59 protein-coding genes and 1 riboswitch (2 of these 60 only partly in view) are annotated in these 57671 nt (G+C 47.9%); of the genes, 8 read left to right on the top strand and 51 right to left on the bottom strand.

All coding sequences use genetic code 11. From position 1 onward, the window contains the following. The 12 genes from HPY31_RS26140 to HPY31_RS26085 form a co-directional block, all read right to left on the bottom strand. On the bottom strand, positions 1-316 hold the 5' portion of the coding sequence (locus tag HPY31_RS26140) for a diacylglycerol kinase family protein (RefSeq protein WP_172143029.1). The gene continues 56 nt to the left of window position 1, outside the view; the window shows 316 of its 372 coding nt (coding positions 1-316); it begins with the start codon at positions 314-316; its stop codon lies off the left edge, out of view. A 9-nt stretch (positions 317-325) separates the two neighbouring features. Then, the gene (ybeY, locus tag HPY31_RS26135) at positions 326-835 is read right to left on the bottom strand and encodes an rRNA maturation RNase YbeY (RefSeq protein WP_253901956.1); all 510 of its coding nucleotides are present in this window, start codon (positions 833-835) and stop codon (positions 326-328) included. Positions 836-838: 3 nt separating this feature from the next. Further along, positions 839-1810, bottom strand: a complete 972-nt coding sequence (locus HPY31_RS26130; protein WP_016742633.1) for a PhoH family protein — start codon at positions 1808-1810, stop codon at positions 839-841. A gap of 56 nt (positions 1811-1866) precedes the next feature. Beyond that, the gene (yqfD, locus tag HPY31_RS26125; RefSeq protein ID WP_172143028.1) at positions 1867-3051 is read right to left on the bottom strand and encodes a sporulation protein YqfD; all 1185 of its coding nucleotides are present in this window, start codon (positions 3049-3051) and stop codon (positions 1867-1869) included. Between the two features lie 27 nt (positions 3052-3078). Further along, positions 3079-3375 carry a sporulation protein YqfC gene (gene yqfC / locus HPY31_RS26120; RefSeq protein ID WP_007727617.1) on the bottom strand — a complete coding sequence of 99 codons (297 nt, stop codon included), beginning with the start codon at positions 3373-3375 and terminating at the stop codon, positions 3079-3081. Positions 3376-3581: 206 nt separating this feature from the next. Then, positions 3582-3779 (bottom strand): sigma-70 family RNA polymerase sigma factor, encoded by a 198-nt coding sequence (locus HPY31_RS26115; RefSeq protein WP_172143027.1) that lies wholly within the window; start codon positions 3777-3779, stop codon positions 3582-3584. Between the two features lie 175 nt (positions 3780-3954). After that, entirely contained in the window at positions 3955-4455 is a 501-nt protein-coding gene (locus tag HPY31_RS26110; protein ID WP_172143026.1) for a hypothetical protein, read from the bottom strand. Positions 4456-4466: 11 nt separating this feature from the next. Further along, entirely contained in the window at positions 4467-5471 is a 1005-nt protein-coding gene (gene floA / locus HPY31_RS26105) for a flotillin-like protein FloA (RefSeq protein ID WP_016742629.1), read from the bottom strand. A gap of 7 nt (positions 5472-5478) precedes the next feature. Further along, positions 5479-6822 (bottom strand): NfeD family protein, encoded by a 1344-nt coding sequence (locus HPY31_RS26100; RefSeq protein WP_172143025.1) that lies wholly within the window; start codon positions 6820-6822, stop codon positions 5479-5481. A gap of 164 nt (positions 6823-6986) precedes the next feature. Then, positions 6987-7433: a GatB/YqeY domain-containing protein gene (locus HPY31_RS26095; RefSeq protein ID WP_007727628.1), complete on the bottom strand. Its 447-nt coding sequence runs from the start codon at positions 7431-7433 to the stop codon at positions 6987-6989. A 17-nt stretch (positions 7434-7450) separates the two neighbouring features. Then, positions 7451-7624: a 30S ribosomal protein S21 gene (gene rpsU / locus HPY31_RS26090; protein ID WP_007727630.1), complete on the bottom strand. Its 174-nt coding sequence runs from the start codon at positions 7622-7624 to the stop codon at positions 7451-7453. 113 nt (positions 7625-7737) lie between these two features. Beyond that, entirely contained in the window at positions 7738-8061 is a 324-nt protein-coding gene (locus tag HPY31_RS26085) for a histidine triad nucleotide-binding protein (protein ID WP_012685763.1), read from the bottom strand. Between the two features lie 154 nt (positions 8062-8215). On the opposite strand from HPY31_RS26085, the gene HPY31_RS26080 reads away from it, so the two are divergent. Beyond that, a complete protein-coding gene (locus tag HPY31_RS26080) occupies positions 8216-9598 on the top strand; it encodes a UDP-N-acetylmuramoyl-tripeptide--D-alanyl-D-alanine ligase (protein ID WP_172143024.1) in 1383 nt (460 codons plus the stop codon). Between the two features lie 46 nt (positions 9599-9644). Here the strand turns inward: HPY31_RS26080 and HPY31_RS26075 are convergent, their stop codons facing one another. The 10 genes from HPY31_RS26075 to HPY31_RS26030 form a co-directional block, all read right to left on the bottom strand. Further along, complete coding sequence (locus tag HPY31_RS26075) at positions 9645-10205, bottom strand: histidine phosphatase family protein (RefSeq protein WP_253901955.1); 561 nt, start codon at positions 10203-10205, stop codon at positions 9645-9647. Positions 10206-10263: 58 nt separating this feature from the next. Then, positions 10264-11394 carry a TolB family protein gene (locus HPY31_RS26070; protein WP_172143022.1) on the bottom strand — a complete coding sequence of 377 codons (1131 nt, stop codon included), beginning with the start codon at positions 11392-11394 and terminating at the stop codon, positions 10264-10266. A 113-nt stretch (positions 11395-11507) separates the two neighbouring features. Further along, positions 11508-12344, bottom strand: a complete 837-nt coding sequence (locus HPY31_RS26065) for a sugar phosphate isomerase/epimerase family protein (protein ID WP_172143021.1) — start codon at positions 12342-12344, stop codon at positions 11508-11510. Positions 12345-12351: 7 nt separating this feature from the next. After that, positions 12352-13335 (bottom strand): DUF6005 family protein, encoded by a 984-nt coding sequence (locus HPY31_RS26060; RefSeq protein WP_172143020.1) that lies wholly within the window; start codon positions 13333-13335, stop codon positions 12352-12354. 32 nt (positions 13336-13367) lie between these two features. Beyond that, positions 13368-13634 carry a petrobactin biosynthesis protein AsbD gene (gene asbD, locus HPY31_RS26055; protein WP_172143019.1) on the bottom strand — a complete coding sequence of 89 codons (267 nt, stop codon included), beginning with the start codon at positions 13632-13634 and terminating at the stop codon, positions 13368-13370. Further along, entirely contained in the window at positions 13631-14875 is a 1245-nt protein-coding gene (locus HPY31_RS26050; protein ID WP_172143018.1) for an AMP-binding protein, read from the bottom strand. Before HPY31_RS26050 ends, asbD begins: the two co-directional genes overlap by 4 nt. A gap of 1 nt (position 14876) precedes the next feature. Further along, positions 14877-16745, bottom strand: coding sequence for an IucA/IucC family protein (locus HPY31_RS26045; RefSeq protein ID WP_172143017.1), 1869 nt, complete (start codon positions 16743-16745; stop codon positions 14877-14879). Between the two features lie 39 nt (positions 16746-16784). Further along, on the bottom strand, positions 16785-18590 hold the full coding sequence (locus HPY31_RS26040) for an IucA/IucC family protein (protein WP_172143016.1): 1806 nt from the start codon (positions 18588-18590) through the stop codon (positions 16785-16787). A gap of 377 nt (positions 18591-18967) precedes the next feature. Further along, positions 18968-19834 carry a hypothetical protein gene (locus HPY31_RS26035; protein WP_253901954.1) on the bottom strand — a complete coding sequence of 289 codons (867 nt, stop codon included), beginning with the start codon at positions 19832-19834 and terminating at the stop codon, positions 18968-18970. Between the two features lie 281 nt (positions 19835-20115). After that, complete coding sequence (locus HPY31_RS26030; RefSeq protein WP_172143041.1) at positions 20116-21243, bottom strand: D-alanine--D-alanine ligase; 1128 nt, start codon at positions 21241-21243, stop codon at positions 20116-20118. 234 nt (positions 21244-21477) lie between these two features. Here HPY31_RS26030 and HPY31_RS26025 point away from each other — a divergent pair, with 234 nt between their 5' ends. After that, positions 21478-21969, top strand: coding sequence for a hypothetical protein (locus HPY31_RS26025; protein ID WP_012685752.1), 492 nt, complete (start codon positions 21478-21480; stop codon positions 21967-21969). Positions 21970-22069: 100 nt separating this feature from the next. Continuing rightward, positions 22070-22258, top strand: a complete 189-nt coding sequence (locus HPY31_RS26020; protein ID WP_016742618.1) for a DUF4177 domain-containing protein — start codon at positions 22070-22072, stop codon at positions 22256-22258. 62 nt (positions 22259-22320) lie between these two features. Here the strand turns inward: HPY31_RS26020 and HPY31_RS26015 are convergent, their stop codons facing one another. Beyond that, positions 22321-23616 carry a class I SAM-dependent rRNA methyltransferase gene (locus tag HPY31_RS26015; protein WP_172143015.1) on the bottom strand — a complete coding sequence of 432 codons (1296 nt, stop codon included), beginning with the start codon at positions 23614-23616 and terminating at the stop codon, positions 22321-22323. Positions 23617-23706: 90 nt separating this feature from the next. On the opposite strand from HPY31_RS26015, the gene HPY31_RS26010 reads away from it, so the two are divergent. After that, entirely contained in the window at positions 23707-24690 is a 984-nt protein-coding gene (locus tag HPY31_RS26010; RefSeq protein WP_012685749.1) for a Na/Pi cotransporter family protein, read from the top strand. On the opposite strand, the gene HPY31_RS26005 is transcribed toward HPY31_RS26010, so the two are convergent. The 12 genes from HPY31_RS26005 to hemW form a co-directional block, all read right to left on the bottom strand. After that, on the bottom strand, positions 24656-25321 hold the full coding sequence (locus HPY31_RS26005) for an LrgB family protein (RefSeq protein WP_016742616.1): 666 nt from the start codon (positions 25319-25321) through the stop codon (positions 24656-24658). The two genes, HPY31_RS26010 and HPY31_RS26005, sit on opposite strands and share 35 nt — an antisense overlap. Further along, positions 25314-25709 (bottom strand): CidA/LrgA family protein, encoded by a 396-nt coding sequence (locus HPY31_RS26000; protein ID WP_012685747.1) that lies wholly within the window; start codon positions 25707-25709, stop codon positions 25314-25316. Before HPY31_RS26000 ends, HPY31_RS26005 begins: the two co-directional genes overlap by 8 nt. A 101-nt stretch (positions 25710-25810) precedes the next feature. Beyond that, entirely contained in the window at positions 25811-26476 is a 666-nt protein-coding gene (gene deoC, locus HPY31_RS25995) for a deoxyribose-phosphate aldolase (protein WP_012685746.1), read from the bottom strand. A gap of 4 nt (positions 26477-26480) precedes the next feature. Then, on the bottom strand, positions 26481-26909 hold the full coding sequence (locus tag HPY31_RS25990; protein WP_064202879.1) for an NUDIX hydrolase: 429 nt from the start codon (positions 26907-26909) through the stop codon (positions 26481-26483). Further along, a complete protein-coding gene (mtaB, locus tag HPY31_RS25985) occupies positions 26906-28264 on the bottom strand; it encodes a tRNA (N(6)-L-threonylcarbamoyladenosine(37)-C(2))-methylthiotransferase MtaB (protein WP_172143014.1) in 1359 nt (452 codons plus the stop codon). The genes HPY31_RS25990 and mtaB overlap by 4 nt, the downstream gene beginning before the upstream one ends. 102 nt (positions 28265-28366) lie before the next feature. Beyond that, entirely contained in the window at positions 28367-29125 is a 759-nt protein-coding gene (locus HPY31_RS25980; protein WP_172143013.1) for a 16S rRNA (uracil(1498)-N(3))-methyltransferase, read from the bottom strand. Positions 29126-29143: 18 nt separating this feature from the next. Continuing rightward, complete coding sequence (gene prmA / locus HPY31_RS25975; RefSeq protein ID WP_064202878.1) at positions 29144-30085, bottom strand: 50S ribosomal protein L11 methyltransferase; 942 nt, start codon at positions 30083-30085, stop codon at positions 29144-29146. A gap of 99 nt (positions 30086-30184) precedes the next feature. After that, complete coding sequence (gene dnaJ / locus HPY31_RS25970; RefSeq protein ID WP_012685741.1) at positions 30185-31312, bottom strand: molecular chaperone DnaJ; 1128 nt, start codon at positions 31310-31312, stop codon at positions 30185-30187. A gap of 150 nt (positions 31313-31462) precedes the next feature. Next, the gene (gene dnaK / locus HPY31_RS25965) at positions 31463-33292 is read right to left on the bottom strand and encodes a molecular chaperone DnaK (protein ID WP_172143012.1); all 1830 of its coding nucleotides are present in this window, start codon (positions 33290-33292) and stop codon (positions 31463-31465) included. 51 nt (positions 33293-33343) lie between these two features. Further along, a complete protein-coding gene (gene grpE, locus HPY31_RS25960) occupies positions 33344-33934 on the bottom strand; it encodes a nucleotide exchange factor GrpE (protein WP_142495768.1) in 591 nt (196 codons plus the stop codon). Positions 33935-33943: 9 nt separating this feature from the next. After that, positions 33944-34969, bottom strand: a complete 1026-nt coding sequence (gene hrcA, locus HPY31_RS25955; RefSeq protein ID WP_012685738.1) for a heat-inducible transcriptional repressor HrcA — start codon at positions 34967-34969, stop codon at positions 33944-33946. A gap of 153 nt (positions 34970-35122) precedes the next feature. Beyond that, on the bottom strand, positions 35123-36265 hold the full coding sequence (gene hemW, locus HPY31_RS25950) for a radical SAM family heme chaperone HemW (RefSeq protein ID WP_172143011.1): 1143 nt from the start codon (positions 36263-36265) through the stop codon (positions 35123-35125). A 338-nt stretch (positions 36266-36603) separates the two neighbouring features. Between hemW and ycaC the strand changes: the two genes are divergently transcribed. Beyond that, positions 36604-37236 carry an isochorismate family cysteine hydrolase YcaC gene (ycaC, locus tag HPY31_RS25945; RefSeq protein WP_016742610.1) on the top strand — a complete coding sequence of 211 codons (633 nt, stop codon included), beginning with the start codon at positions 36604-36606 and terminating at the stop codon, positions 37234-37236. A gap of 158 nt (positions 37237-37394) precedes the next feature. Here the strand turns inward: ycaC and HPY31_RS29075 are convergent, their stop codons facing one another. Further along, positions 37395-37517 carry a hypothetical protein gene (locus tag HPY31_RS29075; protein ID WP_256434435.1) on the bottom strand — a complete coding sequence of 41 codons (123 nt, stop codon included), beginning with the start codon at positions 37515-37517 and terminating at the stop codon, positions 37395-37397. Between the two features lie 283 nt (positions 37518-37800). After that, on the bottom strand, positions 37801-39618 hold the full coding sequence (gene lepA / locus HPY31_RS25935) for a translation elongation factor 4 (RefSeq protein ID WP_172143010.1): 1818 nt from the start codon (positions 39616-39618) through the stop codon (positions 37801-37803). Positions 39619-39809: 191 nt separating this feature from the next. Here lepA and HPY31_RS25930 point away from each other — a divergent pair, with 191 nt between their 5' ends. Next, positions 39810-40298, top strand: a complete 489-nt coding sequence (locus tag HPY31_RS25930) for an HIT family protein (protein WP_172143009.1) — start codon at positions 39810-39812, stop codon at positions 40296-40298. Then, positions 40276-41154: a GNAT family N-acetyltransferase gene (locus tag HPY31_RS25925; protein WP_172143008.1), complete on the top strand. Its 879-nt coding sequence runs from the start codon at positions 40276-40278 to the stop codon at positions 41152-41154. Before HPY31_RS25930 ends, HPY31_RS25925 begins: the two co-directional genes overlap by 23 nt. Before the next feature lie 54 nt (positions 41155-41208). On the opposite strand, the gene HPY31_RS25920 is transcribed toward HPY31_RS25925, so the two are convergent. From HPY31_RS25920 to HPY31_RS25880, 9 genes are all read right to left on the bottom strand, one after another. Then, positions 41209-42213, bottom strand: a complete 1005-nt coding sequence (locus HPY31_RS25920; protein ID WP_172143007.1) for a hypothetical protein — start codon at positions 42211-42213, stop codon at positions 41209-41211. Then, a complete protein-coding gene (locus HPY31_RS25915; protein ID WP_041749358.1) occupies positions 42183-42731 on the bottom strand; it encodes a sigma-70 family RNA polymerase sigma factor in 549 nt (182 codons plus the stop codon). Before HPY31_RS25915 ends, HPY31_RS25920 begins: the two co-directional genes overlap by 31 nt. 55 nt (positions 42732-42786) lie before the next feature. Continuing rightward, positions 42787-43800, bottom strand: coding sequence for a methyltransferase domain-containing protein (locus HPY31_RS25910; protein WP_172143006.1), 1014 nt, complete (start codon positions 43798-43800; stop codon positions 42787-42789). A 6-nt stretch (positions 43801-43806) separates the two neighbouring features. Next, positions 43807-45981: a CocE/NonD family hydrolase gene (locus HPY31_RS25905; protein ID WP_172143005.1), complete on the bottom strand. Its 2175-nt coding sequence runs from the start codon at positions 45979-45981 to the stop codon at positions 43807-43809. Between the two features lie 24 nt (positions 45982-46005). Continuing rightward, positions 46006-47049, bottom strand: a complete 1044-nt coding sequence (locus HPY31_RS25900) for a dipeptidase (protein WP_172143004.1) — start codon at positions 47047-47049, stop codon at positions 46006-46008. Positions 47050-47273: 224 nt separating this feature from the next. Continuing rightward, positions 47274-48086: a heme ABC transporter ATP-binding protein gene (locus HPY31_RS25895; RefSeq protein ID WP_172143003.1), complete on the bottom strand. Its 813-nt coding sequence runs from the start codon at positions 48084-48086 to the stop codon at positions 47274-47276. Then, on the bottom strand, positions 48083-49096 hold the full coding sequence (locus tag HPY31_RS25890) for a FecCD family ABC transporter permease (RefSeq protein ID WP_172143002.1): 1014 nt from the start codon (positions 49094-49096) through the stop codon (positions 48083-48085). The genes HPY31_RS25895 and HPY31_RS25890 overlap by 4 nt, the downstream gene beginning before the upstream one ends. Positions 49097-49165: 69 nt before the next feature. Then, on the bottom strand, positions 49166-50185 hold the full coding sequence (locus tag HPY31_RS25885; RefSeq protein WP_172143001.1) for an ABC transporter substrate-binding protein: 1020 nt from the start codon (positions 50183-50185) through the stop codon (positions 49166-49168). A 170-nt stretch (positions 50186-50355) separates the two neighbouring features. Next, a riboswitch (cobalamin riboswitch) is annotated at positions 50356-50555 on the bottom strand. Between the two features lie 12 nt (positions 50556-50567). After that, a complete protein-coding gene (locus HPY31_RS25880; protein WP_172143040.1) occupies positions 50568-51662 on the bottom strand; it encodes a M24 family metallopeptidase in 1095 nt (364 codons plus the stop codon). 124 nt (positions 51663-51786) lie between these two features. Between HPY31_RS25880 and HPY31_RS25875 the strand changes: the two genes are divergently transcribed. Next, positions 51787-52557, top strand: coding sequence for an alpha/beta fold hydrolase (locus tag HPY31_RS25875; protein WP_172143000.1), 771 nt, complete (start codon positions 51787-51789; stop codon positions 52555-52557). A 55-nt stretch (positions 52558-52612) separates the two neighbouring features. On the opposite strand, the gene HPY31_RS25870 is transcribed toward HPY31_RS25875, so the two are convergent. From HPY31_RS25870 to HPY31_RS25850, 5 genes are all read right to left on the bottom strand, one after another. Beyond that, on the bottom strand, positions 52613-53518 hold the full coding sequence (locus HPY31_RS25870) for an ABC transporter permease (protein WP_172142999.1): 906 nt from the start codon (positions 53516-53518) through the stop codon (positions 52613-52615). 16 nt (positions 53519-53534) lie between these two features. Continuing rightward, positions 53535-54545: an ABC transporter permease gene (locus tag HPY31_RS25865; RefSeq protein ID WP_016742595.1), complete on the bottom strand. Its 1011-nt coding sequence runs from the start codon at positions 54543-54545 to the stop codon at positions 53535-53537. Positions 54546-54638: 93 nt separating this feature from the next. Continuing rightward, entirely contained in the window at positions 54639-56294 is a 1656-nt protein-coding gene (locus HPY31_RS25860; RefSeq protein ID WP_172142998.1) for an ABC transporter substrate-binding protein, read from the bottom strand. 128 nt (positions 56295-56422) lie between these two features. After that, positions 56423-57394, bottom strand: a complete 972-nt coding sequence (locus HPY31_RS25855) for an ABC transporter ATP-binding protein (protein ID WP_371811790.1) — start codon at positions 57392-57394, stop codon at positions 56423-56425. 18 nt (positions 57395-57412) lie between these two features. Continuing rightward, on the bottom strand, positions 57413-57671 hold the final stretch of the coding sequence (locus HPY31_RS25850; protein ID WP_172142996.1) for an ABC transporter ATP-binding protein. Its footprint extends 710 nt past the window's final position; the window shows 259 of its 969 coding nt (coding positions 711-969); its start codon lies beyond the right edge, outside the window; it ends in the stop codon at positions 57413-57415.

Here is a 57671-nt window from a genome sequence, read left to right as displayed (position 1 = left end):
AAGACAGAATCGCCGCCACAAGCACAGCTCCTGCTGCCACATCTTTGGCAATCTTCGCCTTGGCGTGCCATTCCGGGGAAGCTAAATCAACGACTGCTTCGATCGAAGTATTTACCAACTCAAGGGAAAAGACCAGACCGATAGAAAAAAGGACCAGCAAAACATCGCTGCGGGGTATCTGCAGCCACCACGCTGCCGCTAGCACCACAATCGCTGCGGCTACGTGGATTTGCATGTTTCGCTGTGTCCGTACGGTATAGGAAATTCCTTGCAGAGCGTAGGCGAAGCTGCGAGTCAATCGTCGCCATTCCTTCAACGTAATCTCCTACCTCGTCAAGCCGATTTCTTCCAGTACCTTTTCTTGACGTGAAAACATTTCCTTCTCTTCTTCTGGGGTCCCATGATCATAGCCCAGAAGGTGAAGAAAACCATGAACCGTGAGAAATCCGAGTTCGCGTTCGAATGAATGACCATAGTCTTCGGCCTGCTCATGTGCTTTTGGCACCGAGATGATGATATCTCCAAGCATATTCGGAAACTCGCTGGCCTCATCCTCATCGATGAAGATTTCCATTTCCCCTTCACCCGGCTCGTTCATCGCAAAGGACAGAACATCCGTAGGCCGATCAACGCCACGATAGTCGCGATTTAGCTCGTGGATGCGCTCGTTGTTCACCAGCGTGACAACCACTTCTCCTTGTACCTCTTCCAGCTTTGCCGCTGCTTCCAGACAACGGACAAGCAGGTTTTGCAAATTCTCATCGATCGGTTCGATTTCTTCATGAAGGATTTCTACAGATAACACAGGTAAACGATCTCCTTTTTGTGACGCCATTTATTAATAGCCGTGTTCTACTTCTTCCTTGGCATAAGCAGCGATGATTTTTTGTACCAGACTGTGACGAACGACGTCTCCCTCTTGGAAATGAATAAAGGCTACATCGGAAATCGGACTTAAAATGCGCTGTGCTTCACGCAATCCGGATTTCTTGCCTTTTGGCAAATCCACCTGGGTCACATCACCCGTAATGACCATTTTCGAACCAAAGCCAAGCCTGGTCAAAAACATTTTCATTTGCTCGGGAGTCGTGTTCTGGGCTTCATCCAAAATAACGAAGGAATCTTCGAGCGTACGACCACGCATGTACGCCAAAGGAGCAACCTCAATAAGTCCGCGTTCCATCATTTTGGCGACTTGTTCATTGCCCAGCATGTCGTACAAGGCATCATAGAGCGGACGCAGGTAAGGGTCTACTTTTTCCTGCAAATCTCCTGGCAAAAACCCGAGGCTCTCCCCCGCTTCTACGGCCGGTCTGGTAAGAACGATCCGTTTGACACGCGCATTTTTCAACGCATTTACTGCTGTGACAACAGCCAAATACGTTTTTCCGGTACCAGCTGGTCCAATTCCAAACACAATGTCATGCTTCTTGATCGCAGACAAGTAATGACGCTGGCCCAAAGTCTTTGCCCTGATTACTTTGCCACGTTGGGTACGAGCGACTTCTTCATCATACACATCGAGTAGTTGGGCACCTTCTCCCCGTTCAATCAACGACATCGCATAAGAGATGTCTCTCTCGGACAGGGCAATCCCTCTGCGAATCAACTGCAGCAGAATTTCAATCAACGCTGTCAGTTTGTCCACTTCCGGCTTATCCCCGCTAATAACCAGTTCGCCTTCTCGGGTCATGATTTTGGCGGAACTTCTTTGCTCGATCAGTGTTAGGTACGCGTCATGTGGTCCGAACAACAGCAAGGCCTCAGATGCGTCTGAAAACGGGATTCTTACCTCATCTTGTACGTGCAACAGGCTTCCATCTCCTTGCAACGGTAATCAGCAATGCGTCATTTACTTGCCATCCCTCACTGCCCAACGAAAGGCTGTTCAATGGCAATATCTTCAATGACGGAAAAATGAATGCTTACGTAAACTTTACCATTCTCTGTTGTGACGTGCAAAACTTTTTCGTCCTGAATGAACGCATCTTTTCCAGCTTTTTTCAAGATATCCTCTCTGGCGAATTTTTTAGCCAGCTCCGTCGCTTCCTCTACGCTCATTTCTGTTTGAACGGGTTCTGTTTGCGCGAACGTTACTGTCTTCCAGCCAAGTGGTGAGGTATATCCTGCATACGAGGGCAGAAACCGTTGTTCTGCCATTTCGGCTTGTGCAAAGGACTGTTTTTCAAAGGGCCACACGTATACCGCATAGGGGCCTACGAGCAGGTATTGATGCTGCAGCTTTTCTCCCGTCAAACGGTGCATCGTTTGTTTTAGCGGGACAGATGTGTTGCTTATATACCACACTTCCCCTTGCACCTTGCCCCGTGCTGAAACGGCTTGTTGACGGTCGTCATTGCCGATGATTCCGGAAATAAGCACTTGACCTTTTTCTACCAATTGATTGCTCACAACCTGACTGCGACCAACCTCCGGGAGAATTTTATGGACGACAGCCCTCTTTTTCGCTACAAGATGACGCGGACCTGTTGCAAGCGGCTTTACGGGAGCCTCTTTTTCAACCACTTGAAGCATGACCTTGGTTCCTTGAATCTCAATTCCAACCCAGGACGCTTCAGGCAGAAGACTCAACAGCTCTTTTTGCAAAACCAACGGTTCTTTTAGTTTGACCTTCCATGCCCCTTCTTTAATCCCCACTTGTTCGGCGGCTTGAATCACTCGTCGCGGATCAACCATTTTCGTCCCACTCACTTCCACACTCCAAACAAAAGAGGAGAGCATGTACAATCCGATGAAAAAAAGAGCAGCCCCAATCGCCAGTCCAGATCGTCTACGTATACGCAGCAGCCAGAAAGGTAGCCCATCTCTTGCCTCGACGTGACTGCGACAGCCTGTCTCTTTTAAAAGCGGTCGCAAACGAAAATAATCCCGAATCAAAATATCGCAGCGAGTCACCTCTTCTCCTACCCTGCGAATATTCCAGATTCGAATTCCATCCCGTACAGCCATATTTAGCATCCGCTCAAACCGTTTTCCCCGAACGGTAATGGTTACATGTCCATCCACCCACTCCTTGATTCCATACCTCATACGTGCCGCCCCCTACCTCAACAAAGATTACGAGCTCTGTGGTCCCGTCTCCAAAAATTTCACGCCACCGATTCTGCCTTCTAAGAGAACCTCCTCAGGTAAAATCGCTCGGATGACAAGCTGTTCACCTGAAACAATCATTTGACCGTTCGTCAACAACAGGCGAAGCTCTTTTTCGCTAAAATGCAAGACTCCTCGATGATTTTCTATATACATTTGCAAATGGCCGATCATCGTGATGCGCGGGACTTCCAGGACTACATCTTGCGGCAGATCCAACACCCCTCCGGCCAGCTGGCGCAGACGGCGGCTCCAACGCTTCATGGATTAGCCCCCCTTCTCGTTCTATATATTGGCGAATATGATGACCTCAACTGTTTGCAGGTGCAAAACCATTCTTATCTATGCGTATGCGCGAGTATAAAGTGGCATTCATCAAAAACGGTCACAAAAAAGGAGCCCTCATCGCTCGCAATTTGGCAAGCAGGTGAGAACTCCCTTTGTGAAATACATGTAACAAAATCCATTGATTATTTGCTTTCTTTTGCAACAGAAACCCGTTCTTTTTCTTGTGTAAGCGCCTTCCATTTTTTCATGACTCGTTTTACTTTCTCAGCTGAACAACCGCACGCGATCGCTGTTTCATACACTGATTTCTTTTCGAAGATGGCAAGCCGAATCACTTTTTGGCGAAACCGCCCCATTTGTTCGAAAATTTGTTGATTCATCGCTTGACCTCTACTCCTTCTTCTATTCGGAAGAATTTTCTTTACATTCAGGATAGTCAACCGGGATACGAGAAACAAGACAAGTTGTTCGAGATATTTCGACATAAAAACATTGCGTATCAAGAAAAAGAAAAACAGGCGAACCGAGGCTCACCTGTTTGACTTGCTGCTATTATCAAATCTTTCTTTGCCGAACCTGCTGGGCGTACGGAGCTTTAGAGCGCGGCTCTCCAAAAATGAGTGCCCATTTCATCCCATCACGCGGATTGCCGTGTTTCGCTGTGAGAGTACTCGCTCGTTCCGAATCAGCGACCTTCTTCGTTTCCGATTCCTTCACTGTGATGGTCGGACCCGTCGAAGCACGAGCTGGACTGGAAAATGCCCATTCCTGCTCGACCCCAATCCCTTCCATCGATTCTTGCTGAAGCGGCTCGTATTTAGAGGATGCTCGCACCGTCTCTCTGCCGTACTCTTCCGTTTCCATCGGGATTTCCGACGTGCTTGCCGGGGTAAGCGGAGGCATTTTCTTGCCTTGAGACATCTTCTTCTTTCCTGTTTTGCCAAGAGCTTTATATCCTAAGTAACCAAGGATGACAAACCAGAACTTGCCAATGAGCGGGATGATCCACTCGACTAAATCCAGTAAATCTACGACGAGATCCATAAGATCTTCCATGGCAATCGCCCTTATTCTTTCTCGTCTGGTATAGCAGGATCTTGTTTGTCACCTGCATGCCCAAAAGATTGACGCATTTGTGTATCAGCAGCAATGTTTTGCATGTTGTAATAATCCATTACGCCCATTTTGCCGCTTTTCAATGCTTCGGACAAAGCGAGTGGTACTTGTGCTTCTGCTTCTACTACTTTTGCCTTCATTTCTTGTACGCGCGCGATCATTTCTTGCTCTTGAGCTACCGCCATGGCACGACGCTCTTCCGCTTTCGCTTGGGCAATACGTTTATCTGCTTCTGCTTGGTCGGTTTGCAATTGTGCCCCGATGTTCTTCCCTACATCCACGTCCGCAATATCAATCGAGAGAATTTCAAAAGCAGTTCCGGCATCTAGACCTTTGTTCAATACCGTTTTGGAGATCAGATCCGGATTTTCCAATACGTCCTTATGTCCTTTTGACGAACCAATTGTCGATACGATCCCCTCTCCAACACGAGCGATGATGGTTTCTTCACCAGCACCACCGACCAATCGATCAATGTTGGCACGAACCGTTACTTTTGCACGAGTGCGCAGCTCGATACCGTCTTTTGCCATAGCTGCAACCACAGGTGTTTCAATCACTTTCGGGTTAACGCTCATTTGTACCGCTTCCAATACATCACGACCAGCCAGATCAATGGCTGCAGCTCGTTCGAACCCAAGTGGGATATCTGCGCGTTGTGCTGCTACGAGCGCATCTACTACACGGTCTACGTTACCGCCAGCGAGATAATGGCTCTCCAATTGGTTTGTATCCAGCTGCAAGCCCGCTTTACGCGCTTTAATCAACGGATTCACGATACGAGATGGTACGACGCGACGCAAGCGCATAGCGACGAGGGTAACAATCCCGATATTCACACCGGAAGCCAGCGCAGAAATCCAGAGCATGACTGGTACGAACGAGAAGAAAACGGAAAGTACAACAATGGCTACTGCCACCATAAAAATAAGGGGAATCAAACCGCCTTCAAACATGAAAAGCTCACTCCTTTTGTTCTAGTTCGGCAACGACGATACGCGTGCCTTCTACTTGCACAACGGTGATGGCGGTACCTGCTTCAATGAACCCACCAACCGATACGGCATCCACACGTTTTCCCTCCACCTTGACGACCCCTGCCGGGCGTAATGGTGTTAGGGCGATGCCTGATTTTCCTTCCAGCTCACGCTGATCGCGCGGAGCTACATAACCTTCTTCATTGCTTTGCGTCTCACCCAAGACAAACTTGTTAAATAGACCTTTAACTCCGTATTTCTTCACTAACATGAATGCTACAATTACCGTGACCAAAGCGGCTACACCCAGGGATGCGAGCCCTTGCTTCGTATCGTAGGCTGCCATTACAAGACCTGTCACAATGCTCAGGAAGCCAATCGCACCGACAATGCCGCCCGGAAGAAAAATTTCCAGAAGCATCAGTAAGATTCCGACGACAAACAGTCCGATGTGCAACCAGTTGGCAAATCCTGCTACATAATGCCCGAAGAAATACAGACTAAACGCGAAGAGCGAGATCGTCCCCGCAACACCAAAGCCAGGAGCAAACAGTTCGACTACAATTCCACCCAATCCAATGATGAGCAAAAGACTCATCACAATGGGACTCGTCACCCATCTCGCTACCAGCTCGCCACCGGTTGGCTCAATCGCCTGAAGGGAATCTGGCTGAATGCCAAGCTTTTTGAGCAGTTCTTCCTTATTAGACACCACATCATCCGCATAACCCAACCGCTTCGCTTGTTGGGCATCGAGAGAAAGCACCGTGCCTTTTGGCTTTAATCCCGGGAATTCTGTATCGATTTCCACCATCGCGCGAGCAACGTCAGGATTGCGATTATTCAGCTCAGCTGCCGCCTTCATTTTATTACTCCAACCGGAAATGAACTTGATATCTGCTGCATTTCCTGCCAAGTCAATCGGTGTGGCTGCCCCCATGCTACTACCCGGAGTCATAATAATTTCATTTGCATTCAGGGCGATGTAAGTTCCCGCTGAAAAAGCCTGGTTATCAATGTAGGCTATCACATGCATGGGAGCCTGACGGATCAACTGACCAATCTGGTCGGCAGCGTTCACTTCTCCACCTGGCGTATTGATATGCAAGATAACAAGATCTGCCTGTTGCTGCTGTGCGTCAGCAAATGCTCTGTGTAAAAAGCTCTCCAGCCCTCGCTCGATCGTGCTATCTACTGGAATCCAGACTGCTTTTTGATAGGTCTTGGCTGTTGTGGACGCAGGAGCAAGAAGCATCGTCATACCCATAATCAGGCAAAGAAGAGAAAAAAGCAATCGCACGCGGCTTTTTACTAGCCTTGTTGCACTCATTGCATGTACCTCCTTTCCTTCTATCAGCTTCAACTTGTGTGCAATAAGGTATACGAAAGAGGGTGGCAATCGTTTCATATTTCTTTCACATTTGGAAAAAAGAAAAACCCAACCTTTACAGGTTGAGTTTTTCTGTTCGTATCTATATGAGGTGTTACTCGCTTCTACGATGGTAGTTCCTCAGATACAATCTTTTGCACGAGGTTTCCGTCTGCTCTGCCTTTCACTTTCGGCATGATCGCACCCATCACTTTGCCCATCTCCTTTTTGGAGGAGGCATTGGTAGCTGCGATACCTTCCCGAACGATATCACGAATTTCGTCTTCGCTAAGCTGAGCGGGTAAGTAAGCGGAGAGCACGTCGATCTCTTCGCGCGTTTTCGAGGCAAGTTCCACGCGGCCTGCCTTCTCAAATTCGTGGAGGGATTCACGGCGTTGTTTTAACTCACGAGTCAAGATGGTCAGCACTTCGTCTTCAGACAAAAGTCTGCCCTTGTTAATCTCTTCGTTCTTTAATGCGGCTTTCACCATGCGAATAACAGAGAGTTTTAGAGCAGCTCTGTCCTTCATTGCTTGCTTCATATCTTGATCGAGTCGCTCCATTACACTCATGATGAGCCCTCCGTCAATTAAAACTTGCGTTTGCGAGCTGCTTCGGATTTCTTCTTGCGCTTAATGCTAGGCTTCTCAAAGTGGCGACGTTTACGCAGTTCCGCCATCACCCCGGATTTTGCGCTTTCACGCTTGAAGCGGCGAAGTGCGCTATCCAAAGACTCGTTTTTCTTGACTCGAATTTCTGCCATTTGTCTTCCCTCCCTCCGCTAAAACCGTGGGACGCCTGAGTCGAACGTACGAACAGACTGTCACACTTCATTATAGGATAATTGACTAAAGAAGGTCAACCTTTAGTTCAATTTTATTCGTAAAAACCGGACAACAGGTGATAATGGATGTGGAAAACCTCTTGCCCACCCTCTTTGCCGCAGTTGTTAATCAAGCGAAATCCTGGCAGCTCCAGCTTTTTCGCAAGAAGCTGTGCTACATGGTGGATATGCCCGATCAACGGCAGGTCCTCGGCGCTTACATCCATTAGCGTCGGAATTGGCTTACGCGGGATGATCAACAAGTGAACGCGTGCTTTTGGTGCAATATCGTGGATGACAATGACGTGCTCGTCCTCATACTCGATACGAGCAGGAATTTCACCATCCATGATTTTGGTAAAAATACTTTTTTCCATGGGAGACTCCTTTCTTCCTCATGTATGTGGATAGTTATGTATGTAAGAATTGATCGTATCATATTCCCTCACTTTTGTCTTGCGGCGCTACCTAACGCATGGTAGCATGACTTCGAGGTTGAAACAGGATAACAAGAAAAAGGAGTTCGTGCAGATGAAACCAATTGCACTGGATCAGGCAGCAATCAACGCAGAAGGGATTTTGATCGCTGGTTCCCCAGGGCTTGCCTTGTCATCCGTTCACTTTGATACCCGCGAGCTGACTGCGGGATCTTTGTTTGTAGCGCTGACAGGCGGCGCACGGGATGGACATGATTTTTTGTTACAAGCAGCTGAGCAAGGAGCCGTAGCTGCTCTCGTTTCGAATCAGGAGAAGATTCCTGCGGACTTGCCAAATGATTTTGGGTTAATTCTCGTTAATGATACTCTGCGTGGCTTTCAAAAGCTGGCTGCCGCTTATCGGAAAAGCTTTTCGTTCCCTCGCATCGCCATTACCGGAAGTATCGGGAAAACAACCGTGAAGGACATCGTGGCACACGTACTTGCGAGCCGTTCGCCTGTATACAAGACATATAAAAACTTTAACAACCACATCGGTGTACCTTTGTCGTTATTGCAGATGGAAGAAAAACATCAAGCTGCTGTACTGGAGCTCGGGATGAACCACGCCGGGGAAATTGATCTGCTCGCTTCGCTGGTCCAGCCTGATATTAGTGTGATTACATTTATTGGAGAGTCCCATATTGAGTATTTTGGCACGCGTGAAAAAATCGCTCTCGCTAAGGCGGAACTGCTTCCTCATACCGCTCTTGATGGGCTTGTGCTGCTCAATAAGGATTCGGAGTATCTACGGTTGATAGCCCATCTGTATCCGGGTGAACTCATGTACTACTCTGTTAATGAGAAAGCGGATATTTGGGCAGAGCAACTCGAAACGGTTGAAGGTGGGACCCGCTTCAAAGTGTGCTTTGCCTCCGGAGAGCATTTCGAGGCATTCCTTCCGCTCCACGGCCGCCATAGTGTCCTGAATGCACTGCCTGCTGTCGCGATTGCCAAGAGGCTCGGAATGGATACGGAGCAAATCGCTTACGCCTTGTCCACGGTTCAGCTCTCCGCCATGCGGTTTGAGCAAATAAACGGGAAACACGGTACTGTGTATATCAGTGATGCGTACAATGCCAGCCCCGTCTCCATGGAGGCTGCCGTACGGACATTTGCCGAGCTGTACCCTGAGCGCGCAAGAATCGTCGTGTTAGGTGACATGTACGAGCTTGGACCAGGTAGCAGGGCTATGCACGCGGGCGTCGGAGCCTCGATTCAAGACATCGCCGAGCGCTTCGAGCTGCTCGTGACAATCGGTGAGGATTCACGCCATCTCCATGATGCTTATTCGGGGAAAAAGCTGCACTTTGCGACCAAAGCAGAGGCAATGGCTGCTCTACTGCCGCTACGGGATGAAAAACATGCCTTTTTGTTCAAGGCTTCGAAAGGTATGTCATTATGGACGCTTATCACTGATCTGGAAGGTCACGAATAATAGAAAGAAAGCCGCCTCCTGTATCATACGGGAGACGGCTTCTTTGTTAGTGCTTGTCCTTGTCATTCCACAGACGTTCTACCTGAATCAATTGATCTTCCTCAAAGCTTAGTTGATAAATATCGGGCATCGAGATCTTTTTCCAAAAGGAGAAATCGTACAATGGATCGTAGTGATTCATGATGATCGTCATGATGTTTCCATGGATGCCAATCGCGACTTTTTTGCCTCGATGGTGATCCAAAACTTCCTGAAAGGCAGCGAGTCCCCTTTCCCCCGCTACCGCATTCGATTCTCCCCCTGCGAAAGCAAACTTACGGTTTGCAAATACATACTCTACAGCCTGTACAAAATGCTCAAAGCACTCTACCCAAGCACCTAATTCGCGCTCGCGAAAATCCGGATCCAGCTTGATTTCCCGATTCGCTTGCTTCGCCGCAGTTTCAATTGTCTGGATGGCTCTTGCATAAGGGCTGGAGACGAACACGTCAATTTGTTCCGCTTGCAAGATTTCTGCTACACATTGCGCATCTTGCCACCCCTTTTGAGACAATCCGCGCGTTTTCTCTTGATCCTGAACGTACATTGATTCTGCGTGGCGGATCATGTATACATGTGTGAGCATCCTTGCACCCCTTCCGTTTTGACGGATTACGATTGAGCAATCATCGCAGTTCAACGACATTGTTGAAAGGCCCCAACTTTTCAGGCGAAAAATCGCTATAGTGGATCGATGCGAGATCAGCTACATAGTACGACTTCCCATCCTTTGCCCAGCCAATGATGCGCTGATTGTCACTTAAGTCGTAATAGCCAGGCATTCCCTTGTCAGGAGAACCGAATGGATAGCCGCATTTCGCGACTTCTTTGCATGATTGCATGTACATATACGAGTCTTGAGAATTGGAAGTACGAGCGTGCTGTTCTACTGCCATCTGATGCCCTGCTGGCGACCAAACAATCTTGTCCAGGTAGCTCTCAGTGAACACGGAATCCTTCAAATTGACCTTTTTCCCTGTCTGCAAATCCAGCATGTATTCCTCTGTATTGGTTCGCATATAACGGTACTTCATATCGCTGGAGTAAGAAGGGAATGTCGTCATGCTATGGTCATATTTCAGGCCAGTCGGTAAGTCTAACTCCTTGTATGCGGTTTGCGTTTTGTAAAACAGCTTTTTCGAATTCGGCACCCAGTAATACCTTTCTTCTTCTGTTCCACTCGGCCATTCATATTGGTCATTCTTTTTCATTTTGAGTGTTGGCAGGTGTTGCAAGTACAAATGGCCGCTTCCTTTGGTATTGGAAGAGAGCATGTCCATCCGGGTGAACGCCATGTACTGTTCATCCGGTGAAACGGAAAAATCAAGGACAGGATACTGAGCTGCTGCCGGGACGAGTACCGTTTTTTTGCCGTCTGGCAGACTGAGCTTCACGATACCGCCATTTTCACGAACGTAGAGCGAGTCCTGTTTCGGCGACCATTTGCCATAGCCGGATAGCTGCGTCATCTTTTTGGTTTGCATATCGTATAGGTACGGTATGGTTCGGTCTGCTTTTCCGTATCCGATTCGCTCCCCGTATACAAACCTACCCGATGGCGACATGCTCGCTCGATGAATCAAAGGCATGTTTGTCACGGTTTTTGTCACTTTTCCATCTACCGTTACTTGATAGATGACGACTGGCTCTGGCTTGCGAGGGTCTGCCTTCGCAGGAGCAGAAGCATTGATTTGTCCAGGGACAAGGATGCCCAGCAAGGAAATCAGCAAGCATGAGAGCAATAGGTGTTTTTTCATCAAGGGTCCTCCCGAATAAGTAATCAATACGTAGACGCTCACTGGAAGCACTTGGTTTCCTTTTACACGAAAAAAAGATCGGAAGCACCCCTGCGCCTCCGACCTTTTTTTACTTACGCACGAACCATCATTGCCTTCCGCAGCCACTCTACCTCTTCCGCTAATACACGCTGCGGACTCTGACCAAACCATTCAATCGATGCAAAATAATCCGTATCCGCAATCTTTTCTAAAATAGGTCCATAATCTACAACACCTTCACCGAGCAGTACCATTCCCTCACGATCGCCGTTAGGGGCATATACATTATGCGGAGCGAATACCGGTAAATGATTCGAGGAAGAAATATTTTTCAAATGATAATGAGCTACCCACGGTCTCAATTGCTCGTACGCATCGATCGGATCAGCGCCGGATTCCCAGACATGAAGAAAATCAAGATTCACTTTTAGTGCAGGATGATTGACTTCCTGCAACAAAGCAAGTGTAGAACTCAGCGAATCTGTAAGCGTGTTCGGATGTGTTTCGACCAAAAGCTGAATCCCGTGCTCTTGACACATCTTACATAAGATTTGAAGATGATGCACATAGCGTGCACGCTCTTCTGGCCCTACTTCTTGACTTGCCTTCTGTCCAGCAAACGTCCTGATTTGCTTCACATGTAACAGATTCGCCAGTGAAATGAGTCTTTTTGCTTTTTCCAATGTACGCTGAAATCCAGATGAAGTAGCAATATCCAGATAATCGCTAAGCATGGAGATACTCATGCCTTGATCCCTGACCAGCCTTACCTGTTCCTCCATCTCTACTCGATCATGATCGTACAGATGCTGGGCGTGAGTTCCCCATAACTCGATTCCATCAAAATGATGACGATGAGCAAACTGAACAAGCTGTGCAAACGAAATCAACTGGTGGCGAAAAGTAATTGTGCACAATGAGAGTTTCATATGATCTTTACCTCCACCCTTGTTCGTCGACAGTGACGAGACTTTTATCCATTTGGGTCCACAGAACAAATTGACGTTCCAACTCTTTTTTCACTTCAAGCTCGATCAGATCAATCTCTTCAAGCGCCTCGATAATCGGAGGCAACAACGCCATATTCTTGGTCATCGCCATTTTGACAGACAAGTACTGAGCTGTCGTAAACCCTTGGTAGATGTCCTCCACTTTGTACGCAATGCGCAAAAACTCATCACGATGGTATTGCAGGTAATCTTGCAGATAGAGAAATGCATACTCGTAGCTGTATTTGCGGATCGCAATCACTTTCACCTGAGTCACTGCCGCAAGCAACATGTCCAAGTTGTATCCATTGCGTCCTTCTGCCATGTCTGTAATCAATTGCTTCAGCTCAAGGGTAAACGGGTTATGATCACGCTTGAGTGCGTCGTAGAAATAGTCGTGGATCATTTCATAGGTTGGTTCCTTAATTTCACTGGCATCCACCATAAAGCCGCCACCAAACGGATTTTCCAAGAAGGCTTTGATCACCGTCTCCTTCTTCACATTGCCCTCCCAACGAAAATCCGGGTCAAACATAAACCACTCATCTTCATTCTCCGTTTTTGAAATCATCAAAAAATGCGGGAATGGCTTCAACGCAAATTTATTATCTCGTTCTGGAACCAGCGACATGTCTATCTGAACAAGGACAAACTGATCCTCGGTACGCTTATCAATTAGCTCCAAGAACATGTCCAGATTGGCGGCTTTATCTTGGGAATGATCATACCATTCTGTTACTTTCGCTCGGAAAAGTCGCTCAAAGCCCTTGATAATCTCCTCATGGTTATCAATGTAATAGGTGACCACACCTTGATCTGTAATGGAGTACTCGGCATCCCATATGCCAAAATAATAGGGACGATAATCAATCTTTGTGCGTCGCTTAATCACTTCGCATAGGCAAGAAATAATGCAATGAACCTTAACCATTCTGTATCCCCCACTCGCTGTTTGTATAGGCGCTAATTCGATACATGCTGCGGTTCTAGCTGTTCAACAAAAGTAAGGAGCGATCCAACCGTTTGAAAGATTCGTGGATCTAACTCATGAGCAGGAACTACCAAGCGCAAATCTTCTTCGATATACACAATCAGTTGCAATAGCATAATCGAATCAATATGTAGATCTTCATTCAATCGCATGGACTCCTCTAGCGTTTGAATATGCGATATTTTTAATTTTTCGGTCATGATCGTATGGATTTGCTCGATTCTTTCTGATCGTGTCATTTGCTGATCGTCTCCGTTTCTACTAATCGACGGCTGATTTTTCCTGTAGCTGTTTTAGGAATGCTCGTCACGCATTGGATTTCAAATGGGACTTTATAGCCTGGCAAACGATCCTGGCACCATTTCCTGATTTGTTCAGGCGTAGCTCCTCCCTCTGCAATAACCTGCGCCTTCACAATCTCTCCCATGACCGGATGATGTCCACGATACACGACCACTTCTTTTATCCCACTCATTTTCAAAATGACGTCCTCGACCTCTAAAGGAAATACCTTCAAGCCAGAAACGTTTATCACATCATCCATCCTTGATACAAATTGAATATGTCCTTCTTCTGTCCAGAAACCTAAATCCTGCGTCGCTATTTCGTTCTGTCCATTCCAAATCTTAATTTCACCGGGTTGTTCTTCATTTTCGCCTGTAGTCATTGTTACATGGGAAAGAGGAACTCCCAGATCTGTATGCGTCCGCATCTGTTTACTCATACTGACGCATCCCGCCTCAGAGCATCCATATTGTTGCATCAAGATATCGCTCATGCCTTGCAGCTTGAGAAACAAGCCTTCTGGCATGGGAGCTCCTGATGTCATTAACCGGTGAAAGCGTACCTGCTCTCGCGTAAAGCTAGATAAGATGTGATAAAAGACTGGCAGACCATACACAATATGTTGGGGAGTATCTTGAATCACTTGCAAAGCAAACTTCGGATTTTTGTGCGTCACAATCGACGGCTTACTCCCCCGCTCCAAAGCTGCCAAAACTCCACATATCAATCCATACGAATGTGTCACAGATGCCAGCACGATTGGGGTTAATGCTTCCTCTCCCTGAAACAACTGGTTGTAGGCATGAATTTCTGTTTGGATATCCTCCCAGCTTCTTCCGATGAGCTTCGCGTCCCCCGTCGTACCTGAGCTATATTGATAAAGCGATGGTTTTTCGCTCTGTTGTTTATCCGTGATGGTCAAGAAGTGCTTCGTCTCTTGATAGACAAGCCCATAACATCTTGCCTTCACTGCCATTTGATAGGCTGTTTCCATCGGGGTTTCCCCATGAATTAACAACACCGAGCCATTATGCTCACGTAAATATCGAACAAGACTAATCACGTCAAGTGGGTCAGCCAAGCAGACTGCATACCTCTTTCCTTCTGGCTGCCGAAAATGATCCATGCTTTCGAACCCTTGCTTATGTCTCTCCATTTCATACACAGAAATCTCATTTTGATTCACAATAAACATGCTAGTAACCTCCCACAGCCATGGAATGAAGCCTTTTCCTTGCCTCGAACAAAGGATTGGGAACTTCATGTAAATGATACTTCTCGTTCGTTGTATATAGCTTTTTCTTGGTCAATTTCTCTACTTGCACGCTTGGAACAAACAGATCAAATCGCGTAAATCGCTCCGCCAATTCCGGGAATCGTTGTTGGTGCCCCTCCAATACCTGAACGGCCATCTCCCAGAAGCGCTCTTCGGCATATCCGTAATGTTCTTCCAATAGCCGTGCGAGTTGCCCCAGATTGATCAGAAATAAAGTCTCCAATGTCAGGTCTCTGACGGTTGAAGTTTCATTCATGTGAAACATCACATCGTCGGGCTTCGTTGCGTAATATTCATGCACTTCCGCGAAATTCGGGCATTTGTCCGGCTCACTTAAGAACGGTTGGCAAAAAATCAAATCTTCATGAAAATCCTTCAATGCTACCCGAGTAGGAACACCATCCCGATGCACCAGGATCATATTCTGTGCGTGGGTTTCCATGGCAATTCCGTGTTTCACTAGAATATGAACGACTGGCAATACACTGCTTTCCAATAATCGCACAAGCCAATTCTCTAGCCCTTGCTCACGAATCCAGCGATCAATGAACGGCACCTCATCCACCTCTACTGCCGCTAATGCGTTATAAGGAACCGCATCTTCTCCCGCTTCGAGATGAGGGACGAGACTTTCTCTCCACATGCACCCAATCACTCCGAATGTAACCATTTCCACCAGTTCAGAAGCAGGGGGAGGATCATATGCCACTGCCGCAAACTCCTGGAGCATGATCACCTTTTGCACGTCTCGTAAATACGCATCTGCGTCCGTAATCCCCTTGAGCCACCTCGAAACAATCGGTGCACTTGCCAGTGAGTGCGGGGTGAGATGACGTGCCGCTGAGGTATTCACCACGTTGATCGAGAGTTTTAGATACGGTTTATGCGGATTACTTTTGTTAGCAAAGGTGCGAATGGATTGTTGTGGACGATGACTATCAGCGCCTACGCCTAGCACAATGATCTCTTTGCGATGGATATCGTCCAGGAATCCAGGCACGATATGATTACGCCACTGCCAAGGATGGACAGGTACGAAGGCATACTGATCAGGATCGCATCCATGATGGACGATGATTTGTTGAAAGGCTTCTTTTTGGTCTCGACCTAATTCATCCAAAAGAAGGTCATCGAAATTTTTCCCTTGATCAATGGACACTTGAGAATATTGCTTATGTATCGCTAGCCATAGAAAATGAACTTCCTGCTTAAATTCAGGACCATAGGCAAAATGATCTACGTAGGTAAATCCAACACGTGATTTATAGCTAGGGTGGTAAGGGTGACCGTCCATCAGATCCCCTTCCAGCTCATCGTATGATTTGCCCTGCATCCGAATATCATGTTGCACCCGATAGTATTGAGCCAATGTATCCTTTAACAACGTTTGCTCCAGATCATTCGCAAATAGCTTCAGTCTTTGTTCATCTACCGTATTCATTCGGAAGACTTCCACTAAAAAACGAGTGAGGGATATCGCTTCTGATTCTTGCTGTGCGACTCCGCTTTGATCGAAAGCAACACGAGTAACGGGATCCTTCCCTAAACGTACCAGCCCAAAACTAGCACTTTTCCGCCCCCGGCAACGATAGCGAACAGGCAGATCTCCCTCATCAAGCCCATGTAGGGTATAAATCGTCTCGTCACCCTCTTGGATGGTCTCAGGAATCACAATTCCCTCATAGAACAAAGACTCGATGCATTGTCGAAACACCCTTCTTCTCACCTGCACGTACTGTTTCGAGTGAAGTGCCTCTTCAATCGAGAAATCTTGTATTGTTAACTCCATACCTTATCCTCCAAGTCTCTTCAAGCTAGATGCAGTAAGCTATCCAAAAGCATGCAGCCTTGCCTTTTCGGCCTGCTTTACCTTTGCTAAAGGATTATCTATGTAAACAAAAACAGATGATCTCTCTTCCGGTTGGGTTAATTCATCCAAATCATAGAAGCGCGTGAGCAAATTCGCCTTGCACGGAAGCTGTTCGCGCGTAAGTAGATTCTCTAGAAACTTCGACGCCTCTCGATTCATAGGTAAAAACTCGGTCAAAACCTCATGCATCTCTGCTAATAAAATTTGTTCGTCAATTAAACCTTCCGTTCCAAATCCATTAATAAGTCCAAACATATGGTTGAAAATCATATAATAGGTGATTCGTTCATCGACAAGATGGTCTTTGTAAATGTTCCTACTCGCCTTGCCAACCCCAGGCAATTCTGCCTCTAATACCTCTTGCATCGATTCTGAGAAATAGTAGCCTTGATTATCTCGATAAAAGAACTGATCGGGGTATCCGTCTTTAAGCATGACTACACTATTCTGTTGATGAGCTTCCAAGCCGATTCCGTATTTTAGATAGAGCCATACCATTGGTTTCAATGAAATGTCTACATACCGCTTAAACCATTCCAGACTAACTACTTCCGGTGCTTTGCCTTCCTTTTGTGCCAGATGGTGGATGATCGTGGCCAACCGACTCTTGTAACCAGGAAGTGGATCTTGCACGAGTGCCGCGATTTGCGTGACTTGTTCTCCATTCCTCCCCATAAAGGGATTATCACGCAGGATTACTTCAAATCCCGTTTCTCCCTCATGCTCCAACAAGATCGTGATGTAAGCCGGATCAGAGATAAAGCCAAAGCCCGGATACTTGCGACTCACTTCACCGATCCCTGTTTCAAAAAGTTGCTTCGCCTCTAAACCAATCTCCATCTCACTTAACTTGTTGACCCGTAAAGAATTCGTAACTTTGATTGGGACGGACAGCTTGAGCATGTATTTCTTCTCAGGATGATAAACCGTTCGAAGAGATGATGTCGCCATATACTCCTCACCTGCTGGCCCCAGGTATAGCAGCAATCCTTTCTCGATTAAGGATTGTACAGCTACCTGATCGAGCAACCATTCTGCTTGAAGCGGATGAATCGGGACGATTGAAAATGATGGATCAACATCAGCTATCGAAGGAAACTCATCCTTCAGTAATTGCGTAGCGGATTCTTTTTGCCCAGATTTTTCATGAACAATCGACGGATGGGCAGCAAACAAGTGGAGTTGAAACTTCCCGCAACACTCCGGTGCATACAACGCTTGCTTGGCCTCAGGAATTCCTTGCTGACTCTTCGGGGTTGGATGAAACAAGTGACCGAACAAAAGCGCCTGCTCTGCTTCGATGAAGCTTTGTTCCACGCCATATAACATCTCGGCATTACTTTGGCGTGTCCGAACAAATTTCTCAATGCTTTGGCAGCTTTGAATCATCCGCAAGACTAATTCATCCGGAACTGCATTTTCCCCATGCTGAAGCGTTAGTTCTTTAATCAATAGAACCGCTAATGTCAAATAGTCCGCCTGAACGAAACGAGTACTGTCACCACTCCGGTAGCAAGCTGGATAATGAAACAAATGCCTACCTGTCACGGAACGATATTTGACACTGACATAGAGGGAAATCCCCTGATGCGGGAGTTCGCAATGAAGGTACGTACCCGTTGAGGTCGGCTGTATGATTTTCGTTAGCTTTTTGGTAATCTCGTCTTTTCGATTGATCCACTCGCCCCTACCTGTTTCTCGGAGATAACAATTGAGAAAGCTCTGCATCGTTGCATGCTCTGCGATATGCTTGACTACGAACATGTTACCTCTCCTCTTGCTTGATCCAATTTTTTATTCAAGCATTGCGACTGACATAACTGGTAAAACGTCCCATCTATAATGTAAACGATTATCATTCTCATTTCAAGTGATAATATTCTTCTGGTACAGCCAAAAGATATGTGATGTCAGAAATTCGTTCCTTCATCCACACACAAAAAAAGACGCCGATTCATCAGCATCTTTTTTCTCATGATTAGTCCATCTGGTCTGCATAGACAAAGACTATCTCCCTGCGTGCTTACAAGCTAACGTTTTTCATAAAATTCATACGTTTCCCAGTTAATCTTGCCCGGACCAAAATCGTAGATATGAGTAGAAGCAAGATCAGCAAAATAAAATGATTTACCATCACCTGCCTAACCAATCAGTTGATAATTGTCCTTATCCATCATGTAGGTGCTCAACAGCCCGGGATTTGCATGATTTCCGAAAGGATTTCCGTATTTGTTCGGTTCATTGAAGACGAACATCAACATGTAATTATCCTGGGAACTGGACCAGGTCAAAAGTTGTTCAGCAGCAAACTGATGGCCAATTGGCGACCAGAGGATTCTCAGCAGGGCTGCTGTGTACTCCCCTTCGACCCTTAGAAAGTTCTTTTTCCCCGTTTGCAAATCCAGCACATATTCTTCTTGTTCTGTCTTGATATACTGATACTTCATATCGCTGGAGTATGAGGGAAGAGCGGTCGTTTTGTGATCTGTTTTCATCCCAGTGGGCATGTCCAATTCTTTGAAAGCTTCTTTCGTTAGGTAAAACAGCTTTTTAGAATTTGGCATCCAATAATACTTCTCTTCCAGTGCAGATTTGTCTGGTCTCCACTCATATTGATCATGCTTTTTGATTTGGAGCGTTGGCAGATGTTGAATGTAAAGATGAGCACTACCTTTTGAATCAGCAGCTTTTTCATCTTTGCGGGTAAAAGCCAAGTACTGTTCATCCGGTGAAATCGCAAAATCGAGCACTGGATACGGGACAATGCCCGGAACGAGCACAGTCTTTTTACCGTCTATCGTTGTAAGCTTGACGATTCCGTCATTTTCACGGATGTACAGTACGTCCTGCTTGTTTGACCACTTGGCAATGCCCGACAATTGCATCAGCTTTTTCGTCTGAATGTCGTACAGGAAAGGCATTGTCGGATCTTCCTTACCATACCCGATTCGTTCTCCGTACACAAATCTCCCTGAGGGTGAAATGCTGGCGCGATGAATCAAGGGCATGTTGGTTTGGATTTTTTTGGTCTTTCCATCCGGGGTCGCATGATAAACCGTAACCATGTCAGGTTTTCGCGGGTCCTGTGATGTAGGAATGGCTGCACCCGTCTGTCCAGGAAAAAAGGAACTTAGCAGAGTAGCTAGCAAACATGAGAGCAAGAACTGTTTTTCATTAAGGTCCTCCTAATCTGTTATCAATACTCAGACGTGCCCCATTACCATTTGGTTACCTAATTTTATACAAAAAGAAAAAAGATGCCGATTCATCAGCATCTTTTTTCTCATGATTAATCCAACTCTTCCGCATCTACGACGTTGCGACCTTTATCCGCATGTCGCTCGATAGCGAGTTGTACCAGACGATCGATCAGCTCGCTGTAGCCCACACCCGCAGCTTGGAAGAGCATTGGATACATGCTAAACGGCGTAAAGCCTGGCATCGTATTCACTTCATTGATATAGAGTTTGTCGTTTTTCTCATCCCAGAAAAAGTCTACACGGGTAAGGCCAGAGCCATCGAGTGCTTGGAATGCCTGCTTGGCTATTTCCGCGATCTGTTCGGATACATGCTCAGGAACGATGGCAGGAATGGAAAGCTCTGTTCCCGCCCCTTTGTACTTGGCTTCATAATCGTAAAATTCTTTAGCGGCAATAACTTCCCCAACGACAGATGTCATTAGCTCTTCATTCCCCAAAACGCCAATCTCCAACTCACGAACTTGAACGAACTCTTCCACGATCAATCTGCGGTCGAATTTGGCAGCTACATCTAATGCGTGCTTGAGCTCCTCACGATTTTTCGCTTTATTAATCCCTACGCTGGAGCCCATGTTCGCCGGTTTGACGAAACACGGATAGCCGAGTTCACGCTCAATCCGATCCATGACATCGTCCTGGCCTTTTTCCCATTGAGAGCGCAGCAAGCCTACATATTTCACTTGCGGAAGTCCAGCTTGTGCAAAGACGGTCTTCATCATCCATTTATCCATTCCGACAGCGGAAGCCATTACTCCGGTTCCCACGTACGGGATATTCGCCAATTCCAGCAGTCCTTGAATCGTCCCATCTTCGCCAAATGGTCCGTGAACTACAGGGAAAACAACATCCATTTGCTCATTCATGGCAAACAGCGATCCTGACTTGCTTGTTACTGCCAGCTCTTGCCCTGTCTCTGTTGCCTCGTTACTAACTGGTGTTTTTGCCGATAAGCGCAACGCTTCGATCTTATCCGGCAGTTGACCTGCCAGTGTCTCTCCAGTCACCCATGAGCCATCCAATTGAACGTACACAGGGGTTACCTCATATTTATTTGCATCTACAGCCTGCATAATGGACATGGCCGTACGCAATGAAACTTCATGCTCTGAGGATTTTCCTCCATAAATAATGCCCAGTCGAATCTTTTGATTTCCCATCTGTGTCATGCTCCTTTCCCCTCCGTACGATACCCGGAGAGTCTACCCAGTTTCTACTCTCTCCTATGCTATGCAAAAGCCCAACATCTGCTCTATTTACCGGGCCGAGCCCGTCATTTAGCATACACAAACCAAACGCCAAAAACAAGAGAAGCAAGTATCACCTGCTCACGTTTTTTCTCATACGATATAAATAAAATTCCTGTCATGGAGCTATTTTTTGGAGGGATTTCCATGAGAGATTATTTACTGTACTGCACGTACTGCTCTTCTTACACTTTATTGCACAGCTATGATAAGGACAGCGGTTCTTTTTTGGGGGAATATTCCCTGCTGCATAACAACTACACCCGTGACCCAATCGTCTTGAACAAATTTCTCCTCGCCCATCTCGGTCACACCATCCGTACCATTCCCTCTAAGACGGATGACTACCGCCACATCATCTGCAATGCCTCGCATTTTTTGGAGGATGATATTGACAAGTACGTGGAGGAAAGTCAACAGCGGGCTAAATTCAAGGAGCGTGATCGGAAAAGTGAACGGGAAATTGGTCAGGTACAGCTATATCTGGTCGAGCATCTCTTGACCCACGAGCTTCAGAACTTAAGCCAGGCCCGCGCTTCTACCCCCGCCGAAGGACAAGTCTTTTTAGGCAAGGAGCTGGGGTTCAAGGAGGCACTCGATCTCGTCAGGCGTGTAAAAAATGACAAGCAATTGTCATGAGCACTTATTTCTTCATTCGAAATGATTCACATTCTTTGTGCAACTCTTTCCGCTCGTCGCGCGTATAAAAAGAGAGACGATACAAGCGGGGGGAAAGAACATGTTTGAATACAAATTCGTCCGAGTTGAGCTGTCCTCTTTTCGACGCCAACCAAAAGAAGATTATCAGACCGTTGTCCACGAGCACGCCAAAGAAGGCTGGCGTTTGGTGCAAATCTTTGCTCCAAGCATCGGGGGCGATGGTATCGCCAAATACTTCGAATTGATTTTTGAAAAACCAACTTCTTAAATCAGACAAAAAGCCAAAAAAAAACAGCGCCGTTTTAATGCGGACGCTGTTTTTCTTTTTCTCTATCGACGATCTCTTACTTCAAAGATGGCAAATTTCAAGTAATGAGCCTCATCTGCCCCACTGATTTGCGGGTGATCCTTACCCGCTCCTCGCCATTCAATCAGGCGCAATATCTTTTTCGCATCGACTGCTGCCTCTTGAATCGTTTGCAGGAACAGCTCAGGTGACATATGGTACGAGCAAGACGCGGTAACGAGAAAGCCGCCCTGACGAACGAGCTTCATTCCGTTTAAGTTAATGTCTTTGTAACCGCGGCAAGCGCCTTTCACTGCTCCACGCGATTTCGCGAACGCTGGCGGGTCAAGAATGACTACATCCCAGCTCTTGCCTGCCTCTACATTTTCACGCAGGTAATCAAACGCATTCGCCACCACAAAATCAACACGATGCAAGAAGCCATTGAGTGTAATGTTTCGCTTGGCTGTTTCGATAGCGTGCTCGGAAATATCGAGAGCTGTCACTTTTTTCGCACCATGCTTGCATGCGTTCAGAGTAAAGGAACCCGTATGTGTAAAGCATTCCAATACCTCAGCGCCATCCCAAAACGGATTTTTGACCACTTTCCCCCGCTTGTCTACAGGCACCTGCTTTGTCTCGCCGTCTACTTCCATGCTCGTCAGGGAAATGCCGTGCTTTTCGCCCCAGCCTTTCATCAATGGCGCGATGGAGGCGCGATTTTCCCGCTGATCATAGAAAAAGCCCGTCTTTTGCCCCTCTACGATATCCACATAGTATTTCAATCCGTTTTCTTCGATCAATACTTCACGCGGACACTCTCCGTACAGGACCTCTTTGCCCTGTGTGAGCCCTTCCAGTTCACGGACAGGTACATCATTGCGCAAATAAATACCAGTCGGTGCAAATACCTCTACCAGTGCATCCCGAATCCAATCAATGCGCTTCTCCATCCCCAATGAGAGGACTTGGACAACCAATGTATACTCGTAACGATCGACGATGAGGCCGGGCAAAAAGTCAGCTTCCCCGTAAATCACACGGCAAGCCCGTGGGTTGTCCACAAATCTCGTCCGGAATTCTGCCGCTTCCCTGATTTTCCGCAAGAAAAAGTCGTAGTCGATCTCTTCCTTTTGGTCGTAGCTCAAAATGCGTACGATCATTTGTGAAGCTGGGTTGATGTAGCCCTTTGCCAAGAAATGGCCTTTGTGATTGGTGACCTCGACGATTTCACCCGGTTCTACATCCCCTTGAATTTCTAATACCTCTGATTGAAAAATCCACGGATGTCCTACTTCTAGCCGCTTTTTCCGATGTTGATTCAATAGCACACGTGCCATTCAGCTATTCCTCCTCTTTGTCATGCTTGCCCCTGTACAGGCATAGCGTTATAGTAACTTGCTAAAAATGGACAGGGAGGAACGTATCTTGTGATAGTCTCCATCCTCGCCCCTTTTACCTTTGGGCTCACGTTTTTTCTTTTCGGTATGTATGCCATGCGCTCCGGCTTTCAAAACCTCGCCGGCAAAAAAATGGAAGAATGGATGGGGCGCTTTACTCGCACCCCACTCCATAGCTTCTGGATTGGTCTTTTCGCTACTTTTGTCTTGCAAAGCTCCAGTGCGGTAACCGTCCTGACGATTGGGCTGACGAACGCAGGTATCATCCAGTTCACACAAACCGTTGGCATCATTTTGGGAACCAATCTGGGCACGACCGTGACCACGGAGCTGGTTGCGCTCAAACTCGAGTCTTTTGCCATCCCCATGCTTCTTATCGGAGTGGCCCTTTGGCTGATGCCGCGCCGAAACATTCGTTGCATTGGTCTTGTCGTCGCTGGCTTCGGACTGATCTTCCTCGGCATCGATACATTGAAAGTCATGGCGAAGCCTTTGGAGCAGTCCGAGACGTTTCGTTCGCTTTTTCTGGAGAGCAGCCATTCCATCTGGATCGGTTTGATTACCGGGGTCATTTTCACCGCGCTCATTCATAGCGGTTCCGCTACAACCGTGATCACGATGGGCCTACTCAGTCATCAAATTCTTTCGATGGAAACGGCACTTGCCATCGTATTGGGCGCGAACGTCGGAACTTGCTTTACTGCTGTCATCGCTGCTATTGGCACGAATACGGCATCTAAACAGGTCGCATGGTGCCATACGCTCTTCAACGTCGCAGGCGCGATTGTTTTTTTACCGTTTCTTTCCCAGCTTGCCCTCGTCAGTGCCTTTTTAACGGATAGTCCTTCTATGCAAATCGCCCATTCACAGACGATCTTCAATCTCGTCTGCTCTCTAGTTGCGCTGCCATTCGTGCCGCAAATCGCCCGGTTTATTCAATGGCTGATCCCTGATAAGCGTCGTCCTACTGACCTCACCTTTAGAAAGAAAATGGTATCAAGTAGATGGAAGTAATGACGCCTGCCACGATCATCGCGACACTGGACGCTGCCGTTTGAACAGGGGAAACGCGGTTCAAGCTAGCCGTACCAATGGCGTGTGCACTCGTACCGATTGCGATCCCGATTGCCCAATCATCGGTGATTTTTCCCCATTTGAGAACAGGACGGGCAATCATGACACCGACCATCCCTGTTAGCGCGGTAAAAAAGGCTGCAAGTGCAGGCTCCCCACCTATGGAACGGCTCAGCTCCAACGCAATGGGGGTGGTCACGGATTTACTCAGCATACTTTTGTATACGAGCTCATCTGAGCCCAGACACCAATGAACCGCCATAACGACAAAGATCGCAACTGCACAGCCTGCACATACACCAAGTAACACACCGCGCCAAATATGAGCAAATTCCTTGATCTGTTTAGCCAGCGGAATAGCGAGTGCCACCGTTGCAGGACCGAGCCAAAAGGAAATCCACGATCCTCCGGCAGCAAACGCCTCCCAATCACCGCTAAATGCCCACCACATGGTCCAAACCAAGATCACAGCCACCAAAAGAGGCTGCAATCGATGGAATCGAGCGTTGATCATGGTAGCGCCTTTGTACCCTGCTATCGATACCAAAATGGCGAAAAATGGACTAAGCATCCAAAGTCCTCCCCTCTTGCGGCAAGGACGATTCTGATTTTTGTTTATGATGCTTCATATACCATTGCACAACCACACCAGTCACAAGCATGACTAGCAATGGACCAAGAACCATCGATAGTATGATTGGTAATGGGTTTTGTGTGAATACGTTTAAATAGGAAGCAACTCCGACAATGATCGGTACGAAAAAGAGCAACATGTGTCTAATTAAAAATGTACCCGCTTGTTCCACCCAATCCATTCGTATCCATCCCATACACAGTCCCAGTGTTAATAGCAACATTCCCACCAGGTTCCCGGGCAGGGGAATATGCAGCCATTTGCTCGCAGCTACGCCTACCCCATAAAAAGCCAACAGGATGACGATTCCTTTAACAAATTTCATTTTGCTAATCTCCTCCCCGCTCCCTATCCTCTCTCTATAGGAACTTCAGCATGCAGGACGGAAAAAGCCCGGCCTTACCTCGGCCAGGCTTTTCTTTGGTATTAGTATCCGCTGCCTGTTGTTTTTGCTCCTGTTACAATGGAAACACCGGAGCTCGTACCGATACGGCTCGCGCCTGCTTCGATCATCGCAACCGCTGTTTCACCGTCACGAACGCCACCAGACGCTTTTACGCCTACGTTTGGTCCTACGGTTTTACGCATCAGGGCGATATCTTCAACCGTTGCTCCACCTGTTGAAAATCCTGTGGAGGTTTTTACGTAATCAGCACCAGCCTCTACGGAGAGCTTGCATGCAACTACTTTTTCTTCTTCGGTCAAGAGGCAAGTTTCCAGAATCACTTTCAAGAGAATATCGCCAGCCGCTTGCTTCACAGCAGCGATGTCTTTTTTGACAGTTTCCAGGTCGCCGGATTTCAGGGCACCTACGTTCAGTACCATATCTACCTCAGTCGCTCCGTTTGCAATCGCATCGCGGGTTTCGGCTGCTTTGGACTCGATTGTGCTCGCTCCCAGAGGGAAACCAATAACCGTGCACACTTTTACATCAGAACCTGCCAAGAGTTCAGCAGAGCGTTTTACCCAATAAGGGTTTACACATACAGACATGAAGTCATGCTCTCTTGCTTCTTGGCACAGCTTGTCAATCATCTCTTGTGTAGCATCAGGCTTCAACAGCGTGTGGTCGATATATTTGTTCATGTTCATAGAACTACACCTCTATCCCTAATTGTTCGAACGCAAGGCGAAAAATGCTGTCATTGTTACGGTATCCCCGTTGCAGTTGCAAATCCCATGCTTCCTTTGCAGAATGCCAATGGACATCATTGATTTCCTCTAGCTGCACGGTGATCTCCGTATTGTAAGCTTCCACCAAATAATAATGGACTTCTTTGTCGATGGATTCGCCCGTGACTGGATGTGTATACACATAAGTGATCATGTCGAGCTTGGATCCCAATCGTCCGGCTACGCCTGTTTCTTCCAAAACTTCGCGCAGAGCCGTTTCTTCGATGGTCTCGCCCATCTCCTGCTTACCTTTTGCGAGTGTTACCTTGCCATAGCGGTCTTCAATCAATAGGAGCATGTACTCGGCGTCTTGCTTCTGGTATACAACGCCCCCTGCTGATATCTCCCTCATATAGCTCGCTCCTTCAGGTAAGGCAACGCCTCTGTTTCCACTACGCGAACAAAAGTCCCTTTGCAGTATTCCGAGCCTGGTTCATCCAGTCTGACCTTGCAAATCTTGCCGATCATGCTCTCATCGCCAGGGAAGACGACGTTCAGGTAGTTGTCCGAATAGCCCATCAGAAGACCGCTATCAGGTGCTTCTTTAAACGGACGCTCTGGAATGACTTCCAGTACATCCCCTACGAATTTCTTGGAGTATGCCAAGGTCAGTTCCTTATTGAGCTCAAGAAGCTTCGCAACGCGCTCGTTCTTTTCCTCTTCAGGAATTTGATCCGTCATACGCGCTGCTGGTGTACCTGTACGCATGGAGTATGGGAATACGTGCATCTCGGCGAAACCGATTTTCTTCATAAACTCGTATCCGTTCCAGAATTGCTCTTCGGTCTCACCCGGGAAGCCTACGATGACGTCTGTCGTAATCGCTGCTCCTGGCAATGCTTCGCGTACTTTGACCATTCTTTCGTAAAACTCAGCAGTCGTATACTTGCGGCGCATTCGCTTCAACACTTCGTCATCGCCCGCTTGCAGCGGTACATGCAGATGGCGTACAACACGATCGGAGTTGTTGATGACCTCGATCACTTCATCGGTGATTTGGCTTGCCTCGATCGAACTGATGCGGATGCGCTTGAGGCCTTCCACCTGATGAAGGTCAACCAACAGCTTGGCCAAATTGTAGTCTTCCAAATCTTCGCCGTATCCACCTGTATGAATCCCAGTCAAAACGATTTCCAGGTAGCCCGCTTCCACTAGCTTTTGGGCCTGTTCGACGACGCTCTCCGGTTTGCGGGAACGCATCAGGCCGCGTGCCCAAGGAATAATACAAAACGTACAAAAGTTGTTGCAGCCCTCTTGAATCTTGAGGGACGCACGTGTGCGATCCGTGAAGTTAGGAACATCCAGCTCTTCGAAGTCGCGAGCTTTCATAATGTTGCCTACTGCATTGATCGGCGTGCGTTCTGCGCGAATTTGATCGACGTACTCGATCAGCTTCTCGCGTCCTTGTGTACCAACTACGATATCTACACCAGGAATTTGCGCAATCTCACTTGGAGAGGTTTGCGCGTAGCAGCCCGTTACGGCAACGATCGCCTCAGGATTCCGGCGAATCGCACGACGAATTACTTGGCGGCTCTTCTTATCTCCCGTATTCGTAACCGTACAAGTATTAATCACGTAAACATCTGCATCTTCTTGTTCAAAGTCGACTCTCTCATAGCCGTCAGCCTTGAACAATTGCCAGATGGCCTCTGTCTCATAGCTGTTTACTTTGCAGCCCAATGTATGAAAAGCAACGGTAGACATTGCCATTCCTCCTTTTGTGTGAAAAACGTCTCTCCGTTTTTCATAAAAGTGGATGTGACCGCTTGCGGTCAACGAAAACGGTCATGACCGTTTCGTTCCTGCTCATCCTTTGTGAAGTGATGAAGCCTTTCGTTCAAACTGATAGGAAGCGCAGGCCAATACGTACTGGCTTGCTGTTTCCGTGCGTAAAATACGCGGGCCGAGGGAAACCGTCAGGAACCCTTTGCTCTCTGCTTGGGCAACTTCCTCAGGAGAGAAGCCTCCCTCCGGTCCAACGAGGACGAGAAGTGAATCACTCACAGTCATCTCTTCTAACACTTGATGAATCGTGGTACTGCCCTCTTTTTCATAAGCAATTGCACAATGCGTATACGATTGGCCAGCTTCAAGTATCTCACGAAATGAAACAGGAGATAAAAGCTCTGGCAAAACAGCACGATGAGACTGTTCAGCAGCCTCTTTAACGATTTTGCGCCAACGCTCCAGTTTTTTCGCTTCTTTTTTGGCGTCCAGCTTTACAATGGTTCGCTCAGAAGAAAACGGGAAAAAGGAGTACGCCCCAAGTTCCGTCCCCTTTTGCAAAATCCACTCCAGCTTCTCGCCTTTTGGAAGCCCCTGACCAATTGTGACCCGGATCGGCAGTTCTCGCTCTTCCTGAAGCATTTCCATTACTTCTGCCCGTACTTCCTTCGCAGAAAGATAGACAAGCTTGGCCCGTGCAGACCTGCCCGCTCCATCAGAAACGATGATTTCTTCGCCTTCCCGAGCACGCATTACATTTACGATATGGTGTACGTCGTCTCCGACAATCGTTAGCTCATTCTCAGTAAAGGAATGTGGCTCGACAAAATATCGTTGCATCTCGTCAACCCCACTATTCTATCGTTTTTTTGCTACAATTGCTACCCAGTCATCGATGAAAATGGTTTCCACGATCTCAAGACCTGAAGCCGCCAACGCCGCTTTCACATCCGCTTCACGCGCAGCAATAATACCTGACGAGATAAAGGTTCCACCTGGCTTCAGCACGCGGAATACATCGTCGGTGAAACGCACGATGACCTCAGCCAAAATGTTAGCCACGACCACTTCCACCTGCTCCTCGATGCCGTCGAGCAAGTTGTTTTGTCTCACGTTGATATGCTCATGCACACCGTTCAGTTCGGTATTGGCCTGTGCAGAGCGCACAGCTACTTCATCTAAGTCCATCGCTAGCACATCTTTTGCTCCGAGCTTGATGGCAGCAATACTCAAAATGGCTGTGCCTGTCCCAACATCATACACCTGATCGCCTTTTGCCATATACTTCTCGAGTGCACGCAGACAAAGAATGGTCGTCGGATGTGTACCTGTTCCAAATGCCATACCTGGGTCCATTTCGATAATGATCTCATCTGGATGCTTCGGCACGTACTCTTCCCATACTGGCTTGATGGTCATGCGATCCGATACATGAACCGGTTTGTAGTATTTTTTCCAGGCGTGGGCCCATTCATCTTCATGGACATCGTTTACAGCAATCGATGCCTTGCCGATATCCAAACCGTACTCGATCAACTGCGCCAGCTGCTCTTTCAATTCTTCTACAACATCTAACAGCTCGCTGCTGTCAACCGGCAGGTATGCCTTAACGAATACGCCCTCGGCCGGAAAATCATCAGGAGAAAGCTGGTAGATTTCGCCAAAGGGGGTATCCCACTCACGATAGAGCACCTCCGGGTCTTCAATTACGACACCATTGGCACCCAATTCATACAAGAGGCTTGACACCGCCTCCGTAGCCTCCGCTGTAGTATGGATACTGATTTCTGACCATTTCACGAATCTACCACTCCCCACATAAGCTCCCAATCGGGCTTTTCATTTAATCGACTTCGCTACATGAAACTTTAGGTAAAAAGCGGACAAAACCGCGACGGATTACTCGCCGCGGAATGCCCGTTTCATTTTTTCGAAAAAGCCTTCGTCTTCTCCTCCGTGCTGTCCTGGTTTTTCTCCAGACAGTTCGGCGAGCTCACGCAACAATTCCTTTTGTTTATCGCTCAGCTTGGTCGGCGTAATAACGCGCACTTTCACATGCTGATCACCGCGGCCGTTCCCACGCAAATGCGGAACACCTTTTCCACGCAAGCGGAAGAATGTTTCTGTTTGGGTACCTGCCGGGATCTTCAACTTCACGCGACCGTCGACAGTCGGCACTTCGATCTCATCTCCAAGTGCTGCCTGTGCGTAAGTAAGCGGAACCTCACAGTAGATATCATTTCCTTCACGCTCGAAAAACTCATGGCTCTTCACGCGCAATACGACGTACAAATCCCCAGGAGGCCCACCGTTTGCGCCCGGTTCACCCTCGCCAGTTACGCGCAGTTGTGCTCCATCGTCCACACCTGCTGGGATGTTGAGATGAATTTTGCGGCGTACCTTGACACGTCCACTTCCACGGCAAGTTGAACATTTTTCTTTGACAACTTTCCCTTTGCCTTCGCAAGTCGAGCAAACACGGCGGTTGACGATTCGGCCGAACGGCGTGTTCGCCACCACTTCTTGCTGTCCTGTACCACTACAAGTCTTACATGTATCGACACCGGAACCAGGCTTCGCGCCAGAACCAAGGCATGTATCGCATTCTGCTTCTTTTGGAATTTCCACGTCGGTTTCTTTTCCAAAAATCGCGTCGATAAAATCAATGCTGAGGCCAAATTGCAGATCAGATCCTTTGCGAGGCGCATTTGGATTCGCACGTCTGCCGTTGCCACCGAAGAACATATCAAAAATATCTCCGAAGCCGCCCATGCCTGATCCGTCAAAGCCTCCGCCACCGAAGCCCTGATTCGGGTCTTGGTGACCAAAACGGTCATACTGCGCACGCTTTTGTGGCTCGGACAGGATGTCGTACGCATCCTTCACTTCTTTGAACTTTTCTTCCGCGTCAGCCTCTTTATTTACATCCGGATGGTACTGACGTGCCAGCTTGCGATACGCTTTTTTGATTTCATCCGCGTCCGCGTCCTTAGCTACGCCGAGAACCTCGTATAAATCACGTTTCATCTCCAACATCACTCCCATGACAGTCAACTGTTATCATAGCATGTGACAGACTTGAAAAAAAGTCAAAGTCAGCATTCCGTGACTTTGACTTTCATGGGTCACATCGTGGGAAGTGAGGGAAGAAATTTCTCCCCTCACAGTTCCAGCGTGTTACTTTTTATCGTCTACCACTTCGTAGTCAGCATCAACGACATTGTCTTTCTTCGGCTCTTGACCTTCAGCGCCGCCGCCTTGTGCTGCTTGCGCTTGAGCTGCCTGCTCATAGAGCTTCACCGAAATTTGTTGGATGATCTCGGACAGTTCATCTTTCGCTGTCTTGATCTCTTCGAAGTTGCCGCCTTCCAGAGCAGCTTTTACTTTATCTTTCGCAGCGTTAGCGCGATCGATTTCAGCTTGGTCGATCTTGCCTTCTACTTCTTTGAGTGTTTTCTCAGTCGTGAATACGAGTTGGTCTGCTTCGTTGCGAATTTCTACTTGCTCTTTGCGTTGTTTGTCCGCTTCTGCATTCAACTCAGCATCTTTTACCATACGATCGATATCATCGTCGGACAGACCAGAGTTAGAAGTGATCGTGATACGTTGCTCTTTACCTGTACCCAGGTCTTTTGCACGTACGTTTACGATACCGTTCGCGTCAATATCGAAGGATACTTCGATTTGCGGGATGCCGCGTGGCGCTGGCGGGATATCGGACAAGTTGAAGCGTCCGAGCGATTTGTTGTCGCCTGCCATTTGACGCTCCCCTTGGAGAACGTGAATTTCTACAGATGTTTGGTTGTCCGCAGCTGTAGAGAACACTTGGGATTTGCTTGTTGGGATCGTCGTGTTGCGATCGATCAGCTTGGTGAATACGCCACCCAATGTTTCGATACCGAGGGACAGTGGAGTTACGTCGAGAAGAACGACGTCTTTCACGTCACCAGTCAGTACGCCCGCTTGAACAGCCGCGCCCAGTGCTACTACTTCGTCTGGGTTCACACCTTTATGTGGTTCTTTTCCTGTAAATTTCTTGATTGCTTCTTGTACCGCTGGGATACGAGTAGAACCACCAACCAGGATAACACGATCCAGTTCGCTTGGAGTCAGACCAGCGTCTTTCAGCGCTTGACGAGTTGGGCCCATTGTACGCTCAACCAGCTCGGCAGACAGCTCTTCGAACTTCGCACGAGTCAGGTTCATCTCCAAGTGCTTTGGACCTGTTGCATCTGCTGTAATGAACGGCAGGGAAATGGTCGTAGTCAATACGCCGGAGAGGTCTTTCTTCGCTTTTTCCGCAGCATCTTTCAAACGTTGTTGAGCCATGCGATCCTTGGACAGGTCGATGCCATGCTCTTTTTTGAATTCGCTCACCAGGTAGTTCATCACAACATCGTCGAAGTCGTCTCCGCCCAGTTTGTTGTCACCGGACGTTGCTTTTACTTCGAAGAAGCCATCGGACAATTCGAGAATGGATACGTCAAAGGTACCGCCGCCCAAGTCAAATACGAGAACAGTTTGGTCTTCTGTTTTCTCCATACCGTATGCAAGTGCAGCTGCGGTTGGTTCGTTCACGATACGCAGTACTTCCAAGCCAGCAATTTTACCAGCATCTTTTGTTGCTTGGCGTTGGCTGTCATTGAAGTAAGCTGGAACCGTAATCACTGCCTGCGTCACAGATTGACCAAGGTAGGCTTCAGCGTCCGCTTTCAGCTTTTGCAGGATCATAGCAGAGATTTGCTCAGGTGTGTACTGGTTGCCTTCCAGCGTTTCTTTATGGGCGCTACCCATGTGGCGCTTGATGGAGATTACGGTATTGTCTGGATTGGTGATCGCTTGGCGTTTTGCCGCTTCCCCAACGATGCGCTCGCCGTTTTTAAATGCTACTACGGATGGTGTGGTGCGGTTACCTTCCGCATTGGCAATAACGACTGGCTCGCCGCCTTCCATTACTGCTACACAAGAGTTGGTTGTTCCCAAGTCAATTCCGATTACGCGACTCATACAAAATGTCCTCCTAACACTTACGTCTAGTGAATTTACTTTTTTTTGAGATTACTCGTTCACTTGAACCATCGCCGGACGAACGACGCGGTCTTTGAACATATATCCTTTTTGCAGCTCGGCTACCACAACGCCCGATTCAAACTCAGGGTTTTGTGTTTGCATAACCGCCTGGTGGATGTGTGGGTCAAATGGTTTTCCTTGTGCCTCGATTGCAGCCAAGCCTTCTTTATCGAAAACTTGGACCATCTGACGGTATACCATGTTGACACCCTCCAGAAGGGATTCTACTGTCATGGATTCCTTGTCAGCGGCAAGTGCTCGCTCGAAGTTATCGAGGACTGGCAGAAGCTCTTCCACGATTTTCAGTGAAGCGTACTTAGCCAGATCTTCCTGCTCTTTGCGAACACGGCGGCGAAGGTTATCCATGTCAGCCATGGCACGCAGCATGCGGTTTTGGTGATCCTCAGCCTGAGCCTTCCAGTGAGCAGCCTCTTGCTCCCAGTTCATCTCGGTTGCTTCTGCTTGATCTGCGTCCTTTGCTACTTGTTCTTCCTCGAGAGTCGGGTCTTGCGTTACTTTTTCCTCGCTCAACGTCACTACCTCCTGGCGGCTTTTCCAGTCAAAAGACTGTGTTGCCATTCACTCCATTTATTTCTCAAACTGCGAAGTCAGCATGCGCGATAGGCCTTCCGCCAAATGATTGAGTACAGTAATGACCTTGCCGTATTCCATTCGCGTCGGCCCAAGTATCCCCACCATTCCAACTGGCTTGCCTCCAAGCGAGTATGAAGTGGTAATAATACTGCATTGCTTAATCGCGTCTAGCTGGTTTTCCTGCCCGATGCGTACCGTGAGACCATCACCCTGCATTCCGATCACATTCATTAATTGATCGTGCTGCTCTAATAGCTCGAGAATATCCTTGACTTTATCTACGTCTCGGAATTCCGGCTGGTTCATGATCTTGGTCGCACCGCGTAAGTATACGCGTTCTTCTTCTTGTGTCAGCGAGTTGTTGAGGAGCTGAAGAATTTCTTCATACTGCTCCGTATGACGTTGCATTTCACCGGAAATCTCTTGATAAAGACGTTGCCGAAGCTGCCATAGTGGCACGTCGGTCAGCTTTGCATTCAACAGATTGACGAGTTTCTCGATTTCCCCGGCCCCTATGCCTTCTGGAAGATCGATCAGCTTGTTCTCCACTCGTCCGGTATGTGTCACCACAATCGCGACAGCCTGTTCAGCATTGAGAGGAACGATTTGAATATGTTTTAACCGATGCTCAAAAATCTCTGGTCCCAAGACAATCGCCGTGTAGTTTGTCAGCTGAGAGAGAATTTGGGCAGTGTACTCTACCACTTGTTCTGCGTGGAGAATACGTTCGGCAAACAACTGTTTTAGTTTACCCAACTCCGTTTCCTCCAAAAGATGAGGCTGAATCAGGTTATCGACGTAGAAGCGGTATCCTTTTGTAGAAGGAACACGTCCCGCCGATGTGTGGGGCTGTTCTAAGTATCCCAGCTCCTCCAAGTCAGACATCTCGTTGCGTATCGTTGCCGAAGAGAATCCGATGTCGTCCCGTTTGGAAATGGTTCGGGAGCCAACAGGTTCGGCAGAATGAATGTAATTATCGACAATCGCATTTAAAATCATTTGTTGACGGTCAGATAACATGGATGTCTCTCGCCTCCTGTTGGATTGTTAGCACTCATGCTTATCGAGTGCTAAATCTATATACTAAGGTATCAATAGTAGAAGGATTTGTCAACGAACTTGAGCTAGTTCTATAGACAAAAAATCTCATTTTTCGCGAGTTTTACTTTTTCCTTAACGAAGAAAGCGCGCAAATACCTCATTTCCTAGCGGAAGCCCCTGTTTCGTCAGCTTCAAAAACCCGTCCTGTTCTTCCAGCATTCCTTTGGCTACCTCATCTTCTATTATTGTCCCAAAAACATCATGAACAGTTGCGCCAAAACGGGACGCAAACGCCGAAAGGTCAACTCCTTCTCTCAAACGCAGTCCCAAAATCATTTGTTCCTCCATGGCATCCTCGCGCGGTACCTCGAATTGTTCTACACGCGGCAGCCCTTCCTTGCACTTCTGCAAGTAAATCGCAAGCGGGCCAGCATTCACGTGTCGGTGACCGCACACATAACCGTGGGCACCTGCACCCAACCCATAGTATTCACGATTGAGCCAATAGGTTTTATTATGTTTGCTCTCGAAGCCCGGTTTTGCAAAATTGCTGATTTCATACTGCTTGTACCCATGCCGCTCCATCTCTTCTATTAATACCATGTACATCTCAAGCTCCGTCTCTTCAGATGGCAGTGGCAGCTGATCCTTTTGATAGAGCGTGTGAAACAGCGTGTTCTCCTCCACCTTGAGACTGTACGCGGAGAAATGGGTGGTACCTAGCCCAAATGCCTTGTCCAATGTCTGACGGAAAATGTCAAGTGTCTGATCCGGCAATCCAAACATCAGGTCGATGCTGAAGTTGTCGAAGCCTACTTTTTTCGCATTATCGATACTGCGGTACACGGCTTCCTGATCGTGGATTCGTCCCAGTCGTTTTAAGAGCGCGTCGTCAAAGGACTGTACACCAAAGCTCAGCCGATTGACACCCAGCTCACGCATGATCCGCAGCTTCTCCACGTCTGTCGTTCCCGGATTCGCTTCCATCGAGAACTCGATATCATCCGTCCAGTACTTGCCCAATTGATTTTGTACCATTTCCAAAAACGCGCGCATTTGAGCATGATCGAGAAACGTAGGTGTTCCTCCGCCGACAAAAATCGTTTTCACCTGCTCAATCGGCTGCTGGTTGAAGGTGATCTCCATTTCGCTTTTCAATGCGTCTAAGTAATCCCAAATGAGCTGCGGATTGTTCGTCACAAATGAGTTGAAGTCACAGTAGTAACATTTATTCGTACAAAAGGGAATGTGAATGTAAACCGATTGTGGCATCATGTCCCTTTCCCTCCTTTTTAATGGAAAAGACCTGACACAAGGTCAGGCCTAGTTCTTATCATCTATGCGTAAAACAGCCATATACGCCTTTGATCGACCTCGTTATTTTATTGTAACACAGTAAATGAGAGAATCGACTGCAAACATTGATACTGCAAGCATTTGTAACAGTTTGATTATCATAGTGTATTTTTCTATATCGAGTCAAACATGATGTGAAAGCGCGGGAATAAAACAGAATCTATCGTTTTAAGCAGTTTGTTCAAATTCGTGAATGAAACGTTTCATTTCGAATAGACATGTTAAAGTTGTTACTTGTTTTTGAGGAGGATTATTAAATGGCTGATCTCTATTCCCGTATTTCTAAAAATGATGCTGCTGTTCTTCTGATTGATCATCAAACCGGTCTTATCTCTGGACTTGTCCGTGATTACGGGGTTGATGAATTCAAGAACAATATTCTGGCTTTAGCAAAGACCGCGAAATTTTTCAATTTGCCTGTCATTCTTACCACGAGCTTCGAAAACGGTCCAAACGGTCCATTAATAAGGGAGCTCGTCGAACTCTTTCCAGACGCTCCTAAGATTGCACGTCCAGGACAGATCAATGCGTGGGATAATGAGGATTTTGTAAAAGCAATTCAGGCAACTGGCAAGAAGCAACTTATCATTGCTGGTGTGGTTACCGATGTTTGCGTAAGCTTCCCCGCACTTTCCGCTCTTCATGCAGGGTATGAAGCATTTATCGTCACCGACGCTTCTGGCACTTTCAGCAAACAGGTAGCGGAAGCCTCGTTAATGCGCATGGCACATGCTGGTGCGCAGCTTATGAACTGGTTTAGTGTAGCATGCGAGTTACAACGGGATTGGCGCAACGACGTCGAAGGTTTTGGTGCTTTACTGGCCAGTCACCTTCCCGGGTATCAAAATGTAATCGAAAGTTATCGAGCGCAGAACGAACTTGTAAAATAGAACCCACTTAGGGTACCTCCATATTGTTGGCGGTACCCTTTGCTATTACTTTCGTCCCTAAACCATTTGTATAATGATCTTTCAAATACTTGATACTACAAACAAGTAAAGGAGGTAGTTCTGATTGTCACCAACCAATAACGATTCCCAAGCAAAATCTAACTGTCCACCAGATTGTAACTTACCGAATCCAGAATTCCCGCCATCGAATGAAGTCCCTCATCCACCAACTCCTTGGCCACCACACAGCCTCGATCCTCACCCCCCAACTCCTTTACCACTTCCCCCAATCAATCCACATCCACCAGCGATACCACCTGTAACGAATCATCCCCAACCACCACATCCTTGGTGACCACTCGATCCTCCACAGGGTCGGGTTTTCATGTCATCAGAACGGAATGTGCCAAAAAGAAAGACGACAGAAGCAGATTTAAAAATTCTGCCTATGTCGTCGCATTCTACATCTCATTTCATACCGTTAACCTTCGAGTAACTTATGTATAAAAAAATAAATCCCCCACCATTTCGCCCATTGGTGGCTTTTTGGTGGGGGGAGAGCTGCTACTTCTTATCATCCATGCGCAATACAGCCATAAATGCTTCTTGTGGTACCTCTACGGAACCGACAGACTTCATGCGCTTCTTTCCTTCTTTTTGCTTTTCGAGCAGTTTGCGCTTACGCGAGATGTCCCCACCGTAACATTTAGCAAGAACGTTTTTACGCAACGCACTGATTGTTTCACGAGCGACAACCTTGTGTCCGATGGTCGCTTGAATCGGCACCTCGAATTGCTGACGTGGAATCAATTCCTTCAGCTTTTCGCAAATGACTTTACCGCGAGCATAAGCCGTATCTTTGTGTACGATAAACGACAGAGCATCCACCACTTCGCTGTTGAGGAGAATATCCATTTTCACCAGCTTGGAAGCTTTGTAGCCACCCAGCTCGTAGTCAAAGGATGCATATCCTTTTGTTCCGGACTTCAGCATGTCAAAGAAATCGTAGACGATCTCAGACAATGGCATGTCGTACTTCAGCTGCACGCGGTTCTCACCCAGGTACTGCATGTCAAGAAACTCACCGCGTTTACCTTGGCACAACTGCATAACATCACCAACGTATTCTTTCGGCACCATGACTGTAGCCGTAACGTAAGGCTCCTCGACCATTTCGATCTTTTGTGCTTCCGGCATTTTGGACGGGTTGTCGATTTCGAATACTTCGCCGTTCGTTTTGGTAATGCGATAAATAACGCTCGGCGCGGTCGTAATCAAGTTAATGTTGAATTCCCGTTCGATCCGCTCCTGGATGATCTCCATGTGCAGAAGTCCCAAGAAACCACAACGGAAACCAAAGCCAAGTGCTTGGGAAGTCTCCGGCTCAAACTGCAGGGACGCATCGTTTAGCTGGAGCTTTTCCAATGCATCGCGCAGATCGTTATACTCGTTCGTTTCGATTGGGTACAAGCCGCAGAAAACCATTGGGTTGATCTTGCGGTAACCAGGTAGCGGTTCAGCTGCAGGGCGATTCGCATCTGTAATGGTATCCCCCACACTGGTGTCTCCCACAGTTTTGATGGAAGCAGCTACGTAGCCTACATCTCCAACCGTCAATTCTTCTACTTGCGTTTGGCGTGGAGTTGATGTACCGATTTCGGTTACCTCGAACGACTTGCCTGTCGCCATCATTTTGATCTTCATACCCTTTTTCAAGGTTCCGTTAATGACACGGATGGAGGCAATAACGCCACGATACGCATCAAAATAGGAGTCGAAAATCAAAGCCTGGAGAGGTGCATCCGAGTCTCCCTCTGGAGCAGGTACTTTTTGCACAACAGCTTCCAGTACTTCTTTAATCCCGATACCTGCTTTGGCAGAAGTCAGAACCGCATCGCTGGCATCCAGACCGATCACGTCTTCCACCTCTTGCTTCACGCGCTCAGGCTCTGCGCTCGGCAGGTCGATTTTGTTGATGACCGGGATGATCTCCAAGTTGCTGTCCAACGCTAAATACACGTTAGCCAATGTCTGGGCTTCGATCCCTTGTGCCGCATCCACGACGAGGATAGCTCCTTCACAGGCAGCCAAACTACGGGATACTTCATACGTAAAGTCGACGTGTCCAGGGGTGTCAATCAGGTGGAGAATGTACTCCTCACCGTCATCTGCTTTATAGTTCAAACGCACGGCATTGAGCTTAATTGTAATCCCGCGCTCTTTTTCCAGCTCCATCGTGTCAAGAAACTGGGCTTCCATCTCACGTGCAGTCAAAGCACCGGTCAGCTCCAAAATGCGGTCTGCCAGCGTAGACTTTCCATGGTCAATGTGGGCGATGATGGAAAAATTTCGTATCCTTTTTTGTCTTTCACGACGATCCATGTGTTGTTCGTTCCCTCCCACGCGAATCCATTCAAACGTTCAGATTGCGCCTCGCAAAAAATACACTAACAGTAATTATAACAAACCGATGATATAAAGAGCAACCAAAGAGAATCAGGCATTTGCCTCCTTTTTCTCGTATCCAAACTTTTCCTGTGCTAAAGTGGTAATTAGCATGGAGGTGGCTAGGCATGAATCCACAGCAAGCCGATTGTTTGGGCTGTCGGTTGACCCATAGAATCGTAGAATCGCATATCGTCTTTGAAAACGAATGGGTGGCGTGCCTATTGGATATCGATCCTTTTTCGGAAGGTCATGTACTCATTCTTCCGAAGCAGCATTTCGTAGAATGGACAGACTTGGATGAATGTACGATACAAAAGGTATGCGAGGCAGTCACATCTCTATCCCATGCCCTTAACAAGTTGTACAAGCCCGATGGCATTACCATTTGTCAAAACGGCGGTGCTTTTAACGATCTGAATCATTTTCATATGCATGTGATCCCACGGTTTCATCATGACGGGTTCACGTGGAGCGACCCACTACAGGAACATGGAGCTGCGAACCGCTTGGCCGCTACACGTACAAAATTGGCGGAAGCATTGAACGATCTCTTCGGCGATATCGCCGTGAACGCAAAGAAGGAAACGGAGAATGATCAAAGTGAACAGCGTTGACTCTTGCTTGCATTCCTTAACGATAGCGGATATTCCCGGACTCATTTCCTTATCTAATTCCGTAGGCTGGGATTACGACGAATCGGAAATTCGCACAATTCTGTCTATCGGAACCGCATTCGGTCACAAAGAAGCGAATGGCACCCTACTTTCATGTGCGGCTATCATCCCGTACGATGACAAGCTTGCGAGCATCGGTATGGTGATTGTCCATCCCTCGTCGCAAGGCAAAGGGTATGGTCGCCAGCTTATGAAGGCGTGCATGGCATCTGTTTCTACGGATACATCGATCATGCTCATTGCAACTCCTGAAGGAGAGCCATTGTACAAAAATCTCGGGTTTCAGACAGTGGATCGTATTCGAAAGTTTATAGCTGAACGCTTTGTGCTTGAAGCACCTCTGCAAAACGAAGTGAATGACGAATTTGAAATTGTACCAATGGAGTTGGACGATTTCTCGAGCGTGGTTGAATTAGACAAAGCAGCACTGGGTAGCAGTCGCACTCATTTTCTCGAGACACGCATGAGACAAGCTAGCACCTGTCTGGTAGCCAAAAATCTCTCCGGCAAGGTCATCGGATATGGCTTCGCCGTACAAGGCCCGGTCAATCTGATCGCGGGGCCGATCGTCGCAGAGAATGCCGGTATGGCTGAACACCTCCTTCACAAGCTGACACAGCATCATACCGGACGTGTGCGAATAGACGTACCTGATGAACAAGCAGCGTTTCACACTTATTTGGAACAAAACGGCTTCACACAGGTTTCCCATCCCCCAGTAATGGTTTCGAATGCGAATAACCTGCCTCGCCGTAATGGGACGTACTGGGCGATAGGTGCTCAAATCTACGGATAGACATGAAAAGCGAAAAACGGACCTTCTTTTAGGCAAAGGTCCGTTTTGTCATTCTCAGTTTGTTTTTGATCGATTTTGAACTTGTTCCAGCACTTTTGGTGGAAATAGTTTTTGCAGGCTGCTCTGGTAGTTGCTGCCGTCCTCAGGCATTTGGAAGTCAGTAACCCGATAAGCATTTCCATTGTAGACAATTTGAAAGACCATCGGTGCACTGAGCCCGGAAGAATGGCTGCCCGTTATTTTCACCCAAGCGTATACGGTTCGCTTCGCAGCGTCTGGCGCTTCCACTCCAAGTAGCTCAACGTTTATCTCTCGATATTTTCCCAGCCACCCCAGCTTATCGCTTTCCGTCTCCAAATACTGCTGAATGATAGGCCCGACCAATTGACGGTTCGCAGGTGCTATCCCTTTTTTCACCTCGACAAAAACTTGTCCGAGATGTTTGCCTCCTGATCTTGCTTCCAGCTTCCATTTTCCCGGTTCAGGCAACACGATCCCTGATGGAAAATGACCATCTGCATCGTATAAGGGGTCCAAAACCTCGTAGCTACCCAATGACAGACGGGTCCCATCGATGTTGTAAGCAGTAATCTCTACTTCTTGGGCGTAGTCCCCATTCAACAGCCATATCACTCGCTGCGTCTGCCCTTCGTAGAAACCTTCCTGATCTGTCATGATGCGTACAGGCTTTTCTCCCAAATAAGAAAAGGACTGATTGTCGTAAGTGGAAGAGAAAGAAGGTGACAGCTTCCACAAATCGGCTTCGACGATTTGGCCACCTGGCAACAAGGAAGGTATTTGTGTCGCTTGTTGCGGAGGCATTATCACATGCTGTGCAGATTGTCTCTCCTCCTGAATGGGGAGCACCAACCACAAGAGCAAGCCCATCATCAGCACAACGCCCGGCAAGGCTAACTTCCTCCAGCCAGTCATCCACCCAATCCCAGACCTCACCCGCTGCCGCACTCGCTCTTCCATCGATGCAGTGAACTGTACATCACGAAAAATGGTCTGATCTGCCCGTTCCTTTAAATCCGCGAGCCATCGGTTTTCGTCCATTCCCAGTCCCTCCCCTCTCCCATACTCTGCCGTAGTTGCTGTCTTGCCCTATGCAACCGAGTTCTGACTGTTCCCTCCGTTACTCCTAGCACCTCAGCCACCTCTCCGATGGATAAATCCGCATAGTAATGAAGGGCAATCACTTGACGATAGAGCGGAGAAAGCTGCAACACTTCCGCAACGAGCTGGTCCTTCTCGGCTTGATCGAGCACAAGACTTTCTGTAGAAAGCTCCCCATCCTGTCTCATCCACGAGCGGGGAAGGATATGACGGAACGACCAAGAACGCAAATAACCTTTGCACTCATTAACCGCGATTCGATATAACCACGTGTGCACACTGCTCTCCTGACGAAAGCGTGGAAGATGTCGATACACCTTAACGAAGACATCTTGGGTAATATCCTCTGCCAAGCTGCGATCTTTGACCAGAAAAGTGACGAGTCGAAGCACGCGGGTCCCATATTCCCTCATGATTTGTTCAAAAGCAGCATCTGTCGTTGGCTGCAATTTTTCCAAGGGCGTGACCTCCTTCACTCGCATTCACTGGTTAGATGCAGCAGCAGACGTTTTGTTACAAAGTCGAGGAAGAAATTTTTTTCGCCAAAATCGTCCAGCGAGTAGCTCCACCCGGTGTTCCGACAGGCTCAGCGAACGGATACCCACCATGCTGCCAACGATCCATATCATAGCCCTCGTCCGTTTGACTCGGCTCGAAGTCTTGCTTGTGGAATACATTCTCTCTGCTATAGATGACGCGAAAGCCTGATCCTTCCAATAACAGCTCAAGCTCTGTAGGCAAAAGCAATGCCATCTCGCGCTCTACGCGATACCTCGGCTGCTCGATCTGATCAAGAAAAGTCTCATAAGTAAGCGTGTAGCGGAACTTTTGATCCAAAAGCGAGGTTTCCCCCTCCACCTTTTGATACACCATGCGATCCGGGAAAACGAATTTGCGTTGCATCGTTGCCCATTGATTTTTGACTGGCGGCAACAGTAAGTCAATTGCCACTGTTCCGTCCTCTGTTATGTAATCGTGGATGATCGAAAGCAATTGACGTTGCTTGTCTCTACAGGTGGCCTGCTGAAATATCCCTTCTGGAAGAAGCACATGCGTAAATAGCCGATCTAGCTCCATCTCCCACATATTTTGTTCTACCAGCTCCAGCAGTTCTTCTTTCCCTTTTAATATGCGCCGTTTCTTTTTGGTGGCCATCGCAAGCATATCCGGGCTCCAATCGATCCCGCAGACGGACAAGCCATTTCGTGCCAGCTCAATGGCAATTCTCCCTGTTCCAACACCCAGCTCCAGTACAGAGACTGGTGATTGCTCCGCTTCTCGCAGCAACCAGTTTCGATAAAAAGCGATGCTAGCCTTTCCGGCAAACTGATCGTAATACGTAGCTTCTACGTTCGTGTACTTCGTCTCAGGAAGCGGCAAGTGCCGTCCTTCCTCATTCATCTCACATTCCGTACACACAGAACCTGCTAAATGAAGAAAAGGCACTCCAGGCGGGACGCCATTTTTCGTATCACCTAGCCACTCGTCGTAACGGAACTTGCATTTTCTGCAACTATAGATAGTCATAATGCTTTAATTACCTCCTGAAGATTCCTTACTTCCCCCAAACCGTAAGAGGGGGAGCTTGATATGACTCGGATACTTGCTGTCATGATAGACACATTGCGAAGCGATGACCGTCTCAGTTTCCGTTGCCAGATCGTTGCCTGTATTCGGATTCGGGAACGAGAAGTTCTCAGCACCAGAAGTAACCGAGACGCGAATGCGGTGCCCCCTCCGGAAGACGTTGGCGATCTTGGTCATGCGAATCTCATAGCATTCGATTTGTCCTGGAACAAGTAGCTCGGGCTCCGTAAACGAGTGACGGTAGCGCGCACATATAATCCCGTCCGATAAACGAATCGAATTACCTTCCTCATCTACATCACACAACCGGACCAGCCAATCTGTATCCCGTGCTGAGCTGGATGCATAGATAACCGCCGAGATTTCTCCCGCGATGACGACCTGCTCTTCCAATGGCTCTGATGTGTAGACAAGGACATCTAAGCGTTTTTCCACATCACGATAGTTTTCCGGAACGCTGTTTTCATTCTCGGACAAATCCAGCAGATACGGTGCTGCATCTAGCGGATCATAGCTATACGTATCCATCGCCTGTTCACCTGGGATGGACAAGGTCAGTGTTCCATCTCCGCCGCTCGTATTGGCGTTTCCCCCACTGCTCAGGTACAGATTCGTCAGTGTCATCTCCGCTGGCGGCCAAGTCTGCGAGGTCTTCCATTCGTTTTCTCCCACCATGTAGTACTCGACACGAGGCTCTTGATCGACGCCATTTTCCACTCCTTTTAAATAGCGATCAAACCAGCGGAGCTGTGTCACATCCAGATCGTAGCGGATGGCGTTGTTTCCGAAGGGCACATGATGGATTTCTCGCGTCGTATTCGCCTTGTGATACCACGGTCCCAAGATGAGTCTGGCGTGCTCTGGTACATTTCGTGAGACAACCTCCCACGATTCGCTCGTCCCCATCCCGTTGTCGTCATACCATCCTGATACGAGGAAAGCAGGCACCTTCACCTGATCCGCATGCCGTTTCCAGTCTGACATGGCCCAGAACTCGTCTCCGTCCGGATGCTCCATCCATTTTGTCCAAAACGGGATTTCTTTCCCCAGCACTTTTTGCGGGATTTCCTTAATCGGACGCACCTTGATGACCTCACTCCAGTCCTCCCGGGAAAGAGCTGCGACATTTCGCCGCTTCTCTGCCATCATGAAAATCCACGACAGACCGCCAAGGATCGTTCCCCCTTTGCGCGGAATGTCCACATAAGGCGTTCCTACTGTCACGTAGCTGAAAATCGCCTTCAAATGTGGATTTCCGCTTGCAGCCGCAGCCCATTGCACATACCCCACATACGAGCCGCCGAGCATCCCGATGCTGCCATCCGACCACTCCTGACTTGCGATCCAGTTGAGACTGTCGTCTCCATCATTGCGCTCGTGAACGAGTGGAATCCACTCTCCCTCGGAATCTTCTCGTCCGCGTGTATCCTGAACAACCAGCGCATATCCGCGTGCTACAAAGGGTAAACGGCGAAAAATGCCATCCATCCGTCCATAGGGACTGCGCATGAAAATCGTTGGAACTCGCTGTCCTTCCGCCAAGCCCGCAGGCAGCCAAACCTCGGTCGCCAAACGAATGCCATCCCTCATCTCTACATCATGCCTACCCAAATGATGTACACCGTAGTTAACTTCAGACAGCAGAGGGTCCTGCCACATGGTAAGTGGCGTCAAATTCTCCCACCCTGTTTTCGCCAATATGACACTATCACCGCGACCTGTCAGCACAAATGCGATGACTTCGTTTTCACAAATGATCAGGTCAATTGGCTGCGCCGTTTCGCGTACCGCCCAGATCCACGCTTGCTTTTGCCCTGCGGGACCTGTTCCTTCGATGGATAGATGGCGTTGGTAGTGCCCTCCGTTTTCCAAAAATACGACTTGTTCGCTCTCCCAGTCGATTCGCTCCCATTCCAGCAGCTTTTGTGCCAGAGTGAGGAGAGGCAACTCGTAGGCGGCTTCCCCTTCAATCAGTTGTGCAAATAGACCGTCAGCCACAACACCCTTATCCCAACCTGTGCTTCGATGCCAAACTTCCCCATCCTCAAAACGTATGTCAGCTACCTTGATACCAGATTGATAATAGCCAAAAGAAGCTAGTGTAAGACCAGTCTGTGCCATCCGGCATTCCTCCTGTTATCGGATCTACTTCCACACTTGCTGATACACTCTGAGGAAATTACCACCCAAGATTCCTTCGATTTCTGTATCCGTGTACCTACGCTTCATCAGTTCACGCGTAATATCAGGAAGAGACGCATGACCTTTTACTACGTCAAATGGCATTTCTTTGGTTTTGGCAATCTTGTCCAAGGGCAAATATTTCGTCAAATCATCGCACAGGTCTAGGCCTATACCGATGTACCTTGCTCCGACAAGCTTTTTCATATAGTCAACATGATCTATCAGTCTCTCGATAGTTGCATCGGCGCTGTTAGCCGCTGTGAACATGCTAAACGCATTCAACCCGACAAGTCCGCCCTTTTCTGCAATCGCTTTGATCTGCTCATCTGTCAAATTGCGCATCGTCGGTACGACTGTTCGGCTGTTGGAATGAGAAGCAATCACTGGCTTTTCAGCGATTTCCATCACGTCCCAGAACCCTTCGTCATTCAAATGGCTCACATCGATGACGATCCCCAGTTTTTCCGCTTCTTCGATAAGACGCACACCGAAATCGGTAATGCCGCCTTTTTTCCCTTCGCGCACTGGTGCAAAAAAGCTACCGTCCCCAACGAAATTGCGCCGACTCCAAACCAGCCCCATCATCCGTACTCCGAGCTCATAAAAGACACGCAAGAGACTCAAATCGTTATGCAGCGGCTCTGCCCCTTCCAACGACAGAATGAACGATACTTTTCCCTCCGCTCTTGCCCGTTGCAAATCATCCAGATTTTTGGCGATGACGATGTGCTCGGGTGACTCAGCCGCCTCCGCATGCATTGCGCTAATCTGGTTGAGCGCCTTGCGCAGACTCATCTCCGGTACAAAAGCATCCTCGACGAACACGGCTGCCACGATGGAATGCACGCCCCCCTGCTGAAACCGTGGCAAATACTCTGTCTCGATCATTTTGGTTCGACCGTATCCACGCTGAATCTCCACATCCATCAGCAGATCAAAATGCCCATCCAGAACGTGAACACCGTCATGAAATTTGCGCGCCTGTTCTCTCGTTACTTCAGTCATACGGGTCATCTCCCATCTTGTTCTATGGATTTTTCTTACCAACAAATTCGCGACGTATTGCACGGCTCCTTTGATCAATAAGAGAACCTTTGCATCTAACTGATAAAGCCCCGACAGTTGGAGCGAAGTTCTCTTCCGCTTTTACTGCCGTCGGCTTAACAAAAAAGGACGCCAACTAGGCATCCCCCCTTAATGAAAATCAAAGAAACTCAACTTGCCCCCTGTCAGTTGGCTCCACTCATTACCTTCTGGATAGATGGTTTCACACAGATCGCTTCCGAGTAGAAATATACATGCTTTTTTCCAGTAATAGGATGGGTCGTCACTTCTGTCTCTACTCCGAAAACATCCCGGATCAGAGTAGGTGTCAAGACCTCCTCTGGCGTCCCCGATGTAACGATTTCCCCGTCACAGATCACGTACAGACGATCACAGTACATCGCTGCAATATTGAGATCATGCAACGAGGACAACACCGTAATCCCAAGATTTTTGACCAGATCCATCACCTGCAACTGGTATCGAACATCCAAATGGTTCGTCGGTTCGTCAAGGACAAGGAACTGGGCTTGCTGCACCAAAGCTCTGGCAATTAACACCCGCTGCTTCTCCCCACCCGATAAACTGAAAAAGCTGCGATCGGCATATGTATGCATCCCTACCCGCTGTAGTGCTTCTTCACAAATCTGAAGGTCTTCTGCGTTATCCGACTGAAATAGTCGTTTATGCGGAGCACGTCCCATATTCACGATTTCGGTTACCGAAAAATCAAATTCAACAGAGGATTCCTGCCGTACTGCCGCCATTCGCTGAGCGTTTTGACGCGAGGTTAGCTTGTATACGTCGTCGCCATCCAGTGAAATCCATCCCGAACGCGGCTTTAGTACCCGATAAATACTTTTTAGCAATGTGGACTTCCCACTGCCATTCGGCCCGATCAGTCCCACAAACTCTCCGGAGCGCACCTCCAAACTGACGTTGCGCAGGATTCCCTTTTTCTCCAGTTCGACCGATATATTCTCAACCTGCAAATTCATCGTCCGCTACCTCCAAAGGAATAAGAACTCCGCAGCATCAACCAGATAAAGAATGGACCACCACACAGCGCTGTCAAAATACCAATCGGCAGCTCTTCCGGTGCAAATGCGAGCCTGGCGACTACATCAACCCAGATGAGAAATATCGCGCCAAACAAAGCGCTGACAGGCAGGACACGTCTGTGATCTGATCCGACCATCACACGGACGATATGGGGCATCATTAATCCGACAAAACCGATTGATCCCGCGATGGACACGATCACACCCGTGAGCAGTGCCGTGATCACCAAGAGTAGCTTGCGGAATTGTACCGTATTAACTCCCAATGTTCCTGCTGACTCCTCGCCCATCAGCATCGCATTGAGCGAGCGGTATTGGGCTATTAAGACGATGAGACAGATGACGACAATCAATGTAGGAATCGTCAGGTACTCCCATTTGCCGCCAGCCAGACTGCCACTTAACCAAAACAGGACCGTTCCAATTCCATGCTCATTCGGCGCTGAAAAAACAAGGAGACTAGTAATGGCCGACAAGATCGCAGATATCGCAATTCCAGCCATGAGCAGGCGTACCGTCGAGTTTTGTCCTCCAATACGAGATAGCGTAAAAATAAGAATAATGGACACGAGGGAGCCTGTAAAAGCGCCAAAGGTTAACGCATACTGCCCGTACATGCTGAATGCTCCGAAAATAATTACCGAAGTAGCTCCAACGGAAGCACCTGAAGATACGCCTAACACATACGGATCAGCCAGGGAGTTGCGAACTAACGATTGGATCGCTACTCCCACGACAGACAGACCTGCGCCGACGATCGCCCCCAAGAGTACACGCGGAAAGCGAATATCCCAAATAATGGTTTGCTCCCCTTTGGACCAGTCCACCTCAATCCATTGAGTCAACATCGGAATTTTTGATAAGGCGATTTTCCATACCGTAGTCGGCTTAATCTCCACCGATCCGAGCGTAACTGCGAACGTAATCGAGAGGAAGAGTCCGACCAATAAAGTAATGATGATAGAAGGTAACTTGATCTGTTGCAGTGCTATTCCCTCCCTTAAAAGGGGCGTACTCTATTTGAATTTATCCGGGTAGAGTCCTTCCGCCAAAATTTTCAGCGCAATCGGTGCACGAACGCCTTCAGAAGCCGCAGACAAGGGCAATACCATCAGTCGTTGATTTTTAATCGCCGGGATATCCGCCAGTTCTTTTTTGGTCAAAAGGAAATGACGCTTTTGCTCAACAGTTCTATCCCCGTAGTCTACGATAATAATCACGTCTGGATTGCGACTCACTACTTGCTCCCAACTGACCTCTGCCCAACCCTTTTGAATATCGTCAAAAATGTTCTTGCCGCCAGCAGTCTTGATTAAAGACGTCATGTAGTTGTTGGCTGCTGTGAACGGTTTATCTTCCCCGTTGTCGTACACGAACACTTTCAGCGGCTCGTCCACCTTGCCAATTTTACTAAGCGTTTGGTCCATTTCACTCTTCATTTTATGGATCAAATCATTGGCTTTGTCTTCCACACGGAAAATGCGTCCAATATTCGTAATGTCAGCAAACACATCGTCAATAGTCGGTCCAGGCATGCTAGAAGACGCTTGCAGATACGATTTGATGCCGACCTTTTCCAAATCCTGCATCGATCCTACTCCCTTTTCACCGAATCCGCTTTTCCATCCGGCGTACACGAAGTCTGGGTTCGCTGCCAACAGCACTTCTTTCGTAGGATACTTGTCAGACAGTACCGGAATCTTGTCGTAATCTGCTTTTAACTCTGGAAGAATTTCATCGTCCAGGTAAGCGGTTCCGACCATTTTATCAGCCAGGCCCAATGCCAGCATGATTTCCGTGACGTGTTGGTTCAATGTCACGGCACGCTCAGGTACTGTTGGATAGGTCATTTCGATGCCATTATTGGTGAGTGTTACAGGCTTACTCTCTGCTGCTGGAGCAGCCGTTTGTTCTGTTTTGGCTGGGGCCTGCGGTGTTGTAGTGGAACCGCAGGCTGAAACCAAAAGCATGGTAGCTGTCAAGATACCGAAAGCTAGTCCTTTCATTACTGTATGTGTTTTGTTTGCATGAAACATCTGTAATCCCCTTTTTCTTTTATAAATGTTGTAGTAAATCAAATGCTTCCACAAAAAAAGCACCCCCCATTTCAATCGGGAGGCGCATGACAAACGTAGATATAGCCATAACAGGCGCAAAGGCGCCCTTTTATAGACTGCTTCCACATCTGCCCCATCCTCGTGGGTCGATTGTAAATGATCGCATGGCAGGTCTCCTGGCTTACGGATCAACACACCTAGCTACCTTCCCATTTTTTGTCTCGCAAAAAACAGTGGCTATTCGCTAGGCGCTCCTCGTTACAGTGGCGGGACCGCGCCGGTTTTTCACCGGACTTCCCTTTTAAGCTGACGGCATATGCCATCCAGCACCATTCGATACGTATTCAATTTTCATGATTTTTCATTCGTTGATAGAAGTCAGTTTTTTCGGGAACTGCGTGAGTATTTCAACGCCTGTTTCCGTAACCAAAACATCGTCTTCAATCCGCACGCCGCCTACTCCTGGCAAATAGATGCCCGGCTCGATGGTAAAGACCATTCCTGGACGAAGCACTTCTTGGTTCTGGCTGTGAACAGACGGATATTCATGTACATCCATCCCTAGTCCATGCCCAAGGCGGTGCATGAAGTATTCTCCGTAGCCTTTTGCAGTGATAACGTCACGAGCGGTTTTATCCAAATGCGCAAATGTCACACCGGGACGAATCTCAGCAATTGCCGCTTCGTTAGCAGCCAAAACTGTCTCGTAAATTTCTTGTAGCTGGGCACTGATCTCGCCTACAGCAAAGGTACGAGTAATATCGGATACATATCCGTTCGCAGCTACCCCGATATCAAACAAAAGCAAGTCGCCTTCTTGCACTTGGCGCGTTCCTGGCTTCCCATGTGGCAAAGCGGACTTCTCCCCTGCCAACACCATGGACGTAAAGGATGGACCTTCTGCACCCAAGCGCTTCATCTGGAATTCCAGCTCCGCTACGATTTCTGTCTCGGTCATGCCTGTCTTGACTTTTTTCAAGGTCTCACGCAAGGAATCCTCGACCAACTGAACAGCGTGCTTTAGACGATCCACTTCGTCCGCGGATTTGATCAAACGCATTTCACGCAGTGGCTCTTCCACGTCCACATAGCTCGACGCCAGAACAACTTGTCCAAGTGCTTCATAGCGCTCGACAGTCATATGACTTTTCTCAATTCCGAGCTTCGCCAAGTTCGCTGGCAACACTTGCTTGAGAATTTCATACGGATTTTGGATATCCGTATGTGTATGGATATCTTGAACGAACGAAGCCTCTGCTGCTGCCTCACGATCAAGAGCAGGTACAATTAAGGAAGGCTTTCCTTCAGCAGGAATAACCAGACCCATAAAACGTTCATGCGGGTCAGTAAAAAATCCGGTCAAATAGTAGACGTGCTTGGGAGAGGTAATCAACACCGCGTTCAGCTCTTGCTCTGTCAAAAACGTGTGGAGCTTCGAAATGCGCTCTTGAAACAACTTCTTCACCCTGCTTTCACCAATTATTCTATTGCGAGAATACCACTTCCCCATCAAAAAAAGAAGAGTTCAATTGCAAAATCTACTTCGGATCGGACAACCTAAGGGTGGGGTGAAAACAAAAATGGAACAAATACTCGTCCATCAGGATGGCAAGCAGTTTGCTTTTCACATATCGGGGAAAGGCCAGCCGTTATTGTGTATCCATGCGCCATGCATCGGCTCTATCAATTTTGTTTATCAGCAAACACTCGCAGATACTTATCAGCTCATTGTCCCTGATTTGCCCGGACATGGTGATAGTTCGCCCATGGAGAAGCCCTATTCGATTGGGGAATTGGCAGAACGACTCCATAAGCTGATCCCGTCTCTCGGCATTGAGCGTCCCTTTATTTTGGGGTACTCCCAAGGTGCTTCTATCGCCCTTGAATATTGTCTTCGCTATCCTGATCATGCACGAGGCGGTATACTCGTGAGCGGTTTTTCTGAAGTGAATGACCTGTATTTGCATGGACGATTCTGGATGGCGCAGGCATTGTCGATGCTTCACGGAGTTCCTCTTCTTGCCCGTTCCATTGCCTCCTCACATGTCAATAGCCCAGAAATGCGGGAAAAATGGACGGCGCACGCCTCCAAAACAGATCCCACTAGCTTAAAATACCTTTACGGTGCCGGTCATCGCTATCAATGTACAGAGCGTCTAGGCGAGATCCAGCTTCCGATTTTACTTGCCTATGGCGAACAAGATAAACGTATGCATCATTATGCGCAAATGCTTACGATGAAATTGCCAAAAGCAAGACTCGAGATGATCCCAAACGTAAGGCATCAGGTAATCACGAAAGCTGCGCCTGCTTTCAATCAGTTGTGCCGCACCTTCATGGAAGAGGGATAAATAAGAAAGACAGAAGGACGGTATCTCCATTCCCTTCTGTCTTTTTACAATTGGACTAGCTCTTCATCCGCGGGTCAAGTGCATCACGCAAGCCGTCCCCAATTAAGTTAAAGCCGAGAACTGTCAGCATGATAGAGAGCCCTGGAAAAATAACGGTCCATGGTGCTTTCTGAATGTACTGACGTGAATCAGCGAGCATTTTTCCCCATTCTGGTTCTGGCGCTTGTGCTCCCAGTCCGAGAAAGCCAAGTGCAGCTGCTTCAATAATTGCTGTTGCGATCCCCATCGTCCCGGTCACAATGATGGGTGCGAGGCTGTTCGGCAAAATATGCTGCATGATAATCCGGGAATTTTTCATTCCGATTGCCCTTGCGGCCATGACGAATTCCTCTTCCTTCAAGCTCAATACACGGGCGCGTACTAACCGCCCAAATGTCGGAATGTTAATAATCGCAATGGCAATCAAGGCGTTTTGCAAAGATGGCCCCAAGATGGCAACCACAGCGATTGCCAAAAGAATACTCGGAAACGCAAGCATAATATCAAAGAGACGCGAAATGATCGTATCGATCCATCTGCCATAGTATCCTGCCAAAAGACCGAACAAGGTCCCTACGAGAACGGAGCCAATGACAGAGAACGTCCCTACCCACAAGGAGATTTGTGCCCCATAAATAACGCGACTAAAGACATCACGACCATTGTAATCTGTTCCAAACCAATGCGCTTCAGAAGGTGGCTTGTTTTTCATCACGAGCTCGCCTTTGTCGTACGGATACGGAGCAATCCATGGAGCTAGTACCGCCACAACAATGAAAAACAAAATGATCCCGAAGCCCACCAACGCCAGCTTGTTTTTTCGCAGTGTCCTCCATGCATCCTTCCAAGGAGAGACTACTTCTTCATGCTTCACTTTTAAAGGTACTACCTGATCTTGTGGTTGTAATTGTGGTTGTGCCATGTCTCTTCGTCCCTCCTTAGCGATATTTGATTCGCGGATCGATATAGGCGTACAGAAGGTCGACCAAGAGATTGATCAGGACGAAAATCGTCGCGATTACAAGGATACCGGATTGGATAACCGGATAGTCACGGTTTCCAATGGCGGTCACAATATAGCGACCAACTCCTGGCCATCCAAAGATCGTCTCTGTCAAAACGGCTCCACCCAGCAACAACCCTGTTTGCAAACCAATTACCGTCAAGACAGGGATCATTGCATTTTTCAGCGCATGCTTGTACACGACCCAAAACTGTGTCAGCCCTTTTGCACGAGCGGTTCTGACATAGTCAGCACGCATGACTTCCAGCATACTCGAACGAGTGATACGTGCAATGATCGCCATCGGGATTGTACCTAACGCGATTCCCGGCAGGATCAAATGCTTGATAACTTCCCATAGCTGATCCCAACGACCAGCCATCATCGTATCCAGTATATAAAAGTGCGTAATTGCCTCTATGGGATTACGCGAATTGTCGCGACCAACTGATGGCAGCCATTTCAGTTCTTGGGCAAACACCCATTGCTCCATCAAACCTAGCCAAAAAATCGGCATGGATACACCAACCAAAGCGATCAACATCGCACAGTAGTCAAACCAGGAGTTTTGCTTCCACGCAGAAAGAATCCCTGCATTTACACCGATAAACACCGCAATCAGCATGCTCACAATTGTAAGTTCAGTCGTCGCCGCCAAATAAGGCATGATTTCATCTGAAATCGGCGCATTCGTTTGCAATGATTCCCCAAGATTTCCACTCAAAATATTTTTCATATAATCGAAATACTGTATGTACCACGGATTATTCAATCCCAATGCTTCTCGTATGTCTGCAATCGCTTGTGGTGTTGCCTTTTCTCCCAAAATCGTCAAAGCCGGATCACCAGGGATGGCACGAATAATGGAAAAAACGATGATTGACATGCCCACTAAGACAGGAATGAGCATTAAAATTCTTCGAATGCTGTAAGCTAGCAATGCCATCTCCTCGCCTTCCTGCATAAAATAATGGCTAAATGAATGAAAGGAGGGTAAGAAGAGGTATGCACTCCTCTTACCCTTTTCCGATGAATCAGCTTACTTGAAGTCTACCTTTTCCAAACTTTCAGATCCTTTTGGATGCGGGTTGTAGTCTACGATATTCGCTTTTCCTGCCAATGCTGGTGTAGAGTGTGCCAGCGGAACCATTGGCACATCTTTGAAAATGATCTCTTGTACTTTTTTGTACATTTTTTCGCGCTCTGCTTGGTCTGGGGTTGACTGTGCTTTCATCATCAATTGATGTGCTTCTTCGTTTGCCCAGCGTGTATAGTTGTTGCTTCCGATGTTGTTTTTGTCGAGCAAGACAGCCAAGAAGTTGTCAGGGTCGCCATTGTCACCTGTCCAACCAAGCATGAACATTTCTTGCTCACCCAAACGAGTCTTTTCCAAATACGTTGCCCATTCCATCGTCACGATCTCAGCATCAACCCCGATTTTCTTCAGGTCTTGCTGGATTGCTTCAGCAATCTTCACACCTTCTGGCATGTACGGACGTGGAACTGGCATTGCCCAAAACTTGATTTTAAAGCCGTTTGGATGTCCTGCTTCGGCCAGCAATTGTTTTGCTTTATCGAGGTTGAACTCACGATCTTTAATATCGTTGTTATGTCCCCACATCGTTTTTGGCATTGGGTTGACTGCTGGTTCTCCAACCCCATCGAAGAAGGCAGTTACGATTTCAGGTTTGTTAATCGCATAAGCAATGGCTTCACGAACCTTTGGATTGTCGAGTGGCTTCTTCTCTACGTTGAAGCCGATGTATCCGATGTTATTAGTAGGACGCAGGAAGAGTTGCAGGTCTTTGTTGTCTTTTACTGCTGGGATATCATCTGTGTTCAGACCATCCATCAAATCAATCTCGCCAGATGCCAAAGCAGTCAGACGTGCCGTGTTTTCCGGAATGACCTTGAACACCAGCTTATCGAGCTTCGGATATCCTGGGCTCCAGTAATCAGGGTTTTTCTCAAGTGTGATCGTGTCATTGCGCTTCCACTCTACGAATTTGAAAGGTCCTGTACCGATTGGGTGCTCATTGAATTTCTTAACATCCTTTTTCAATGCCTCAGGCGAGCCAATCGCGAAAGGAGACATTGCCAGGTTGGCAAGGAATGGAGCCAAAGGACGATTCAACGTGAATTTTACAGTGGTCGGATCGACTGCTTCTACAGATTTGATAATGTGAGTCGCGTCACCCTTGTACCCACCAAACTGGCTCACGTAGTACTCGTAGCCCTCTGGTGAATGCTGTGGATGGCTCTTGTCGCTCCAGCGCTCAAAGTTGTATTTAACCGCCTCTGCATTGAAATCAGTTCCATCGTGGAATTTCACGCCTGATCTCAGTTTCAGCGTATAAACGAGACCATCAGGAGTCACTTCCCATTTCTCGGCCAACGATGGAGCGAGCTCTGTTGAACCATCCGCGAAGCCAATCAATGTATCCATGACGTTCTCCGTTACCTTAAATGTCTCACCATCTGTTTGCGTAATTGGGTCAAGCCCTTTTGTGTCTGCACCGCGACCGATGATTAATTGCTTCGGTCCAGTTTTGGCAGGCTCAGTTGCAGGTGCCGGAGTTTCTGTCTTTGCTTGTTCTGCCGGCGCTGGTGTCGTAGAAGTGCTAGAGCATCCAGCAATCAGCATGGCCAGCGCCACTAGGCTGGTCATGGTTGCGGAGAGAACTCTCTTCTTCATGAAAACATCCCCCTTTTTCTACTATTAGTCGCATGTTCCTTTTTGGTAAATGGCCGATACAATACCTCCTGCTTTGCATCCCCCCTTTACAAGACTTCCTATTCGGCAGGCAAACTCCCTTTTGTCGATTAGGACTTGTATAAGTGACAAGCAACAAAGTGACCATCGCCTGTGTCCGCAAATTCTGGGCGCACAGTACGACACTCCTCTGTCACATGGGGACACCTCGTATGGAATGTACAGCCACTTGGAGGTTTTGCAGGGCTCGGTACATCTCCCTGGAGGATCACTCTTTCTCGTACGGCATCAGGGTCTGGCGAAGGTACAGCCGAAAGTAATGCTTTCGTGTACGGATGGAGCGGATTGGAATACAACTGGCTACTCGTCGTCAGCTCGACAATTCTGCCAAGGTACATCACGCCAACTCGATCACTGATATGACGCACTACGCTCAAATCGTGGGCAATGAACAAGTATGTAAGGCCGAATTCGCGTTGCAAATCCTGCATGAGGTTGAGCACCTGCGACTGAATGGACACGTCTAATGCAGACACAGGCTCATCCGCAACGATCAATTTGGGTTTGAGCATCAGCGCTCTCGCAATACCGATCCGCTGCCTCTGTCCTCCACTGAATTGATGCGGATAGCGGCTTGCGTGATAGCTGCTCAGACCAACGATCTCCAGCATTTCCTGCACGCGCTTTTTTCGCTCTGCTGAAGAACCCAAGCCATGTACAATCAAAGGTTCTTCCAAAATCTTCTCAATATTATGTCTGGGGTTAAGCGAAGCAAATGGATCCTGAAAGACAATTTGCATGTCACGTCTCATCTTTCTCATGGCATCTGTGGAAAGTGACATGACATCTGTCCCTTCAAAGTTGATTTCACCGGAGGTCGGTTCAATCAGTCGCAGCAAGGAACGCCCCGTCGTGGACTTTCCACAGCCACTCTCACCTACCAGCCCCAAGGTTTCGCCACTCTTAACGGTAAACGATACGTCATCTACCGCCTTTACTACACCTACTTCCCCTCCAAGAACACCGCCAGTGATTGGATAGTACTTTTTTAAATTTTTTACAACCAGAAGATCTTCAGCCACCTGCATGCTCCTCTCGGGTTATTCGGTCAGCCAGCAGCGGGAAAGGTGATTGTCCCCTACCACTTTTAAATCCGGCATCTCACTGCGGCATCGGTCTGAAACTTTATCGCATCTAGGTGCAAAACGGCATCCGACAGTAAGCGAACCCGGGATCGGGACGTTGCCTGGAATCGAATAGAGACGCTCCTGTGATCCTTCCAGCTTCGGCAACGAATTCAACAAGCCGATCGTATAAGGATGCTTCGGATTTTTTAAGATCGTACGAACATCGCCTTGT

Source organism: Brevibacillus sp. HB1.3 (assembly GCF_013186635.1).
GTDB classification, from domain to species: Bacteria; Bacillota; Bacilli; order Brevibacillales; family Brevibacillaceae; genus Brevibacillus; species Brevibacillus brevis_D.
The sequence above is the reverse complement of the archived record's forward strand: the minus strand, read 5'-3'. Positions and strand labels throughout refer to the sequence as shown.

What these genes read in the sequence shown, in the direction of transcription:
- mtaB (WP_172143014.1), bottom strand. Translation starts at nt 28,264, where the DNA reads ATGTCTACCGTTGCTTTTCATACATTGGGCTGCAAAGTAAACAGCTAT.
- HPY31_RS26115 (WP_172143027.1), bottom strand. Translation starts at nt 3,779, where the DNA reads ATGAATCAACAAATTTTCGAACAAATGGGGCGGTTTCGCCAAAAAGTG.
- HPY31_RS26015 (WP_172143015.1), bottom strand. Translation starts at nt 23,616, where the DNA reads ATGGCACGTGTGCTATTGAATCAACATCGGAAAAAGCGGCTAGAAGTA.
- HPY31_RS25920 (WP_172143007.1), bottom strand. Translation starts at nt 42,213, where the DNA reads ATGGACGAAAACCGATGGCTCGCGGATTTAAAGGAACGGGCAGATCAG.
- HPY31_RS26075 (WP_253901955.1), bottom strand. Translation starts at nt 10,205, where the DNA reads ATGATCCGCCACGCAGAATCAATGTACGTTCAGGATCAAGAGAAAACG.
- yqfD (WP_172143028.1), bottom strand. Translation starts at nt 3,051, where the DNA reads ATGAGGTATGGAATCAAGGAGTGGGTGGATGGACATGTAACCATTACC.
- deoC (WP_012685746.1), bottom strand. Translation starts at nt 26,476, where the DNA reads ATGAACATGAACAAATATATCGACCACACGCTGTTGAAGCCTGATGCT.
- HPY31_RS26110 (WP_172143026.1), bottom strand. Translation starts at nt 4,455, where the DNA reads ATGGAAGATCTTATGGATCTCGTCGTAGATTTACTGGATTTAGTCGAG.
- dnaJ (WP_012685741.1), bottom strand. Translation starts at nt 31,312, where the DNA reads ATGAAACGTGATTTATACGAGGTTCTCGGCGTAGCTAAGGACGCGGAC.
- asbD (WP_172143019.1), bottom strand. Translation starts at nt 13,634, where the DNA reads ATGACACGATCAGAAAGAATCGAGCAAATCCATACGATCATGACCGAA.
- HPY31_RS26100 (WP_172143025.1), bottom strand. Translation starts at nt 6,822, where the DNA reads ATGAGTGCAACAAGGCTAGTAAAAAGCCGCGTGCGATTGCTTTTTTCT.
- HPY31_RS26035 (WP_253901954.1), bottom strand. Translation starts at nt 19,834, where the DNA reads ATGCCCTTGATTCATCGCGCCAGCATTTCACCCTCAGGGAGATTTGTG.
- HPY31_RS26005 (WP_016742616.1), bottom strand. Translation starts at nt 25,321, where the DNA reads ATGCTTAGTCCATTTTTCGCCATTTTGGTATCGATAGCAGGGTACAAA.
- hrcA (WP_012685738.1), bottom strand. Translation starts at nt 34,969, where the DNA reads ATGTTATCTGACCGTCAACAAATGATTTTAAATGCGATTGTCGATAAT.
- HPY31_RS26050 (WP_172143018.1), bottom strand. Translation starts at nt 14,875, where the DNA reads ATGTTTATTGTGAATCAAAATGAGATTTCTGTGTATGAAATGGAGAGA.
- HPY31_RS26060 (WP_172143020.1), bottom strand. Translation starts at nt 13,335, where the DNA reads ATGGTTAAGGTTCATTGCATTATTTCTTGCCTATGCGAAGTGATTAAG.
- HPY31_RS26025 (WP_012685752.1), top strand. Translation starts at nt 21,478, where the DNA reads ATGAGAGATTATTTACTGTACTGCACGTACTGCTCTTCTTACACTTTA.
- HPY31_RS25860 (WP_172142998.1), bottom strand. Translation starts at nt 56,294, where the DNA reads ATGAAGAAGAGAGTTCTCTCCGCAACCATGACCAGCCTAGTGGCGCTG.
- HPY31_RS26045 (WP_172143017.1), bottom strand. Translation starts at nt 16,745, where the DNA reads ATGGAGTTAACAATACAAGATTTCTCGATTGAAGAGGCACTTCACTCG.
- HPY31_RS25990 (WP_064202879.1), bottom strand. Translation starts at nt 26,909, where the DNA reads ATGAGGGAGATATCAGCAGGGGGCGTTGTATACCAGAAGCAAGACGCC.
- floA (WP_016742629.1), bottom strand. Translation starts at nt 5,471, where the DNA reads ATGTTTGAAGGCGGTTTGATTCCCCTTATTTTTATGGTGGCAGTAGCC.
- hemW (WP_172143011.1), bottom strand. Translation starts at nt 36,265, where the DNA reads ATGATGCCACAATCGGTTTACATTCACATTCCCTTTTGTACGAATAAA.
- HPY31_RS26040 (WP_172143016.1), bottom strand. Translation starts at nt 18,590, where the DNA reads ATGTTCGTAGTCAAGCATATCGCAGAGCATGCAACGATGCAGAGCTTT.
- HPY31_RS26080 (WP_172143024.1), top strand. Translation starts at nt 8,216, where the DNA reads ATGAAACCAATTGCACTGGATCAGGCAGCAATCAACGCAGAAGGGATT.
- HPY31_RS26085 (WP_012685763.1), bottom strand. Translation starts at nt 8,061, where the DNA reads ATGGAAAAAAGTATTTTTACCAAAATCATGGATGGTGAAATTCCTGCT.
- HPY31_RS26095 (WP_007727628.1), bottom strand. Translation starts at nt 7,433, where the DNA reads ATGAGTGTAATGGAGCGACTCGATCAAGATATGAAGCAAGCAATGAAG.
- HPY31_RS26070 (WP_172143022.1), bottom strand. Translation starts at nt 11,394, where the DNA reads ATGAAAAAACACCTATTGCTCTCATGCTTGCTGATTTCCTTGCTGGGC.
- HPY31_RS26030 (WP_172143041.1), bottom strand. Translation starts at nt 21,243, where the DNA reads ATGGGAAATCAAAAGATTCGACTGGGCATTATTTATGGAGGAAAATCC.
- yqfC (WP_007727617.1), bottom strand. Translation starts at nt 3,375, where the DNA reads ATGAAGCGTTGGAGCCGCCGTCTGCGCCAGCTGGCCGGAGGGGTGTTG.
- lepA (WP_172143010.1), bottom strand. Translation starts at nt 39,618, where the DNA reads ATGGATCGTCGTGAAAGACAAAAAAGGATACGAAATTTTTCCATCATC.
- HPY31_RS25900 (WP_172143004.1), bottom strand. Translation starts at nt 47,049, where the DNA reads ATGACTGAAGTAACGAGAGAACAGGCGCGCAAATTTCATGACGGTGTT.
- HPY31_RS25885 (WP_172143001.1), bottom strand. Translation starts at nt 50,185, where the DNA reads ATGTTTCATGCAAACAAAACACATACAGTAATGAAAGGACTAGCTTTC.
- HPY31_RS26065 (WP_172143021.1), bottom strand. Translation starts at nt 12,344, where the DNA reads ATGAAACTCTCATTGTGCACAATTACTTTTCGCCACCAGTTGATTTCG.
- HPY31_RS25875 (WP_172143000.1), top strand. Translation starts at nt 51,787, where the DNA reads ATGGAACAAATACTCGTCCATCAGGATGGCAAGCAGTTTGCTTTTCAC.
- ycaC (WP_016742610.1), top strand. Translation starts at nt 36,604, where the DNA reads ATGGCTGATCTCTATTCCCGTATTTCTAAAAATGATGCTGCTGTTCTT.
- dnaK (WP_172143012.1), bottom strand. Translation starts at nt 33,292, where the DNA reads ATGAGTCGCGTAATCGGAATTGACTTGGGAACAACCAACTCTTGTGTA.
- HPY31_RS25895 (WP_172143003.1), bottom strand. Translation starts at nt 48,086, where the DNA reads ATGAATTTGCAGGTTGAGAATATATCGGTCGAACTGGAGAAAAAGGGA.
- HPY31_RS25905 (WP_172143005.1), bottom strand. Translation starts at nt 45,981, where the DNA reads ATGGCACAGACTGGTCTTACACTAGCTTCTTTTGGCTATTATCAATCT.
- HPY31_RS25865 (WP_016742595.1), bottom strand. Translation starts at nt 54,545, where the DNA reads ATGGCATTGCTAGCTTACAGCATTCGAAGAATTTTAATGCTCATTCCT.
- grpE (WP_142495768.1), bottom strand. Translation starts at nt 33,934, where the DNA reads ATGGCAACACAGTCTTTTGACTGGAAAAGCCGCCAGGAGGTAGTGACG.
- HPY31_RS25980 (WP_172143013.1), bottom strand. Translation starts at nt 29,125, where the DNA reads ATGCAACGATATTTTGTCGAGCCACATTCCTTTACTGAGAATGAGCTA.
- HPY31_RS25870 (WP_172142999.1), bottom strand. Translation starts at nt 53,518, where the DNA reads ATGGCACAACCACAATTACAACCACAAGATCAGGTAGTACCTTTAAAA.
- ybeY (WP_253901956.1), bottom strand. Translation starts at nt 835, where the DNA reads ATGGCGTCACAAAAAGGAGATCGTTTACCTGTGTTATCTGTAGAAATC.
- HPY31_RS25930 (WP_172143009.1), top strand. Translation starts at nt 39,810, where the DNA reads ATGAATCCACAGCAAGCCGATTGTTTGGGCTGTCGGTTGACCCATAGA.
- HPY31_RS26000 (WP_012685747.1), bottom strand. Translation starts at nt 25,709, where the DNA reads ATGAAATTTGTTAAAGGAATCGTCATCCTGTTGGCTTTTTATGGGGTA.
- HPY31_RS25925 (WP_172143008.1), top strand. Translation starts at nt 40,276, where the DNA reads ATGATCAAAGTGAACAGCGTTGACTCTTGCTTGCATTCCTTAACGATA.
- rpsU (WP_007727630.1), bottom strand. Translation starts at nt 7,624, where the DNA reads ATGGCAGAAATTCGAGTCAAGAAAAACGAGTCTTTGGATAGCGCACTT.
- HPY31_RS26020 (WP_016742618.1), top strand. Translation starts at nt 22,070, where the DNA reads ATGTTTGAATACAAATTCGTCCGAGTTGAGCTGTCCTCTTTTCGACGC.
- HPY31_RS25910 (WP_172143006.1), bottom strand. Translation starts at nt 43,800, where the DNA reads ATGACTATCTATAGTTGCAGAAAATGCAAGTTCCGTTACGACGAGTGG.